Origin of the sequence: Corynebacterium sp. HMSC075F02 (assembly GCF_001838335.1) — a bacterium.
GTDB lineage: Bacteria > Actinomycetota > Actinomycetes > Mycobacteriales > Mycobacteriaceae > Corynebacterium > Corynebacterium jeikeium_D.
The window spans coordinates 1-57,671 of record NZ_KV836304.1 but is presented as its reverse complement, the minus strand read 5'-3'; the positions used below and the strand labels follow the sequence as shown (position 1 = coordinate 57,671).

Genomic DNA, 57,671 nt, shown 5'->3' with positions numbered 1-57,671 from the left:
AAAACGCCCGGCAAAGCGGAATTGTCGTTGTACCCCCGCACACCTCGGAGAGTGCCGAAGTAGTGATCAAAAGAGCGGTTTTCCTGCATCAACACGACAACGTGCTCAACCTGGTCGAGGGAGCCAGCCGGTCGGGGCTGCGCGAGTGCATGGCGCAATGATGGCGGCAGCAGCGTGCTCGCAGCGGTGACAGCACCGACTCCTGCGGCGGTCTGCAGGAAGTGCCGACGGGAAAATTCAGATATATTTTTAGGTGAAGTTGCCATAGGCATCTACGTTAAGAAGCGCAGATTACCAGCTGGAAAATTGCGGTTTAAATTTCCTCAATAAACTGCTCTAGACGGTCAACCACAGCCTGTGGCTCACGCGCCCAGCGATTGTGGCCCAGCCGCTGCTCAATGAACTCGTACTTTGCCGAATTCGGCAGCATCCGTGCCAGCGCCTGTGCGGAAGCCTCCGGGCAGTCACGGTCACCACCACAGTTCAGCAGCAGCGCCGGGGTGGTCACCTTCGGCATCTCAGCGGCGTAGTCGATATCCGCACCGCGCGGTCGCAGAAGACCCGTGCGCGAGAACCGCGCCCACTCCACCACATGGTTACGAGCCTGGCGGCCATAGCCGGCCAAATCAAGCCTGCCCGCTGGCCAATAGCCCAGGATCTGGGACACCACCTGCATAAACGGTGCACCGTAGCGAAGCCGCTTGTACTCGTTGCCAGTAAAACAGTTGTAGTGCGGAGTACCGGAGCCGACCATCACTACGCCGGCCACGTCCGCTTCCGGTCGGGCCAGATACAGCGAGGCAATCTGACCGCCCATGGAATGACACAGCAAGTAGACGGGTAGCTTCTCCCCTGTGCTCTCCCCTGCCGCGAGGTGATCAAACTCCTTGCGAGCCCGCGCCACGGCCAGCGGGTAATCCACCGATGCGAGATCCTGGTAGCCCCAATTGTGACGGCGGGTGGCCACCGCAGTCTGGTTACCCTGGCCGCGCAACTCCGAGGTCAGGACGCAAAAACCTCGACGCTGTAACTCTTGGGCAATCGGCCGGTAGTAGCGAGCACCCATGCCAAAGCCCGGCCAAATAACGACAATGCCCCGAGGCGAACCTTCGGGAAACCGAAGCGCCATCGGGGTCACGGAGCCATCTGGCAAAGTCTCCTGCACAATACGTGGCTCGACTGGCGGTTCCCCGTTGACCATGCTTCCCCGAGTATCTTCCATTTCATAAACATTAATGGCTGAACTGAGGTTTTGTCAGGGGAACCGACAAGGCGAAAACTAAAACCAGGTACCGGCTTAAACGTCGAGGAAGCGAACGTCCTTCGCATTACGGGTGATGAACGAACGTCGTGAAGCGACGTCATCGCCCATCAGAATGGTGAACAGTTCATCGGCCTTCTGCGCGTCCTCGAGGGCGACCTTACGCAGCACGCGGTGATCCGGATCCATGGTGGTATCCCACAGCTCAGCGGCGTTCATCTCACCGAGACCCTTGTAACGCTGAACACCATCGTCCTTGTTGATCTTGCGGTTGGCAGCCAGCCCCTCTTCCAGCAGCTGATCGCGCTCAGCATCGGAGTAGGCGTAGCCCGGCTCACCCTTGGCCCACTTGAGCTTGTACAGCGGCGGCTGGGCGAGGTAGACGTGCCCTTCATCAATCAGCGGACGCATCAGACGGAACAGCAGCGTCAGTAGCAGCGTGGCAATGTGCTGACCATCGACGTCGGCGTCGGCCATCAGCACAATCTTGTGGTAGCGCAGCTTCTCGATGTCGAACTCGTCGTGAATACCGGTGCCCAGCGCCGTAATAATGGCCTGGACCTCGTTATTCTTCAGCGTCTTATCCAGGCGCGCCTTCTCGACGTTCAAGATCTTACCGCGCAGCGGCAAAATGGCCTGGAACAGCGAGTTTCGGCCTGCCTTTGCAGAACCACCTGCGGAGTCACCCTCCACGATGAACAGCTCGGACTGCTTCGGATCCTTCGAACGGCAGTCCGCCAACTTACCCGGAAGACCGCCAAGATCGGTCGCGGACTTACGACGCACCAGGTCACGGGCCTTACGAGCCGCCTGACGGGCATGTGCCGAAGCAATGGCCTTGTTAACAATGGCCTTGGCCTCAGCCGGATTGGCCTCCAGCCAGTGACCGATGTGTTCATTAGTCATGCGCTGGACGAAGGAACGCACCTCGGTGTTACCGAGCTTCGTCTTCGTCTGGCCCTCGAACTGCGGATCGGCGACCTTCACCGAAATCACGGCAGCGAGACCTTCACGGCAGTCCTCGCCGGAGAGGTTGTTTTCCTTCTCTTTCAACAGGCGGTGCTCACGCGCATAGCGGTTCATCAGCGATGTCAACGCAGAACGGAAGCCCTCTTCGTGCGTGCCACCCTCAATGGTGTTAATGGTGTTGGCGAAGGTGTGCACCGACTCGGAGTAACCCGAGTTCCACTGCATTGCAATCTCGACCTCGTGGCCGTCACCTGCAGCATCGAAGGAAATGATGGTCGGGTGGATGATGTTCTTCGACTTGTTCAGAGTCTCGACATAGTCCCGCAGACCATTCGGGTAGTGGAAGACCTTGCGGCGCTCCTTCGGCTTGGTGGTCTTCTCTGCCTTCTCCTTCTGCTCCTCAACCGCATCCTTGGCGATTTCAGCGGATTCGGTCTCCGCCTGCTCCGCCAGAGCCTCAGCCTCGAGCTCTTCCTCGGAGACACGCTTGTCCACCAACGTGATGGTCAGGCCCTTGTTCAAAAACGCCATCTCACGCAAGCGGCGAGAAATGGTGTCGAACTTGAAATCGGTGGTCTCAAAAATCTCCGGGTCCGGCCAGAAACGCTGTGTGGTGCCCGAACCACGAGTCTTCTTACCTCGGATAATTTCTTCCGGGACGGCCTGGTCGAAGTTCTGGTACCAGGTGTAGCCATCACGGATGACCTCGGTTTCCATACGCGTCGACAGCGCGTTAACCACCGAAATACCCACACCGTGCAGACCACCGGAAACAGCGTAGGACTCGGAGTCAAACTTGCCGCCGGCGTGCAGTTGAGTCATAACCACCTGCACCGTCGGCATGCCCGACGGGTGCATTTCGACAGGAATACCACGGCCGTTATCGCGGACCTGAACGCCGCCGTCTTCCAGCAGAGTGACCTCAACATCGGTGGCGTAACCCGCCATCGCCTCGTCGACGGAGTTGTCTACAACCTCCCACACCAGGTGGTGCAAGCCACGCTCACCAGTCGAGCCAATGTACATACCCGGCCGCTTACGCACGGCCTCGAGGCCCTCGAGGATGGTAATCGATGAGGCGTCATATTGATGTTCGGTAGCAGCCACGGTTCGGCGCGTCTCCTATTCTTGGTTCTCTCCCCGCACAACATTCGTCAGCGCGCGAAAAATAGGCCGGCGGTCAAGCGCTATCGGCGCCAGCCAGAACCACCTAGGACTACTAGATAGGTCTGGCTAGTTCGGAAGTCGATAACGTCTCAAGAACCGCCTGCCGGTTTTCTCCTGCCCATCTTACCCCAACGTAGTCCCCTACTGTGGATATAGCCGATGCGCTCAAAGGACCAAATTTCGCAGTTTTACGCATACCGACGGTTATTCGTAGACCGTTTACCGACCTTTACCCATAAGTATCACGCGGTCCTCGGCCCTCGATGTGCAATTTGCCCTTGCGCCAATTCGGCGCTTTTGGCCCCAGCACCTTAATTTCCTCAACCACTCCATCCCCGACGCGTTCCGCAATCGACTTCAAAACCTGTCGCTGTGCTAGCCGCAGCTGTGTTGCCCATGCTGTCGATTGGCACTCGACCACCAAAGTGCCGTCCTTGAACTCCTTGACCTGGGAGTGTTCCGCGACAACCTTGCCGACCATCGAATCCCACTCCGTCATGATCACACCGTGGGCAATGTGGATCTGCCAGCCGCGATCGACTACTGCCTTATTCAGCACCGCACCAATCGGCGCAGGTCGACGGTCATATTTCCGGTACAGCCGAATCCCCGCCTCCTTCAATAAGCTCGGCGAAATCACCGTACCGGCACGATCTCGCACCACTGCTTGCGCTGCCCGCTGCTTATCGACGTCCGCAACGATCCCCTCCGCGGCCTTCACAGGCACACGGCTATCGAGGCCAGACCACGAGCCCTTCTTCTTCGGTGGCCGCTGGAGATTCGGTAACTTGTGACCGCCCTCCTTAGCGGCATCGCGCATGCGGAAGAAAGCGTCACTGATCAGGTCGTTTTCCTCTTCCGGTGAGTTATCCGGCTCCATGTTCTCGACCATACCCGTCACTCTTCCGCGACTGGGTTTTCATCCAGCAGTGAGATTCGCCCCTGCTCAGTCTGCGCCACCGTTACCGTGTGATGGGTCACCGAAGAATCCTCGACCAGTGCCTGAGGCAACTCCTCTCCCACCGCCGAGGTGATCAACACCTGCTCAGCCTGCTGCGCGATTTCCATGAGAGCTTCCCGACGATGCCGGTCGAGCTCCGCAAACACGTCGTCAAGCACCAAGATCGGGTCGGGCCCATCGGCACGGAGCAAAAAGTACGCGCCGAGACGCAGCGCGAGTGCAAAAGACCAGGTCTCGCCGTGGCTAGCGAAGCCCTTGGCGGGGTCATTGCCGAGAATGAGGTTGAGATCATCGCGATGCGGACCAACGAGACAGGAACCGCGCTCAATCTCCGCGGTGCGGCGCTCCGCCATCTTCGTCAGCAGCAGTGCCTCGAGCAGCTCCGGTTCGCTGGGCAATGGCCCGCCATCCAGACTGTCGACCTTCGGCGCATAGGCAATCGTGGCTGGGCGCGAGTGCGGGGCAAGCGTGGCATAGGCCTCGCTGACATGCTCGGAAAGCTCGGCGATCAAATCCATGCGCGCAGCCATTAACGCCGCTCCCACCTGCGCCAATTGCGCATCCCAGGTGTCCAGCGTGCTCAGTGCGGCCTGCCCCTCCGAGGAAGAATAGCCACGGCGCAGCGTCGAGCCCGCCGACTTCAGCAGCGCATTTTTCTGACGCAAGATCTTGTCATATTGAATGCGGATACCTGCGGACAGTGGCCGTCGTAAAGCGAGCAAATCATCGATGTAGCGGCGACGGGACGCGGGCTCGCCCTTGACCAACGTGAGATCCTCGGGCGAGAAAAAGACCGACTTGACGATCCCCAGCAGCTCCCGCGGAGACTTCAGCCGCGTGCGATTAATCTGCGCCTGATTCGCGCGATGCGGATTGATGAGCAGATGCGCCGTCAGCTCTCGGCCATCATTGACCGCCGTCGCCGAAATGCGTGCCGACGGGGTCCCCGAACGAACCAGCGGAGCATCCGTAGACACTCGATGCGAACCGAGCGTGGAGAGATACCCAACGGCCTCGACGATATTGGTCTTGCCGTAGCCATTTTGCCCGGTAAATACGGTAATTCCAGGCGTGAACTCGACTTCCAACTCCGGCCAGGAGCGGAAGTCCCGCAAGGACAAATACCGAATGTGCATAGCCGCAGACTAGCCCGGCAGGCGCACAGGCATCAGCAGGTAAGTGAAGTCGGTCTCCGGCGTTGGGTAGAAGCCGTCCTCACCGAGCTCCGGGATAGCTTCCGGCTCTGGAATGAGAATCGCGGGACGCGACGGCTGCGTAAAGCCCAGCAGAACGCGGTGGGAGCGAACAGCGCTGAGCCCCTCGAGCAGGTACTGCGGGTTGAAGGCGATCAGAAGTGGTTCCCCATAGAAGTTGCAGGCCACAGTCTCTTCTGCGTGACCGACCTCGTCGCCATGAGCGGAAAGGACAACCTGGCCATCGGAGAAGTCCATGCGAATCTGCGCACCGTGATCCGCCATCAGAGACACACGACGGATGGCATCCTGCAGCTGGTCAACACGAGCAACAGCCATGGAGGAATGCTGCTTCGGCAGCAGCGGACGGAACTTCGGGAACTCGGCGTCCAGCAATCGCGTGGTAGTGCGACGAGGATCGGCGAGGATAGCCAGCAGACCTTCGGAGCCGACCTCACGATCATCGGATCCGTCGCCGAATGCCAAGGTCACTGGCTCGCTGGAAGTGGTATCGAGAGTGCGGGCAGTCTCCGCGAAGGTCTTTGCCGGGATGAGCAGCTTGGTCTCCCCCTCCGGGATCTGCTCCCACTCGAAACTGCGAACCGCCAGGCGGAAACGGTCGGTGGCAGCGAGAGTGACTTCGTTACCTTCGGTTTCCATCCGGATACCGGTCAGCATCGGCAGCGACTCATCCTTGCCGGCAGCGATAGCGACCTGACCAATAGCCTCAGCCAGCAGAGCGGCATCGACAGTGCCGGTAGCAGCCGGAGCTTCTGGTAGCTGCGGGTAATCCTCCAAGGTCAGGCTTGGCAACTCGAAGCGGGAAGAACCACAGCGAACGATGACCTTCGTGCCATCAAAGTGCATCTCTACCTGCTTATTCGGCAGCTTAGAGACAATGTCAGAAACCAACTTGCCATTGACGGCGAAGCGACCGGGCTCATCGACCTCTGCGCTAATACGAATCTGAGTCGAGACCTCGTAGTCATAGCCAGCGAGCTGCAGACCATTGTCATCCGCGAGAAAAATCATGCCACGCAGAATCGGCTGAGTCGGGCGTGCAGGCAGGTTACGAGCAACCCAGCTCACCGCACCCGCGAGATCGTCCTTAGCCGCGCGAATACGGACATCGGTCTGCTCCATCGTTCCTCCACCGGTATTGGATGTCTGTTATTAGCCGTCTTTTGTGTTGTCAGCACGCTATGTCAGCGCACATGACTGGAGTTACAAAGATTCCATCGTACAACTCTACTGCAGACTGCCAAAGACCTCACTGGGATTCTTGTAGTCCGTCTAGTGCTTAATCGTAGTTTCTTACTCGTTCTTGGCATTTATGAAGTTGTGCGCCAGAGGTTGTTTGCCCGAGGTTGTGCGCAGGCCCCCTTTTATCTAGAAGTTTCTAGAGATTTTTAAAGTCGGGAGTAGTAATAGGGGGTGTGCACATTGTGAAATTACATGATTCCCGCTGGTCTTCACCGGTTTCGAGCTGTGGATAACCAGTGCGTCTAACTGTGGATAACTTGGGGTGTCTGTGGATAGTGTTCGGGCTTCATCTTTCATCCACAAAATTTACGAGTTGTCCACAGCTCTGTGCACGGAAAAACCGCAGTTAATAACAAGAATTCCGCACGCAGAGCCCAAGGTTTTTAAGCCGTGCCGCGAGCTCGGTCTCGAATGCGCGTAGTCAGGTCGTTGACCTGGTCCTTTGAGGGCTTCTTCTCCTGAATTTCCTTAACAATCTTGCGTTCAGCGTGCAAAACCGTCGAATGGTCACGATTTCCGAACTCCCGGCCAATCGACGGCAACGAAAGCTCAGTGAAGGACCTCGTCAAGTACATCGCGATCTGGCGAGCATGAGCGACCGGACGAGTCTTACCCGGGCCCACCAAATCCGCAACCGTTAGGTCGAAGTACTCAGCCGTGGTGGAGATGATGATCTCCGGGGTAATCTGCACCTCGATTTCGTCGGCACCGAGGATCTCCTGCGCAAACTTCAAGGTCACAGGCTCATGAATCATGGATGCGTGAGCGCTAATCTGCAGTAGACGCCCCTCGAGCTCACGAATAGAAGACGAGGTGTTCTCCGCGATGTACTGGAGTACATCATGCGGAACGACCAAATCAGACAGCTGTGCCTTCTTCGACAGAATTGCGATTCGCGTCTCCAAGTCCGGGTATTGCAGATCCGGATTGAGCCCCCACTGGAAGCGGGTACGAAGGCGATCCTCCAGGGTCTTAAGCTCGCGTGGTGGGCGGTCCGACGACAGCACAATTTGGTGATTGGACTGGTGCAGGGCATTGAACGTATGGAAGAACTCTTCCTGTGTACCTTCCTTGCCCTCCAAGAACTGGATGTCATCGATGATGAGCATGTCCAAATCGCGGTAGCGACGCTTGAAGGATTCCTGGGCGTCGTCACGCACGGAATTAATGAAGTCGTTGGTGAACTCTTCCGAGGAAACGTAACGAACCCGCAGGTTAGGGTACAAATGCTTGGCGTAGTGACCAATGCCGTGGAGCAGGTGCGTCTTGCCAAGACCCGAACCGCCGGAGATAAACAGCGGGTTGTAGGTGCGCCCCGGAGACTCCGCAACAGCGACGGCGGCTGCAGCGGCGAACTTATTCTGCGGACCAATAACGAAGGTCTCGAAGGTGTAGTTCGGGTTGAGGGTGGGCTCCTCGAAAGGCATGCTCATCTCGGTTGGAGTGCCGTGGCTCTCGGAGCGGAAAGGACTTGTGACCTGGCGCTGATCAGCAATAGTCATTGGATTCTCGGCAGATGAGTGCGAAAGCCCCTGGGCCATCGAATCTACGGCGTCCATCGATCGGCGTTGTGACTGGGCACTCTGCTGATTATGGACATTCGGCTGGTGCGTCTGCGACACCTGTGGCGTCTGCGTCGATCCCTGGTGCTGCTCGTGGAGATTGAAGTCGTTCGTATCTGCACTGGGGAACGGGTAGTTGCGGCCAGATTGCTGCTGGTGCTGCTGGTTTGGCTGTTGACGCTGAGCCTGCTGCGGACGCGAAGCTGCAGATGGCATCTGCCCCGAGTGCTGTGCAGATGGTTGAGTGGTCTCTGCTGCCTGGCTATCTTCAGCGTCGTCAGCAGGATCGGCAACGGTGATGACTGTTTCCAACTCCTCGCCGGTCAGCGAAGCTAAGACGGCCTCGATAATGCCTTTGAGCTCTTCTTTTACCAGCGCCTGCACCACTGGCGATTGAGTGCTGAGCAGGAAAAAACCTGGAAAGTCACCAGTGTGCGTCACTGACCGCAGCAGTGCCTTGTGTGGCGGGCGTAGTGGTGCAATGCCCAACTCCGGCACACCTTCTGGTGAAGTCAGGATAGAAACGACCTGCTCCCAGAGTCCACCTGGCAATTCTGGTTGTTCGCTCACTGTGTGAATGTCCTTTTACATGTTTACGTTCATCAAATTTATCGAGGCGACCTGTTTTTGTGGAGTGTTTTTGGCATGGCGAGAGCGCCATATCTGCCCATTTGGGGGCTATTTCTTGTAATTCGCCCTGTGGGGTGTTTCTACACAAGGTGCTATACGCCCCGAGCAGGACTTCCACATGTTTGTCCACACCTGTGGATAAACCTTGTCGCTAATTGACTAACAGTTTATCCACAGTTTGCCCACAATGAAAAATAGCCCCCTAGTCTGCGTTTACCTAGGTAAACACGTTATTTCCCCTGCTCGCTGTGATTCATGGTGTGGAAGTTATCCACAGCTAATGGGATAAACACCCTGTGGATTGCAGTGCATAGGTCAGTATTTCCACAGGTCAACATCGGTACCGTCGGAAAACTTGGAAAATGATTCTCCAGGTAAATCCGGCGTGTTGATTTGAATTTCTCGCCCGATTCGACGTAACCTATCTGGGTGTTTCATATCCATTGAGATATGAGTCCGAGCTTGTGCTTGGACCCGACAGAACGCATGTAGCTTTCAATCTGTCGGTAAGTAATTTTTCCGTGCATCACGGGAATGCGTCAGACGCATCGCTGCCTCGCACTCGAAGCGAGGAGTTTACTGCGGTGTGTTCAGCGTGGACTCGTGGTCGTTTGAGTTTCAAGGAGTGTCAACCGTGTCGAAGCGGACGTTCCAGCCGAATAACCGCCGTCGTGCACGCGTGCACGGCTTCCGTACCCGTATGCGTACCCGTTCCGGTCGCGCCGTTGTGGCAGCACGCCGCAGCAAGGGCCGTGCCCGCCTGTCCGCTTAAGCAAGAGGACACCGATTTCGGTGCTCCCTCAGAGCAATAAGCTGCGTTCTTCGCGTGACTTCACGGTCACCGTACGACGTGGACGCCGAATCGGACGCAAGACCTTGGTCTTGCATATTCGTGACACCGCCGCTTCTGGCGGTGAAGATAAGACCGATACGCAGATTGCCAGGTTTGGTGGTCCGCGTGTCGGTCTTGTCGTATCTAAAGCTGTGGGCAACGCCGTGACTCGTCACGCTGTATCCCGCAGGCTCCGCCATGTTATGGCCGCGGCCGCGCAGAATCTTCCGTCCACCATGGACATTGTCGTTCGCGCGCTGCCTGCATCTGCCACAGCCACCAGCCAGGAGCTGTCCCACGATGTGCAATCGGCACTCGCCACATACGAACGTCGGCGCTAATTCGCTTGACGACGGCCCCCTCGCTCAGACCCCCGGCGCACGTGTGGCTGAGAGGGCGATTCTCTTCTACCGCCGTCGTATCTCTAATCTGAAGCCCACGAGCACATGTCGTTTTGAACCGACGTGCTCCGCATATGGTCTTGAGGCTGTGCGCCGTTTCGGAGCTATTCGTGGCCTGTGGCTGACTTTCTTGCGCATCTTCCGTTGCGCACCCTGGCATCCGGGTGGCTGGGATCCAGTTCCTGCCACATTCCCCGGCCTGGGTTCGTGGTTGAGGCGAATGCACAGGTAACCTCTAGTAATGCTTAGCCTTTGACGGGGCTTTGTAGACGAAGGCGCGAGTGCGCTGTCCCCTAAAGAACGGAGTGATCTTAGACCGTGCTCAATTTCGTGTATGTGCCGATTTCGGCCATCCTGTGGTTCTGGCATAAGGCCTCAGGTTTCCTATTCGATCCCTCCTCGGGTATCTCCTGGGTGCTGGCCATTATTTTGCTTGTGGTCACCATCCGTATCCTCCTGTTTAAGCCGATGCTGAACCAGCAGCGTTCTGCCATCAAGATGCAGCAGCTCGCTCCTGAGATGCAGGCCATCAAGGAGAAGTACAAGAACGATCAGCAGGCTCAGGCTCTTGCTATGCGCCAGCTACAGAAGGAAATGGGTGTCAACCCGCTCGGCGGCTGTTTGCCGATTCTGGTTCAGATGCCTGTGTTCATTGGCCTTTTCCACGTGCTGCGTTCGTTCAACCGAACGGGTACGACGGGCAATGCGCTTCGCATGTCGGTGGAGCAGAACTGGAATACGCCTAACTACGTCTTCGGTGTAGATGAGGTGCGGTCCTTCCTGCTGGCTCGTGTGCTCAATGCTCCACTGTCCAGTTCGGTTGGTATGGGCGAGGATCAATACGCAGCCTTTACTGTGCCTGGTACGCCTGCGGACTTCACCCGCATGGACATCATGATCGTTGCCATTCCGCTGATTGTTATTGCGGCACTTGCAACGCACTTCAACGCTCGCATGTCTGTTGACCGCACGCGTGCCCGCCAGGAAGCCGGTCTGGTGAAGCGCCAGGAAGGCGTTATGGGTCAGCAGATGGACATGATGAACAAGATGATGCTTTGGTTCTTCCCGATCATGATTCTTGTTACCGGTGCTTTCTGGCACATCGGTCTTCTTGTCTACATGGTGACTAACAACGTCTGGACCTACTTCCAGCAGCGCTACATCTTCGGCAAGCTGGATGAGGAAGAGAAGGAAGCTGTCGCAGCTAAGAAGGCTGCCAAGCGCGAGGCACAGGAGAAGCTCGCTCCGAAGGTTGGCCAGAAGCCAATCAATCCGAAGAAGGGTGGCAAGCGTCAGGCAGCGCAGAATGCGCAGCAGGCGCAGTCCGGTCAGGCCTCTGCAGCGAACAAGGCTTCTAGCCATCTTCCGGATGGTAATTCGGGGAAGGGACAGCAGGGCCCAGCCTCGAAGCCAGCGCCAGGACAGAAACCCGCAAATCGGAAGAACCGGAAGCGGAAAAAGAAATAGCTGAAGTGGAATCGCCCTTCGTCTACATAAGTTAATTAATCGAAACGCCCCGCAGTTGATGCGGGGCGTTTTTGCTTGCCTTCGTGCTCTATCGAGCAAACAACGTCACTGTTATTACAGGCATGTAATTTTCTCCGGGGCCTGGAGTTTGGCATCCAACTTTGATCAATGTTTCACGTGAAACATCGCTGTTGCACTGTCGTACACTAGGGGTAATGAAAAGCTCGACGGGTGACGGCACAGCTGCCCCATTGGAAAGGTTAGTGGAACTGTTGAGTAACTCCGCGAAAGACGTCGATAATCAAGAAGCCTCCGCAGGTTTGGTCGATGCGGATCTGCGTTCGGTGATAGATACCGTGTTTGGAGGGAATGCCGATCGAGCATACCGCTACCACTCATGGTTGGCTGAGGAGGCTACAGTCCGAGGTTTGATTGGGCCACGTGAAACTCCAAAGCTGTGGGATCGGCACATTATCAATTCTGCGGTAGTTGGAGAAGCGATAGGCAAAGGGCTTGTAGTTGCGGACATTGGTTCGGGGGCAGGCTTGCCCGGGATTCCGCTTGCTCTTGCACGACCAGATTTGAAGGTGGTTCTTGTAGAACCATTGCTGCGCCGTACGACTTTCTTGAACGAAGTTGTGGAAGATCTCGAGCTGGACAATGTGACCGTGGTTCGCGGCCGCGCTGAGGAGAAAGTGGTTCGCGCTGAGGTTGGCCAAGTAGATGTCGTCACTTCTCGCGCTGTTGCCCCTCTTGGGAAATTGGCGGGCTGGTCGCTTCCTTTAGTTAAATCCGGAGGCGCGATGGTTGCACTGAAGGGTGGAACTGCGCAAGAGGAGATTGATCGGGACGCAAAGCTTATTGCCAAGGCGAAGGGAACTAATCCCCGCGTTGTAGAGGTTGGCGGTTCCGTGTTGGGAACTTCGACGTACGCCGTGATTATTCAGAAGAAGTAGGTTGTAAGTCCCCCTCCCCTACTCCACTGCCGGTTCGCTTGTGTTTTGGTTTCGACATTGAGGCGCGTAGTGCCGTCGGGCTAGAGTGGGATAAGTATCGCGGTATGGCAAAGTCCTACCGGCCAAGGTGGATGTTTCACGTGAAACATTTCCACAATCGTCGGCGTCTAACGCTTGTTGGGGCTTGATGATTACGCTTTTGCAGATAGTTACTAAGTTTTTATTCGCACTCCAGTGGCCATGATTGGTGATTGCTGTGCTTGTAAGGGGAATAGTTAATGAGCCGGAAGTCCTGGCAAGACACACCCATCGCTGCGGCAGCTCAACGGGCAGCGCAAGTTAAGGCCCCGAACCGTTTATCGCTTCCACGCCCCGAACGCCCGCGCCGTATTACTATCGCCAACCAGAAGGGTGGCGTGGGCAAGACCACTTCGGCAGTCAACATCGCGTCGGCGCTCGCGCGGCATGGTCTCAAGGTGCTAGTCATCGATAATGACCCGCAGGGAAATGCTTCTACGGCCCTGGGGATTGAGCATGTTTCCGGGACCCCGTCGACGTATGAGCTTCTAATTGGCGAACTACAGATTGACGATGTCATCCAGCGTTCCCCTGAATCTGAGAATCTCTTTTGTGTGCCAGCGACGTTGGACTTGGCGGGCTCCGAGATTGAGCTGGTCTCGCTCCTGAACCGTGAGCGCCGACTTCTCGATGCAGTGTCAGATCAGTACCTGATTGACAACGGCTTTGACTTTCTCATTATTGACTGCCCTCCTTCGCTCGGTCTGTTGACTCTGAATTCGATGACTGCCGCCAACGAGGTTTTGATTCCGATTCAGTGTGAGTTTTACGCCTTGGAGGGTGTGACTCAGCTGATGAATAACGTGCAGATGATTCGTCAGCATCTCAATCCGGAGCTACATATTTCTGCTGTGCTGCTCACTATGTTCGATGGCCGCACCAAGCTTTCGGAAGAAGTTGCCAATGAGGTTCGTAACTACTTCGGTGAGGTTGTGCTACGTAATCTCATCCCTCGATCCGTGAAGGTATCGGAGGCGCCGGGATATTCGCAGACCGTAATTTCCTACGATCCAGGGTCTCGGGGCGCAGTTGCTTATCTTGACGCCGCGAAGGAATTGGCAACGCGTGGCGACTATTCCGCAGTTCCGGGTGGAAGTGCGATTGGGCAAAAACCAGCTTCCTCCCCTACCCCGTCCAATTCCACTGAGACAAATTAAAGCCACTAGGAGTAGTTACCGATGTCGAATCAAAAAAAGGAGAACCGCAAGGGAGGGCTCGGTCGCGGTATCGCCGCGCTGATCCCAACTGCTCCGGCGGCTAACCCCTCGGTAGGTGAGAGTGCCGCGGATATTATCTTCGGTCCCCGCCGTACCCAGGGGACGAAGCAGCCTGGAAGTAGCGGAGTTGCCGACGTACTGGGGGCAGCCGCGACGGGATCCGGCACCTCGTTGACTGAAGGCAAAAACGCCGGAAAATCTGCAAAATCCGGCCAGAGCAAACCTCATACCAATGAGGCGCAGAAACGTCACAGTGACGATAAGGTTATTGGTAAGTCTAGTGATGTTTCACGTGAAACATTGCCCTCGACGACGTCGGGAGCAGCGGACCATGGCAGCGCCGAGGCTACCGATGTTGACGCTTCGGCCGCAAACGAGTTTGGCGCGACCTATCGCGAGATCAACTTGAAGCTGATCACGCCGAACCCGAAGCAGCCACGAGAGGTCTTCGATGAGGAGCCCCTAAATGAGCTCGCTCACTCTATTCGTGAGTTCGGTCTATTGCAGCCGATTATCGTACGACCAATCTCTGAGGATAGTCGTGCGGCCGCACTCGAGGCAGCGCGCAAGGAAGATCCGAACGCGCCGCAACCCGAGTTTGAAATCATCATGGGTGAACGTCGCTGGCGTGCTTCTCAGCGAGCTGGGGTCGACACGATTCCCGCCATCGTTCGCGATACTCCAAACCAGGACATGCTTCGCGATGCCCTACTAGAGAACATCCATCGCGTTCAGCTGAACCCACTCGAAGAGGCCGCTGCGTACCAGCAGCTACTCGAAGAGTTTGGTGTAACTCAGGCAGAGCTGGCGGATCGAATCGGTCGCTCGCGGCCCGTTATTACCAACATGATTCGACTCTTGCAGTTGCCGGTGGAGGTACAGCGACGAGTAGCGGTCGGTGTTCTGTCGGCTGGTCACGCACGTGCCTTGCTTGGAGTTAAGGCAGGTAAGGAAGAACAGCAGCGCCTCGCCGAGCGAATTGTTGCTGAAGGACTATCCGTCCGTGCGACCGAAGAAGCAGTGACATTACTCAATGCCGGCGAGCGACCGAAAAAGCAGCACCGTGAGCCCACTCCGCAGCCGGAGGTCCTTCACAATTGGGCTGACCGCCTGTCCAATTCTTTTGATACGAAGGTGACTGCCCAGATGGGCAAGCGTAAGGGCAAAATCGTTATCGAATTCGGCAACCTCGAGGACTTTGATCGCATCATGTCACTGATGCATCTCGACGAAGAGTAAACCCGGTTACTGTGACTGAAGTATTCATCGAGAAAATTTCGCTGGCCGACATCGAGGGAATCTATCCAGAGACGATGTTAAGCCTGTTTTGGGAACAGGGCATGGAGCATATCCGTACAGCAACTGCCCTACCCCAGTTCTCGACTGAGCCGCGCGAACCTAATTTGGACCCCAGCACGCCAGAAGAGGATGAAGCGCCTAACGGTGATTTAAAGCATTCGGACGGCCAACCCCCTACTCGGCCAGGCGGAGCTAGTGAAAGCCTCTTAAATGGCGATTTAAGCCCTGATTTAGCCGCCCAGGTGCGCTTGGAGAAGGAAGCATGGCTCAATACCGTCTACCTTTCCTGGGGACCGTGCGGATATTCGCTACGACGAAAGCCACCGGCATCACTTATCGATGGGAAACCTGAGACCGTCGGCACGCTGCTCTTTGCTCCGCCACGCTTCTGCCCGACGACATTTTCCATGCCTTCCGGACCAATATCGCCGGATGCGATTGCGCTGACGAGTCTGCATTACAACGCTTTAGAGGTTGACGATGACATGCTCCGCGTGCTCATTGTGACCGCTCTGCACAAGCTCGCGCTGCGCGGGATTTCAGCGGTAGAAGCGTTTGGTTGCAGTGGCACGGCGGATTCTATGTCGGCATTTACGCCGTCGTCGCCAACGCCTGACGACGGTACGGAGAACCTAATCGCTGATTTCGAAGCGCAACTTGAAGAAAAGCTAAATCCTAAGCCGTGTATTTCAGATTCGTTGGCGGCGATTAACCATAACGCCGGTGATTTGATTCGTACGCGAACCCTTCTTGACTCCGGGTTTCGGGTGGTCACTCCACATCCGATTCATCCGAAACTCCGTATCGAGTTGGATGCGGAATTGGATTGGGACGAAGAAATCGGCCATGCGTTGGATCTAAGTGCGAAAGAACCCTTTATGCGCTCAAAGCTGTTCAGTCTTTAGCGCCGGGTTTGATTGATCAGCCGTGTTTAGGCTTTTTCCTCTTCAATCAGCTGCGCAAAGCTGTAAGCGCCGGTCATTGGCTGCTGCTCTTCATCGCCCAGGTACAGACGCTTTACAGCGACAACGATAGATTCGGCAATTACGTCACGCTGATCTGGGGAAGAAAGAATTGCGACGTCATCCTCGTTGGTCAGGTAACCAACGGCGACTTCCACCGTGGGCATCCTGGTCAGACGGAGGAGATCCCAGGTACGGGCGTGCGAGCGGCAGTCTACCAGGCTCGTACGGGCAACAATCTCTCGCTGGATAAGGCCAGAGAGCTGTTCGCCCAGAATGGAGTTGGAGCCCTTCATCGAGCCAAAGTAAAAAGTCGCAATACCGCTGGCGCGGTTGTTGTGATAGTGGTCGGCCTGCAGGGAGATGAAGACGTCAGCGCCAAATGCGTTGGCCATCTCAGCGCGATCCTCGATGGACGGATTGTCGGTACGAGGACGAGACAGAATAGTCTCTGCACCTGCCGCGACAAGGCGACCCTCAATGCGAGAGGCCAAATCCCAAAGAATCTCTTCTTCAGAAATCTGACCGTAAGGGCCGTCGACCACAATGCCGGGCTCCCCTGCCCCAAGACCTGGATCAATGACAATGCGCTTTCCAGAGAGCTTCGGCCCCATCGTGCGCAGTATTTCCTTCTCGTGGAAGGCGTTTACAGAGCCACCAGTAACCCTCCTGCCCAAGTAGCTGAGCGCCCGGAGAGTAACGGGACCACAGATACCGTCGGGCTCCAGCCCGTAATTGAGCTGGTATTCACGTACAGAGGCATCGGTCTTCGGGCCAAAGTGGCCGTCTACTCGGGCATCGTGGAAGCCGAGTTCCTGCAAGGTAGCTTGGAGAACGCCTACGTCCTCACCGGTCATTTGTGACAGTGGATCGTAGGACAGTACGCGGGTGCCCAGAGTGTACGAGGCTTCTCGCAGTAGGCGCAGGGTGCTGTCGCGGATGATCCCGTCGGCATAGACACCGCGGGACTGTTGGAACGCCAGGAGAGCGTTGCGCATATCCTCATCAAAGAGGTCATCGTCACCAGACCACTGAGGCGAGTTCTCCTCCGCGGCTGAGCCCTCCCAATTGGGCAGAAGCCCAAGACGAGCCAGGGTAGAACGTACCTCGGCTACACGAGGTGACCTATCGCCCACCTTCAGAAACTCTGGCACGAAAACTCCCTTCCGAACTCCACAATTATGTTTAGGCCGTTGTGGGTCCTCACAACACTTAATCAGTATTACTGGCCAGTGAGCTAAACGAAACTTCAGTTAAGAAATCTCGCGCACTCTCAGAGGATATGGTCAGCAATACCTCTCAAGTTGGCGGCAACCTGGTTCCTTCACGGTATTAAGGAAGACGTAAACCGCCATTTCCAGCAAGATTACCAGGTCGCAGGCGCGAATTGATTGTTACGAGGGCGCGTCGGCTAGCCCGACGGCAGAACCCCAGGACTAACTCTAAATCACAACCACAACTTCAGTCACATCATAATGGGGTGTGTCCAACGAAGGTGGCAATAGCGAAGTGACGGGTGGGCAGTCGTAACCTCGTATCGGATAAGGAGCAACCCCAAGTTCTTTTAAAGGTGCTTTTCGATGAGCGACGTGATTTCGCCCTTCGGGCGGACTCCGCGAATCTCTTCGACCTTCTTGCCGTCCTTGAATAGGAGCAGGCTTGGGATGGACATGATCTGGAACATGCCAGCCAGTGCACGCTCCTCATCAACGTTGACCTTGGCGATGACGGCCTTGCCATCGAGCTCGGTCGCAACCTCGTCCAAAACGGGAGCAATCTTCTTACACGGGCCACACCACTCTGCCCAGAAATCAACAAGCACCGGCTTATCGGATTCGAGGACATCGGACTTAAAGGTGTTGGCGGTGACGGTTACCGGAGCCATGAAATTCTTCTCCTTAGAATGAGCTCGTTTGAGTTCTTAGTGGTTTTGTTTTGTGGTCTTGATTCTAATTTTTCAACCTAGCTTCTTCAGCCTCGCGTACGGATTTGGCGCTCAAGGCGTCAAAAATTAGGGCTTCCGGTGGTGCGAGTGAAGTACTAAATTGTTAATTAATGGTGTTCTTGAGAACGCTGCAAGTGCTCGATGAGTACGGGGCGTACCGGGCTATAACACGTCCTGCTGCGCCCTGATTGAGCTACAGCTAACAACAATTGGGCTTACCGGCTATCGGATATTCCCCATAGTTGGATATCTGCAATCGTAGGGCTTATCCAACAATTGCGATACCCCAACTATTAGGTGTTTATCCAGCTAGTGCGACTGCCCTGCTGTCAGCTACCGAGCAACAGTTTCCAAGTAGTGCTCAGCATCCAGCGCAGCCTTGCAGCCAGAACCAGCGGCGGTAATTGCCTGCTGGTAATGCGAGTCAACAACATCGCCCGCCGCAAAGACGCCCTTGAGAGAGGTCTGGGTGCTCGGAGCGGCTACCTGAATGTAGCCATTCTCATCGCAATCCAGCTGATTGCGAACCATCTGCGAACGTGGCTCGTGGCCAATTGCTACGAACATGGCAGTCACATCCAGGACGGACTTCTCACCAGTGACGGTGTCTTCCAGCTCGAGACCGGTAACCGAACCCTTGTCCTCACCAAGAACCTGGGACACAACCTTGTTCGTCGCAAAGCGAATCTTGTCATTGTTCTGCGCGCGCTCGACCATGATCTTCGACGCACGGAACTCATCGCGGCGATGGACAATCGTCACCGAGCGGGCGAACTTGGTAAGGAAAGTTGCCTCTTCCATTGCGGAGTCACCGCCGCCGATGACGGCGATATCGTGGTCGCGGAAGAAGAAACCATCACAGGTGGCACAAGCGCTGACACCATGACCAAGCAGCGCCTGCTCACCCGGAGCACCGACATAACGCGGAGCGGCACCGGTTGCCAGGATGACAGCGTGAGCCTTGTGCTCTTCTTCGCCAACCCAGACAGACTTGATATCGCCGGTGAGATCCATGCGATCGACAATCTCCATGCGCAGGTCAGCGCCGAAGCGCTCTGCCTGTGCGCGCATCTGATCCATCAGCTCTGGGCCCATGATGCCCTCGGAGAAACCTGGGTAGTTCTCCACATCGGTAGTCGTCATAAGCAGGCCGCCAAACTCGATGCCCTCGAACACCACAGGCTTCAGGTCGGCACGGGCTGCGTAGGTGGCAGCCGTGTAACCGGCGGGACCGGAACCGACGATGATCAGGTCGTGAACGATATCGCTCATGAAGACTCCTATAATTTTTATCTCTCACATCACATGGCGCACAGTGATGCTCAGTAGTAAGCAAATTTTTCAGCTCCGGGAAAGAAATTACCGGAACCAGCCACCTCAACCAACGTGAGGTTAGCCATCTCTATTCCCCCAGCCTCTCCCCTGCTCCGCAGTTGTTAGGCCACCTGCACTTCTTCCAATTGTCGCCGAAGCGTACGACGCGCCCGCGCCCGCCGAGACTTCAACGTCCCGCTCGGCTGCCCAATACTGCGAGAGGTCTCCTGCAGCGAATATCCAAAGATGTCCAAGTACAGCAGGGCATCCCGTTGATCCGTTGGCAGCTGCTCCAATGCGGCGGCCATAGTCACACGTAGCGGAACATCCGGGCAGGGAATCGGCTGTGAACTCATAAACGTCTCAAAATCCTCCTCCTTATCGCAGAGAGGGATCTCCCCGAAACGACCGCGGTTGTGGTCAATACACGCATTCTTCACGATGCACGTCAGCCACGTCGCCACCGTCGAACGCCCGCGAAAATTCGCCGCCCCCGCAATTGCCCGCGCCAGCCCCTCCTGTACCCCATCCAAGGGATCGAAATCATCCCGACGATAGCGCCGCGCCATCGCTACCAACTGCGGATAATAACGCCGTGCCAACACCGCGAACGCGCGACGATCCCCCGCCAGGTGCGCCTTCAATAATTCACGATCGACCTCGTCCGCAGATGCATGCTTTTGCATACCGACGACGCCACAATCCCCCAGTCGCCGACCCATGCGGGCCTTACGGTGACTGTCCCCAATTCGATTTCTTCCCCCAAAGTTCATGGCTCCTATGCAAACACGAAACCCGCGCTCTCCGCTTGGCAAAACTGCTGTGGAGACCGCGGGCTGTGGATGAATTTCAAAACGTCCCAGTAGCTGTGGATAACTTGGGACAACTTGAACTGTTGCCACCTAAGGCAAGCTCAGAGCGTTATTCCGTACCACGCACCTGAATGTCGCCAATAGCAACTGGCAGCAACGAATCCGGAGATTGCTCAGCCAGATTGCGGTCGCCGACAAGTGGGTTGTCCGCATCGGAATTCTGCGACTCAGCATCTGTATCAGCATCTGTATCAGCGTCAGTGTCTGAGTCGCTGTCGGCTACCGCTTCCGCAGCCGTCGGCAAGCCGGAGATCCAGACAACAAGGTTCTTCCACTCAGTGTCGCGGCTATCGATTTCGATGGTCGTCGTACCTGAGGTGGCAGTAGCGCTTCCGAGAACCGTTGTGTCATCCAAGTTCGTCGAGTCAGCATCTCGTAGGCCGCGAACTTCAATGTGTGCGCCCGGGGTCGCCGCGACCTTAAGCTCTCGAATGGTTGCCGGTTCATCGAGAGTGACCCGAATACCGACACCAGGTTTGAAGTCCTCTGGGCGATTGCCGAACTGGCTGAGGTAAGTCGAAGTTACCCAAAAGCTTTCCTCGTCATTATCGATGGTCAGCTCAGCCATGTCCGGATTGTCTGGACCGGCTGCCGGGTTGTCGCTGTCGGCTTGCCACTCGTTAGCGTCGGCAAGCGAAAGCGTCGTGATCGGAGCCGGGCCGCGTCGTACGGACTCGGAGTTAATCGGTGCGTCCGAGGAACGGTTAACCAGACCAAAGATGCCCGCGGCGACAAGTGCACCGACAATGACTACACCGACAACGACTGCGCCGGTGCTGAATGCGCGGGTGCGATTCTTGGTGTGGTGAGCGTTTGATTGGGCTGCACCGTCGGCATCGACGGATTCGCGCGCACCGGTGTCGGGGTCGATTGCGAGAAACTCCGAAGAGTCGGGGCCGAGCGCTGCAGTGCGCAAATCCTCCGCGAGTGTGCGAGCTGGCGACTCCTTTTGGTTGAAGTTCTCCGGGCGAACCTGCTTCGCGCGGTCGATGGCAGCAGAAATATCGGAGGGGATGTTTGTCACGCTGTAGAACAGCTCGTCGATGACTGAAAGCAACGCGCTGTAGTCCGAACGTTGCGAGCTATTGGGCAAAACGACGGGGAAAGCGTCGTAGATGTGGCCGTCGCTGCTGATGCGCAATTGTCCAGGCTTGTTTGTCAGGCCAAGGCAGCGTCCAGATTCGTGGGCGTCGGCGATCGTCTCGGCAAGTGATGCAACTGCGAGTGCCAGGGCATCCGGATGGGCGGCCTGATCGAACCGCTCAATACCGATACTGCTGGTCCAGTCGGCGACGATGAGCACCTCGGTGCGCGTCTTCGCCACGCTATGAATCCGCGACATCCCGGCGCCGGCCAGGTCACGCAGCTCATTGGTGGTCGTGGCAATCTTCTGGGCGGCAGCCGATGGCGAAGTGTCGTAGTACGGCAGTGCAATCGTGTCGACGAAGACAAGTGCGACATCTGCGTTATCGGGATCTCCCATATCCATGGCGCGCCACAGGCGCAGACCTGGGTAGGTCGCGACTTCAGAACGCAGACGGAAACGTCCACCTGAGACCATCTCGCCGGGTACATAGCGGGTTGGGCGAGAACCCTGCGTCGGCATCGGCGGCAGCAGCGGCGAAGCGGTGAAGCCCTCGTTTGCCAGACCCGTGGCCTCGCCAATCAGGTTCGACGGGGCAATCGAGAAAGCATCAGCGGCGAAGCCACGTTCGCGCTCCATATCCTCACGGTCGGCGACGGCATTGTCGGCTGCATGGGGCTGCGGAGCAAAGCGGCGTAGACCCGGAATGCGACCGAGGAAACCACCCAGAACGCGGACCTCTTCCAATGGAGCCTGAGCGAGCACCAGACCGGTACCGATGAGGAAGACCAGGCCGGTGACGATGGTCTGTAGCAGCACGCCGAAGGAACCGAAGAAATCGAACAGCACAAGGTCGGTCAATGCGAATGCACCCCAAGCAACGGCGACACCGACAAGCGACGCCCCCAGTGCCCACAGCACGGTGTGGACGGTCGCCTTACTGTCCAAGTGTCCGAGAGTGCGGCGCAAGAGCAAGAAGCCAATTACTGCGCCGGCGACGAAACCGAAACCGTTGGCGGCACCGAGCAACACGACGACGGTCTCATCGTCAGAAGCCAGACGAGGAGCGAAGAACGACAGAATCACCTTGACGGTGGTAATGCCGAGGATGATGAAAGTCGGGGTCCAGGCCTCTTCACGGGCGTAGAAAACACGCAAGTGCAAAAGCACGATGGCATATGGAATAAGCGAGAACGCCGAGAAGGACAGCGTCCAGCCGAGAATCTCCGCGGTTTCGCGGGGGAACTCCAGATACGCGAAAAGCCCGACGGCGATGGGGCGGCCGAATGCGGTGAAGAAGGCGACGATCGGCACCAGCGCAATCATGGTCAGACGCGTACCGATGGATAGATCGCGGACCACTGCCCCATCATTGCCGTCGGCTGCATTGCGGGACAGTCGCGGCATGATGGCGGTCAGCAAGGTAACGCCGATGATGCCGTAGGGCACCTGCAACAGCAGCCAAGCCTGCTGGTAAATCGTCGGCGCTGCCTTGGAGGCAGTCGAGGCAATATTGGTGGTGATGAAGTAACCAGCCTGCGAAATTGCCACGTAGGTGATAATCGCAACACCCATGCCGGTGAACTGTTTGATGCGGTCGTCGATACCCCACAGCGGACGCAAATCAATGCCCGCGCGCTTGAGGTAGGGAATCATGATGGCTGCCTGAATGACGACACCCAGAGTGGTACCAAGACCCAAAAGCAGGATGTGCGGATCGGAGAGTGAACCGTCCGAATCCGGACTCAATTGGCCGGGCAGGAACAGATATAGCAAGAGCGTGGCAATGGCCACGACGTTGTTGGCGACAGGTGCCCACGCACCGGGTTTAAAGATTCCCTTGGTGTTTAGCACCGCCATGAGCAGCGCAAATATGCCGTAGAAGATGATTTGCGGCAATAATAAGAACGCAAATGACGTCGCCAGCGGAACGTTGACCTTACCGGCCTCGTTAAGGCTCAATCTGGTCAATAGTGGCGCACCTATCACTGCTAGCACCGTCACCACTGCCAACAGCGTCATAGAGACAGTCAAGAGACGTCTAATGAAGGCGGCACCGTGATCTGGATCCTCCTTCTCCGCGCGCACCAACACCGGCACCACCAGAGAAGTCAGCACCGCGCCGAGGACGATTTCCGTAATCAGGTTCGGCAGTGTGTTGGCGACGTTGAAGGCTGAAGCCACAGCCGGACCCAGCGTCGCGCCGATGAGCAGGTTTCGCAAAAAACCCGTAATGCGTGAAATCAGGGTAGCGATTGCCATCGAGCCCGTGGAGGCGACGATGTCCGAGTTCGACTGTCCCTGATTTGCGTCCGTCGTCGAGCCCGCGGAGGAATCGCCGGAAGCGGTTGCTGTCGCAGTCGCCACCTTTGCCGGCGATGGTGATGCCGATTCCGTCATCGCGTCAGCGGCGGTATCGGCATTTGCCTTATGGCCGGATACGCGAGTTAGGTCCGGGGCCGCTTCGGCCGGCTGAGATTCAGCCGTTGGCCGCGCCGCCGGAACCGGAGCCGGTGGCGCGGACCGACGAATGCGGCCTCGAAGTCCAGATTTATGCGCGTCTGAGTCAGTCACATGTCCTATTGTTGCTTAAAAGGGGGTCTATTTCCGAAAGTACTGTGACCGTTTTGCGGCAAAAAACCCACCAACAGTGACGATGACGAGGGTCACGATAGCCAAAACCCCGACGGAAGCGCCGGATTGCACGGAAATACTCACTGATTGAGAAATAGGCGTGCCGCCAGGTGATTCGAGCCACAACAACAGGTTGTGGGAATTGTCTCCACTATCCCGTGGCCGGTCTCCCTCTGGAGCATTGGTTGCCGGAGTGGATTCTGCATCATCACCCGACTTCGGAGTGAACTGAACAGTCACCGATCCCTTGGCAGGGATGGCGGCCTCATACTTCTCCTCCATCACCGAATCTCCAGAGCCGACGCGCACGAACGCGGGAACCGGCAGTGGCAGACCATTGCGAGCCAGCACCGCAATCGGCGACAGTTGCGTTGCGCGGGTGTAGACACCGCCGGGAGCTACCAATGTCACTGAATTGCGCAGACGTCGAGTCATAACCAGTGCCTGGTCGCTGAGTTCTTCGCTCCGCCGCTGCACGTCAGTTGACTGCAGCTGATTTCGCCGGCCGAGAGTGGTAAACGAGCGCAGTAAGTCGTGCCGCAGGGGGCGGGTGAATTCATACCGCGTCAGCGCGACGTTGGGATCGTTGGACATGATTGTGGTCAGGTCCGTGATTTCGCGGGAGGCTATCCGAGCCTTCTCCACGAGCGCTTCACCCACCGGCGCGGGATCGGCGAACTCGGCAACTGGGGTAACCGAGCCCGCATCCAGGTCACGAGCTGCGGCGGTGATGGAGTCCATCAGCGGAGTCAGCTCAGCCAGGTTATCGTCCACGGCTTTCCGAACCGCGGCCATGAAATCTTCAGCGTCGCTAGCGCGTGGATCCCAACCGGACGGTGGTGCTGCCACCACAGCCGCGCGAGGGGCATCCGAATCAGTCAGTGATTGGAACAGAGTGCCAATCGCTGTCTGCATCCGTGCAGCTTCGGAGTCGATTCGGAAATCGTAGCGTCCGAGCAGATTCGAATACGCCACAGTCTGGGGAGACCGTCCTGTTGCAGCCAGAGAGGTTGTCAGTGCCCCAGGGAGGGCGAAGGCGCGGCTACCGTCGGCAAGCACGCCACTATGGCCGGGGCGCAGTGTCTGACCATCGGCGGTGACGGCGGTGTTGTCTGCGACTAACACGGTGGTGTCGTGCGCGGCTTCGGGTGGAGTGGGCGACGGTGGCATCGCCTCGCCGGTATCTACGCGGTCTTCGAATGCGCGCTCCGGGGCGGTCCCGCTCAGGGCCGTCGCCGCCGAGTACAGCGGGGCGCTTTCCGACGTCACGTATCCCTCGGCCGGCAAATAGAGGCCCGGCAGTGCCTGAACGTCCAAATGCTTGGCGATAGTCTGCCGACCAGCGGCGAGTGCCTCCATCGAAAGCTCGTGATCCCCCACGCGAGCCACGGCGCTGGCATCGGTGCCGCCCCACGGCAGTGACAGTGTGCAGGTGTCCTGTGTGAGATCGTGCAGCCGATTGAGCCAGGCGGCAGCATTGTCACTGGCGGGCATATGCGTGAGATTGGTGTCATCCGCGTTTCCCCAGGAATCCCGCAGTCGCGGAGAGGACTCCACAGGACTTGGGCGGCTGGTGCCAATCCAGTAGTCGCGGGTCATCCTGGAGATTGCGTCGAGGGTCTCCGGGTCGATGGCGATGCAGGTTGATTCCCGCAACCTCTGCCCATCCGGGCCGGCAAAGCCCTTTTCCAACGAGGTGAGCAAACCGTCGAGGCGGCCACCGCGTTCGAGAGACTCGGCCAAAGAATTGTCGGTGAGGATGAGATTCGGCGACGAGGGTGCGTCACCGGTCTCACCGCCGACCAGTGGCACTGGCTGGCTGATGGGCCAAATCAGCGAAAACGGCACTGGGTCGCGGCGGGTGGGCGCATCGGAATTGTCGGTCTCATCGTTGTCGTTCTGATCACCGGCAGGCGGTTCCGGCTCATCACCTTCCGCTTGCGGATCCGTCACCGGAAGCAGTGCGCGTGTTTCCGCCAGCAGGCGGTCGATGTCATCTGCCGGTTGCCCGTTAGCATTGATGAGCAGCGGAAACGTGCCGGCTTCCGTGATGTCGAGTCCTTCTGGAGCCGGTGCGGAGATAGGAACACTTAGCGTAACCTCACGCTTCTCCCCCGCTTTCAGCTCGATGGGGGCACTGAAGGTCCCAGCCACATCAAACACCGATTCAGGCTCAGCGAGAATCGTCCGCGCATCTGCAGAGGAAGCCAGTGCGCCGGCCCGCTGTGGGCGCAGCGCAACATTGCTGATATCCGCATCGGAGGTGTTGTGCACCTGCACCTTGATGGTCAGCGTCGAATGTAGAGCCGCGACATGCGGAGTGAAGCTGGTTATCGAAAGCCGAAGGGGGCCCTGTTCACCGACACGATTGGTGCCACTGCCCCACAACTGCTCATCTTGCGCAAAAGCTGGGGGCGCAACGGTCGTCGGCAAGCACAGTATGAGCGCTGCGGTGGCGGCCGTGACTTTACGAACAACATTTCTTGGCAACTGCAACCTGAACATGCGCAATCACCTCGGCGTCTGCCGGCCTGCTCGCTTTTCCGCGCGGGCGAGATCGGGCAGCAGATTGTGCGCGCGCCGGGCCAGTTTGCGTTCGTCAGCGTAGGCCAACCGTTCCACCAGGGTATCCACAGGAACCCACATGACTTGGGTGACCTCGGGGTCTTCGTCGTTCAGATCGCCATCGACGTAGCGCAGAAGGTGATGGTGCACGGTCTTGTGAATTCGCGTGCCATCGGAGACAAACCAGTAGTCAATCACACCGAGCTCTTCGATGACCTCGCCGCGAATGCCCGTTTCTTCCCACACCTCACGTTCGGCGGTGGAATCGAAAGCTTCGCCGGGTTCGACATGGCCCTTAGGCATCGACCACAGCAGGCGCCCGCGACGATCGTGCCGACCAATGAGCGCGACATAAATCCGTGACAGGTTGACCTTGCCGCCATCTCCGACCGCCTCGGCAAGCCCCGAGACGACCAGTCCGCCCGCCGAAGTCTCAATCGAGGTCTGCATCGGCGCTGCATTTTGCGCGCGCGACGAGTGCGCGCGGCGATTGTTCGTGCGCTTCGTCTGTGCGTGACGACGGCGATTGTTCCTATCCTGACCGTTCTTACGGCCACCGCGGTTGTTCGACTGCTTCGAGGGTCGTGCCGACTTCGGTGATTTGGAATTTTTCTTGGCGCCACCGGAGTTTGGCTTGGCCTTTTGGGGGCCATTGGCACCGGAGCCACTACGTTTTGCAGAATTTCCGCTGGTAGTAGCGTTGCTCGTGTTGGTGGACGAGGAAACGCCACCTCTTCTGCGCGGTCGCCGACGACGTCGACGGCTCTTCGCCGCCGAGTTGTCATTGCGTACCACGTTGTTCATTCCACTTAGACTACCGGGTTTATAGGTATAAGCGGGTATTGTGTCGGTCGTGACACAATCGACTCCTTCAACGACAAATGGTGACCAGCCCGGGGGGACTACACCTCCCGGTGCTACTCCGGCGGCTGCTGACGCGGACCCAAAGGTGCGCAGGACGGCAATGCTGGCAGTGGCGGATCAGGCGATCGCCAAGGAGTCTGAGATCCTCGATTCGCTGGCAGCTGCGTTTAGTGCAGCCGGCCATCGCCTGTACCTCGTGGGCGGTTCTGTGCGCGATGCTCTCTTAGGGCGACTGGGCGTGGATCTCGATTTCACCACCGACGCGCGCCCGGAAGTGACGCGCGCGATCCTCGATGACTGGGCGGATATTGTCTGGGATACCGGCATTGAATTCGGCACACTCTCCGCGGAACGGCATGGCCGTCAGGTGGAGATCACCACATTCCGTGCGGATACGTATGACCAGGTCAGCCGCAATCCGGAGGTCACTTTCGGTGACACGCTGGAGGGCGATCTAATTCGCCGTGACTTCCGCTGTAACGCCATCGCCGTGGAGCTCCATGGTGACGGCACCCGCACCTTCCTCGACCCGCTCGGAGGTTTCGAGGATCTTGTCGCGGGTGTGTTGGACACCCCGGGGGCGCCGGAGGTCAGTTTTGGCGACGACCCCCTGCGGATGCTGCGTGCCTGCCGCTTCGCATCCCAGCTGGGGTTCGACGTGGCACCGCGTGTGCTCAAGGCGTTGAAGGAAATGTCCAGCGAAATTGACCGCATCACGGTCGAGCGCATCTCCACCGAGCTGAACAAGCTCATCCTGGGTGCGGACCCAAGCCGAGGTATCGACCTGATGGTGGAATCGGGGTTGGCCGACCGCGTGCTGCCGGAGATCTCCGACATGCGCATGACGCAGGATGAACACCGCCAGCACAAGGATGTCTACCAACACTCTCTGCAGGTCATGCGGCAAGCTATTGACCAGGAAGAACCCGGTGAACCGGACCTCGTACTGCGCTGGGCGGCACTGCTGCACGACTGCGGCAAACCCGCTACCCGTGCCTACAACGAGCAGGGAAACGTCACCTTTTACCAGCACGAAGTTGTCGGCGCGAAGCTGGTGCGACGCCGCCTTCGGAAACTGAAGTTCCCGAAGAAGACCAACCACGAAATCTCGCAGTTGGTCTACCTGCACATGCGCTTCCACGGCTACGGCGAAGGCAAGTGGACGGACTCGGCGGTGCGACGTTATGTCAACGATGCCGGAGATTTGTTGGAACGACTCAACAAAATCGTGCGGGCCGACTGTACGACAAGAAACCGTCGTAAAGCAGCACGCCTCGCACGCGCCTGCGACAGCCTGGAAGCGCGAATCAAGGAGCTCGCTGAGCAGGAGGACCTCGCACGCGTCCGCCCCGACCTGGATGGCAACGAAATCATGGAAATTCTGGACCTGAAGCCCGGCAAGGAAGTCGGACAGGCCTGGAATTACCTGAAAGAGCTGCGATTGGAGTCCGGTCCGTTGGAGCGTGAGGATGCTATCTTGGCGCTGAAGAAATGGTGGTACGAGCAGTCCGGTGAGCAGGCTGAAAGCGAAAGTGAGAGCTAATGGCATCGATTAATCCGGAAAATCTCTACGGCGACCGGCTTTTTACCAGCCTTGAGCGCAACGACCCGGCTGCCGGGATGCTGCTGCTCGCAGCACCCGGCATGCTCTCGCCGGAGTTTTCCCGCTCGGTGATTTTCCTTATTGAGCACGATGAACACGGCACCCTTGGTGTCGATCTCACACAGCGTTCGCAGACGCCGGTGCACAATGTGCTCGAGCCTTGGGCGCCGCTGATGGCCAAGCCGCCGGTGCTCTACGTCGGGGGTCCGGTCAACCAGACACAGCCAATCTGCATTGGTGTGGTGCGAAATGGTGCCACCCTCCCAGAGGAGACCGACAGTATTACCGGTGCCCCGCTGATGGAACGCATCGCTCACAGGTTTGCGCTGGTCAACCTCGGTGCGGAGCCGGAGGGCGTACGCGACCGCATAGATGGCGCACGCATCTTCGCCGGTTACGCAGGCTGGGATCCGGGGCAGCTGGAAGACGAGCTCGAGCGCGGTGACTGGTACGTCGCCCCTGCCCTGCCCTCAGATGTACTCGCGCCTGCTGCCGCGGACATCTGGGGTGATTGCATGCGCCGTCAGCCCTGGCCGCTGCCACTGTATGGCACCTATCCCGTAGATGTACGTGACAACTAGATGAGTGAGCACATCAATACCGAAGGAAACAGGGCTGAAGGAAGTAGCGCCACAGGAAACAGCGACCGCAGCGACATAGCTGCCGGCATCCGGCAGACACTGCCTGTGGGCATGGGCCTCATTCCGCTGGGGCTCGCATTCGGCCTGCTTATTGCACAAACTGGCTTTAGCTGGTGGTGGGCACCCATCTTCTCCTTCGTGGTCTACGCGGGGTCGATGGAATTCCTCGCTGTCGGCCTGGTTATGGCGCATACGGGTCTGCTCGGCTGTGCCGTGACGTCCTTTATGGTCAACTTCCGCCACGTCTTCTATGGGCTGACGTTCCCACGCGACCGGATACAGTCTCGTCTCGGTCGCGCATACTCCACATACGCGCTTACCGACGAGTCGTATGCCATCGTCTCTGCGGCAAATGCGGACGAAAAGATGTCGGGCCACCGACTGCTGACGATTCAGATTCTCTGTCAGTTACTGTGGGTGGGCTCCGGTATTGTCGGGGCTCTAACCGGCGCAGCACTGCCCGAGGGTATCCGCGGTGCCGAGTTCGCACTGGTGGCGCTCTTTACGGTGCTGGCCATGGACGCGTTTGAGACTTCCAAGGATTGGTCACTGCCCCTGTCCGCTATCGTCTGCACGCTGGTGGGCTGGCTGATTAACCCGAACCAGATGCTGGTTATCGGACTGCTGATGTACTTCGGCCTGCTGCTGTTGCGCGTGTGGTCACCGCGGGTGGATCGGGTGATGCGCATGACGTCGGCAAGCAAGCCGCGTACGACGGAGGGAGAGCGAGCATGACTGCGTTGCCCGATTCCGGCTATGTGCTTGCCGCGCTCTTTGCGATGGGAGCGGTGACAGTTGCGCTGCGTGCGCTGCCGTTTGCGTTCGTGCGCACTCTGAAGGGGTCTCCCCTGTTCGAGTTCCTCGGCACGACCATGCCGGTTGGAGTCATGGTGGCGTTGGTTGCCTACACCGTCTTCGGGCGGCTAGGACTCAGCGGTGAGAGTGGCGACCCCGGCGCTGCCTGGGCCGTGCCCGTAGCACTGGTGGTCACCATTGGCCTGCACTGGTGGCGGCGTAACACCGTGATTTCGATTTTTGTAGGCACGGCGCTGTATATGGTCCTCGTGAACCTTGTCGCGTGAGGTGCGCTGTGTGTGGGACGGTGCCAGCGGACCAGTGGCTAGCGGCAGTGGCTAGAACTGTGCCGGTACCTGACCAGTGAAGTCCGGTAGTCCCGGAATCTGGGGCAGCTGCGGGGATTCCGGCAGATTCAGTAGTTCGCCGAGATTCGGGCTCTCGGGCAGGTTCGGGACGCCTGGGATGTCCGGCAGGCTCGGGCTGTCGGGCAGGCCAGGCAGCGATGGAGTGCCCAGCGTGCCGTCGAAGGCATTCTGAACATCACTGGTGTGAGTTTCCTTCGTGCCGTAGGTGTTAGCAGCGACGCTGAAGTCAGGTCCAATGGATGCCGAGGCGTGAACGCTCTGGCGGTCATCGGACCAACCCCACTTTGTGCCAATAACACCCGGCAGCGTGGCGGTGCCGTAATCCTGACGGTAGCCATCCGCTGCCACAGGTGACGCGGTGCTCATAGCAACCAGCACCGGGTCAGAAGAGTTCTCACGCTTCTTGGCCTCCAAGAACTTCACAGTGTCCGCGCTGGACGTTGTTGAATTTCCCCAGTGATCTGCACCGTGGGTGTTGCTGAGGCCGTACTCACGCGCAGTGGCGTTGATGGAATCCGGGTAACGGCCATAGAGCTCACTGGCGATATTGTCATCGGAGTAGCGAATCATCTCTGTGGCCTTCGCCTTGTCCGCCTCTGTGCCATGTTTGAAGACGTAGTCCGCAATGTAGAGCTTGACAATCGAAAGCCCCGGACGAGCCTCATTTTCGTTCGCCGTACCGTAGTGCGTGCCACTTGGGGTGTGGGTAAAGCTGATCTGGGTTCGCCCCGGAGCATCAATAGTGCCCTGCGGAGTCAGTTTTGGCTGCGGAGCCGCAGCGACGTTTCCAGCTGCCAGCGGAAGGCTGGTGACAGCGATGACACCGGTAAGACCCATGCGAATCGCGCGGGAAGGCCGTGGAGTAAGACGATGACGAGCGTTCATAACAAAAAACCAATCTACACGCGCAGGTGACCGACGCGCTGCCAAGCTGGATCGTAAGCGGTATCGACGACGTGCTCTCCCTCGGTCCACGTCTCCGCAACAGCTCGCAGACCCGCCTCCGCATCAGATGCCGGGTCAATAAAGAAGTGCATCAGAGCCATGCCATCGGATTGCTCAGTTGCAACAAAAATACCCTTGTCCTCAGCGATGGCTTCAGCGGCAGCGGTATTGAACTCGGAGAGGGATTCCTTCGATTCGTCCGTCGGCAAGCCCTTGTCATCAATATTGCCGAGCATGAGCTGAATCAGCACATGCTGCGTCATAGTCGGGCTCACCAGCTGCGTAATCGGCGCGCGAGTAGCGACGACGAGTGGCTGGCCGTTGGCTTCGGCATCAATGGTGAGCCACTCCGGGCACTCTTCCGCGAGCTGCTCGACGACACCGCCCAGCTCCGGTAGCGGGATAGCACCTTCCGGCTCCTCGCCAGCGAAGGCAAAGCCGCGCAGCCATAGGCCGAAGTCCTCCTCCCCCAGAGCCAGCTGCAGCAGCGTGAAACCGAGCTGAGCTACCAAGCGCTCACCGTCCTCCAACTGAGCAATTGCCGGGAACAGCGGGTGGAATAGACGAACGTCCACTGCCCCATGACCACTGCTAACAGCCACGCGTGCGTCTGCCGGATCGACCTCGGCCGGAGCATCGGCCTCGAGCGCACCCTGTGCAACCAACGTGGCCGCGACATCCCCCAGCGACAGCTTCATCGCCGGATCCGCCTGACGGAGGTCGGTGAAAGACCACACCGCGCCGTCGTCAGGCGCGGCCTCCAGCCAACGGCGAGCGACCGGACGCAGCTCCGGATCGCCGGCAGCGCTAACAGTCAGAAGGTGGCGAGAATACGGAGCGCCAGCCTCAAACCCCCAGATGAGCCGGTCATTAATAGCGGCGATGCGGCCGCCGACCTCCTTCTGGACATCAATAATGTCCACATCGGCGGCATTCGGAGCACCATCGATACCGAGCTGGACACTAAACATCGAGTCGAGCGCATCGGCGCCAAAAGAGTTCCACCACGACCAGAACTCGTTGATTGCGGTCTCTTCTGCGGCGCGCTGTTCCGGGGAGAACGGAGCCGGATTCTCGTTAGCCATGCTGAATCTCACACTTTCGTTTGCTCGTTTAAAACCGAACCATATGTTGTGCGCCCCAGTATATGTGCCAAGCCGGATTCGCCCCTCGGGTCCATGCGCTAGACCGCGTTAAGCGGGTTGTGGCTCCGGCTCAGCTTCTGCTTCCTTGCCCCAGCGAGCGGCGTAGACCGCACAGATCATCAGCTGAATCTGGTGGAAAATCATCAGCGGCAAAATGTAGAGGCTGGCATCGGCACCAAAGATAACGGCAGCCATGGGCAGACCGGTGGCCAGGGACTTCTTCGAACCGCAGAACTGAATCGCAATGCGGTCCTTGCGGTCGAAGCCCATCTTATTTGCGATGAATCCGGACAACCGCAAAACGAATTCCACCAGCACGACCGAAAGCACACACAGGATGACAATGTCTCCTGCCGGCACCTTCGACCAGATGCCCTGCACCATGCCCTCGGAGAACGCCGCGTAAACGACCATTGCGATAGATAGGCGGTCAACGTTCTTAGTCGTCTTCGCGGCGGCAAACTTCAGGGTCCAACGGCGAGTGAGCTGGCCGATTGCGAATGGCAGCAGCAACTGCAGCGAGATATCCAAGAACACCGACGAATCCACATGAATGCCGCCGCCGGTGGCCATCAACAGCATCACCAGCACCGGTGTGACCACAATGCCCAGCAGGTTAGATGCCGAGGCACTGACGATTGCGCCGGCGACATTGCCCTTGGCGATGGAGGTGAAGTTCACACTCGACTGCACCGTCGACGGTGCCAGCGTCATGTACAAAATGCCCAGGTAGAGGCCAGGAGAAAGAATCCAATCCAGGGGTTTCATCAGCAGGCCGAGGATTGGGAACAGCACGAATGTGAAAGCCAGAATGGTTATGTGCAGCCGCCAATGCTTAACACCGGCCAACGCATCCTGCGGGCTCAGGCGCGCGCCATAGAGGAAGAACAAGAAGCCAATGGCGATCTTTGTGGCCCAGCTGAAAACCTCAGCGGTAGTGCCGCTTGCAGGAAAAATAATCGCCAGTATCGCTGCAGCAACGATACCGACGATGAGGGGATCTGGACGCCAATTCACAATTCGTTGCCACATGGACAAATAGCTTAGTGGGCAACCAGAGGTTGTCTTACTGTTTTGCAGAAGCTTTTCTCTGCAATAATTTTTTACTTCTTCTGCTCAGCTGCCTTGCGCAGCGCATCCTTGTCCACAGGCTTGAAAGTGGCATTCGCGGATGAGCCCTTGTCCGTGCACAGTCCTTCCAGACCACAGGAGCTGCAGCCACCGGAGACACCGCAGTCTGCTGCCGGGTTGTCGGAGCAGCAGGCATCATCAGCCGCAGTGTCGGTGGCATCAGTGGCGGCGGAGCCACAGCCACAGCCGCTGTCACCGTCGCCGCACCCACAACCGGAGCCGGACTCGGCGGAGACCTTGGCGTCGTAAAGCGCGATGGTGTGCGAGCCGATAGCCGCACCAATGCCGAGCATGGCGATACCGGCGAGCAGAGCGACGGCGTACCACAGCCACATCCAACCAGAGGCCTCCGGGCGGATGGCGAGGAAGCCGAGCATGGCGGCACCGAGGAAAGCGACAGCGGACACAGCCCACGGCGGGCCGGCAACGCGGTGCGTAATATCCCAGTTTTCCTGGGACTTTCGAGCCTCAGGCGCACGAATTCCGATCCAGTTATTACCCGGTAGCTTCGCCGACCATGCCAAACCAGCGACAACGGCTATGCAAACAGCCAGAACCAGGGTAATTACAGGGATGACAATCATGCTTCCAATTTATATAGGTGGTTGAGCACGTGCCAAACGCACCTATTAGACTGTGAGACCATGACCAACAGCGAAAAGTCCTCGTCCTCGGCAGAAGCCACCGACTACCGCTACTCCCCCGAGCTGGCGACTCAGCTAGAGGGAAAGTGGCAGGCGTATTGGAAAGATAACGGCACCTTCTACGCCCCCAACCCGGTGGGCGATTTGGCAGCTGCCGACGGATCGACTCCGCCGAAGGACAAGCTTTTCGTCCAGGACATGTTCCCGTACCCGTCCGGTGTCGGTCTGCACGTAGGCCACCCGCTGGGATACATCGCCACCGACGTCTTCGCGCGCTTCCACCGCATGCAGGGCGCAAACGTGCTGCACACCCTGGGCTACGACGCCTTCGGCTTGCCGGCGGAGCAGTTCGCAATCCAGACCGGTACGCACCCGCGCGTGACGACGGAAACGAATATCGCCAACATGGAGCGACAGCTGGGCCGCCTGGGACTTGGCCATGACCGCCGCCGTGTTTTCGCGACCACTGACCAGGACTACTACAAGTGGACGCAGTGGATTTTCCTGCAGATTTACAACGCCTGGTTCGATGAGGATCAGAAGAAGGCCCGTCGCATCGATGAGCTGATTCCACTCTTGGAGTCGGGCGAGATGGCTACCAAGGACGGTCGCGTCTACGCTGAGCTCAGCGAGACCGAGCAGCGCGAAGCAGTCGACGAATTCCGTCTGGTTTACCAGTCGAATTCGATGGTCAACTGGTGTCCGGGCCTCGGCACTGTGCTGTCCAACGAAGAAGTGACCGCCGAGGGCCGTTCGGAGCGCGGTAACTTCCCGGTGTTCCGCAAGCGGCTGGGCCAGTGGATGATGCGCATCACCGCTTACGCTGATCGCCTAGTCGACGACCTGGAGCTGCTGGACTGGCCGGACAAGGTCAAGTCCATGCAGCGCAACTGGATCGGCCGCTCCCGCGGTGCCGAGGTCGACTTCACAGCCGAGGTCGGCCCGAAGGTCTCCACCAAGATCAGGGTCTTCACCACTCGCCCGGACACTCTCTTCGGAGCCTCCTACATGGTGCTTGCTCCTGAGCACGAGCTGGTGGATCAGCTGGTCGAAGCCGGCAGCGGTTCCTACGAGGGCGTGGATGAGCGCTGGACCTTCGGCAAGGAAACCCCAGCCGAGGCCGTCGCCGCTTACCGCGCCGCAATTGCCTCCAAGTCCGACCTGGAACGCCAGGAGAACAAGGAAAAGACCGGTGTCTTCCTGGGCGCTTACGCCACCAACCCGGTGAGCGGTGAGCAGGTGCCGGTATTCATTTCCGACTATGTCTTGATTGGCTACGGCACCGGTGCCATCATGGCTGTCCCGGCCCACGATGAGCGCGACTACGAGTTCGCCACTGCCTTCGGTCTGCCAATCCGCGAGGTTGTTGCAGGTGGTGACATTGCAAAGGAGGCGTACGTCGGTAACGGTACGTGCGTGAACTCCGCCAATGATTCCGGCCTGGACATCAATGGCCTGGACAAGGACACCGCCATCGCCACCGTCATTGAGTGGTTGGAGAAGGAAGGTGCTGGTCACGAGAAGGTCCAGTACAAGCTGCGCGACTGGCTATTCGCCCGCCAGCGCTACTGGGGCGAGCCCTTCCCCATCGTCTACGACGAGGACGGTCACGCCCACGCGCTGCCCGAGTCCATGCTTCCGGTCGAGCTGCCAGAGGTCGAGGACTACAAGCCGGTCACCTTCGACCCGGACGATGCCGACACCGAGCCAAAGGCTCCACTGGACAAGGCCACTGACTGGGTCAATGTCGAGCTCGATCTCGGCGACGGCAAGAAGAAGTACCGCCGTGACACCAACGTCATGCCGAACTGGGCAGGTTCCTCCTGGTACCAGCTGCGCTACATCGACCCGAACAACGCTGAGGAGTTTGTTGACCTGGAAAACGAGCGCTACTGGACCGGCCCTCGCCCGGAGACTCACGGTAAGGACGACCCAGGCGGCGTCGACCTCTACGTCGGTGGCGTCGAGCACGCAGTGCTGCACCTGCTCTACTCCCGCTTCTGGCACAAGGTCCTCTTCGACCTCGGCTACGTGACCTCCAAGGAGCCGTACCGCCGTCTGTTCAACCAGGGCTACATCCAGGCCTACGCCTACACCGATGCCCGTGGTGTCTATCAGCCAGCGGATCAGGTTGTTGAGCGCGATGGTAAGTTCCTCATCCCAGGCGGTGCCGAAGACGGCTCTGACCTGGAGGTCTTCCAGGAGTACGGCAAGATGGGCAAGTCCCTGAAGAACGCCGTCTCCCCCGACGAGGTCTGCGACAACTACGGCGCTGACACCCTGCGCGTCTACGAGATGGCCATGGGTCCGCTGGACACCTCCCGCCCGTGGGCGACGAAGGATCTGGTCGGCTCGCAGCGCTTCCTCCAGCGCGCTTGGCGCCTGGTGGTCAATGAGGACTCCGGTGAGCTCGCCGTCACGGACGCAGCGCTTTCCGACGACGACCTCAAGGCGCTCAACCGCACCGTGGAAGGGGTTACCTCTGACTACGCAGAGCTGCGTGACAACACGGCCGTCGCAAAGCTCATTGAGTACGTCAACTACCTGACTAAGACCTACGGTTCGACCGGTGCACCGCGCGCCGCCGTGGAGCCGCTGGCCCTCATGCTTGGCCCTGTGGCGCCGCATATTGCGGAGGAACTGTGGAGCCGTCTCGGCCACACCGAGTCCCTGGCACACGGCCCCTGGCCGGCAGTTGACGAGAAGTGGCTGGTCGACGACACCGTTGAGCTGCCAGTTCAGATTAACGGCAAGGTTCGCGCTCGCATTGACGTGGCTACCGATGCTTCCCGCGAGGACATCGAGGCCGCCGCGCGTGCCGACGAAAAGGTTGTCGCAGCTGTGGAAAACGCCGGTGGCAATATCGTGAAGGTCATTGTCGTTCCGGGCAAGATGGTCAACCTGGTTGTGAAGAAGTAACCAGGGAGGCTAATGCGTACAAGAAAGTGTCTGGGTTTATGACAGTTTGAGGCCTAAAATCGACTCAAATTTGTCATAAACCCAGACACTTTCTCGCTTGAGACTTTCTCGCAAAAGCCTCAAGGGGTGGCTCCGAGGCTGGCCGCCTCTTACCCCTACTTAACGCCCAGAATCAGGACGCCGAATGTGGAGAGCATCCACATCAAAGTGAAGGGCATGAGCACCCAGCACATAGCGAGCCACGCGCGCCAGTTGCGGAAGTTTTTCCACTCCACGTAGGTCTGCCAAAAGCCCAAAAGGCAGCCGACCAGGGAGATTACGCCCGGGACAACGGGGAAAAGGATCTCCCAAGTGCGGGAGCAGAGGAAGCTGGACTTACCCGCATCGCAGGTGGGGCCACCGACAATGGCGCCGGCGATGCCAATAATGAGGCCCGCGAGCAGCGTCGTAAGAATCACACCCGCGGTGTAGATGTAGGCGCGCTTGCCGGAATACATCTTGCGCTCAAGCTCGTCGAAGATTTCATCCTCATTGCGCTCTGGTGTACTGCGCTTCGGTGAATTATCCACCATCTGCTCCCCTCGCCTCTAAATGCCGTCTGATGTGCCTGCCATACTAGGCCGGAGTAATCAGCATTGGCACCGGGCTGTGGCGAACGATGTGGTTAGTCGACGAGCCGATGAAAATTCGCCCGAATGGGCCAAGAGTAGACGAACCCAAAACGAGCAAGTCTCCCTTTTTCCATTTGATGGACTGAATGGCCTCTTCCCAACCGTTGCCGGAGGCTACTTCCGCATCAATGGAAAGGTCTGGGTAACGGGTATGCGCGCGGTCCATACCGCGGTCGAGCAGCCCCATAGCCTGCTCGCGCCACTCAATCATCAGGTCAGAGGAGGGGCCGTAGCCGTTCTCCGTCGGGTACATGGTCGCACCACGCGGCGTAAACGAGACCAAACGCAGGGGAACTTCCCAGCGATATGCCAGGTCAGCAGCCTTATTCAATGCGTGGTGCGACTGTGGGGTGTCAATGTAGCAAATGCTGACACGGGTCACACCGTGCTTAGAAAGCTTCGCGCCGGGGATAGCCAGCCCCAGTGGAGTTGGCGAGTAGTGCAGCAGCGCATCCGAAGTCGACCCCGCGGTAAAGCGACTGCGATTCTTGGCGGCCCAGTCCTTGGTATTGCTTCGGCGCGTGCCAAGCAGAACCATATCGGCTTCGAATTCTTCGGCTTCGTTGCAGATAGTTGTGGATTCGCTGGAGGATTCGATGATCCGTACGGCATCGTCGTCAAGCATGCCCTTGCGCAGGCCAGCGAGCTTTAGCTCATCCTTGATGATTTTTTCAAGAGACTCGGTTTCGTGGGAAACCCAGGAGTCATTGGTGCTCAACCGAGCCAGTGAGGTCAGCGGCCAGCCACGCGACAGTGCGCTGACAACGCGAATCTGCACCTTCGTGGTGCGAGCTAACCAAGCGGCGTAAGCAAGCGTTTCGGTGCCGTACTCGCCTGGACGCCACGCAATCATGATACGAAGCGGGCGGGAAGCCATCGCTAATCCTCCTGTGATTACTCAGAAATATCCAAGTGGTGCTTCTGGGTAATAGCCTACGTGGATAGGCGGGCATATTTAAAACGGCACCGAGGAAGTGTAAAAGCTATGTATCCTGCCTGTGGGCTTAAAGGTGGCAGGGCTAGCTGGAAAAGAGACTAGACGCTTGGGTTTGTCTTTGGGTGCTCCGGGTAGTTTTCGAGGATCTTGGACAGAATCGTCTCAAGACCAGCGCCAAACTCCAGCTCTTCCTGGGTCAGCGTGCTGAACATCTCAGCCATCTGCTGATTGCGCTCTTCAGAAACGCGGTGCAGCTCTTCACGGCCACGGTCGGTCAGTTCAACGCGGACGCCACGGCGGTCTTTGCTGTCGCGGACGCGCTCCACCATGCCGGCGACCTCCAAGTGGTGCACGGCGTTGGAGGCGGTGGGCATGCGGATGGCCTCGGCCTCAGCCAACTGGCTGATACGGCAGGCACCCAGTGCCTCCAGGGTCATCATGATGGACAGCTGCGCGCGGCTGAGCTGGGACTCCGAGGAGCGGCGACTGTAGAGCAGCTCAGCGCGAGTCAGGAGAGGGCGAATGCGCTTAGCGAGCGACAGAGGAGTAACGGCATCAGGATTGCCAATCGAGCCCGAAGATAATGTCATAGCGACGATGTTATATGCGAACAGTGCTAGTTGCCAATACGAAATTTATTTGGGGTGCTATTTATTTTTCTACAACTGGTGATTTCGGCGATGAAATCACCAGGAATTTTCCACCAAACATCTAAAACCCCAGTACAAAACATTAAACCTATCTGCGTATAAGGTTTTTCGGTGCTGGCAGAAACCCCCTAAAGTGTCACTTCTTCTGTACTTAGAACGTTGGGTTGGAGGTAGCCATACGGCTACTTTCGCGAATGCTTTTGGCTTGTGATATGTCTCGCAGATTCATCCTCGCGGGTGTATTGCTGTCAGCTTTACGACGACTGCAGCGCACGCATCCATGGCGGGGACGAGATGGGCGCAGCAGCGAGTAGGGCGAGAAGGCGTGGAAGAGACGCGGGGAGGATAGGGGAGAGAGAAGCACAAAAGCGCCAGCGGCTACCGCATGGGTAACCGGCTGGCACTTTTCAAGGCACATGCTCTCGGAGCTGCTCGCTTGTACTTTTGAGTGCTTGTACCTTTTAGTCTTCGCCCTTGATGAATGCTTCGAGCTGTGCTCGCGCAACATCGTCGGCAAGCTGCTTCGGCGGGGACTTCATCAGGTAGGAAGAAGCGGCGTAGACCGGGCCGCCGATGCCGCGATCCTTGGCGATCTTGGCAGCGCGAACAGCATCGATGATGATGCCAGCGGAGTTCGGGGAGTCCCAGACCTCGAGCTTGTACTCAAGGTTCAGCGGCACCTCGCCGAAGGCCTTGCCCTCGAGTCGGACGTAGGCCCACTTGCGGTCATCCAGCCAGTCCACCCAGTCCGACGGGCCGATGTGGACGTTGCGGTCGTCGATCTTGCCGGCCAGCGGACCGGTGAGATTGGAGGTGACGGCCTGGGTCTTGGAGATCTTCTTGGACTCGAGGCGGTCGCGCTCGAGCATGTTCTTGAAGTCCATGTTGCCGCCGACGTTGAGCTGCAGGGTGCGCTCGAGGCGAACACCGCGGTCCTCAAATAGCTTGGCCATGACGCGGTGGGTGATGGTTGCGCCGACCTGGCTCTTGATGTCGTCGCCGACAATCGGAACCCCTGCGTCTTCGAACTTCTTGGCCCACTCAGGGTCGGAAGCGATGAAGACCGGCAGGGCATTGACGAAAGCTACACCAGCGTCAATGGCGCACTGTGCGTAGAACTTGTCAGCCTGTTCTGAACCGACCGGCAGGTAGGAGACCAGTACATCGACCTTGGCATCCTTCAGCGCCTGAACAACGTCGACCGGTTCAGCCGGGGATTCGTCGATGGTGTCCGCGTAGTACTTGCCAACGCCATCCAGGGTCGGGCCGCGCTGAACCTCAACGCCGAGAGTCGGGACATCGGCAATCTTGATGGTGCAGTTTTCGGAGGAAACAATGGCCTCGGAGAGGTCCTTGCCGACCTTCTTGTCGTCAACGTCGAAAGCTGCGACGAACTCGACATCGGAGACGTGGTAGTCGCCGAAGACGACGTGCATGAGGCCAGGAATGGTCTCATCGGGCTTTGCATCGCGGTAGAACTCGACACCCTGCACCAGGGAAGAGGCGCAGTTGCCGACGCCGACGATAGCGACGCGAATTGAACTCATTTAGTAATTCTCCTTGAAACTATGTGCTCGGAGGCTTTGACCTCGCGCCGGGAACTCACACCGGGAACTCGCATCAAGACCTAGCATCAGAACCCCGCACCAGGGCCTTGCGCCAGCGGTGCGGCCGTGAGTGGGTGCGCGCATTGAGGTAACGAGCGTGACGTTATACCTTTATGCGTTGTTTGCCGATGCCCGAACCGTGAGGGGGCATGTGTTTACCGATAAAGCGGGGGTGAAACCAGCCCGCACGAGCCTGCTAATCTGTCTTCGTGATGACATGGCAGGGCGAGATTGATCACTCCTTGTTCAAGAAGCAGTTATTGGAGCAGTGGCGTGTAGGGGAGATTTCACGGAAATCACTCTGTGATGCCGATGCTCGGCTGGTCGCTGCCGCGCGTTTTCACGGCAGAAAGTCCCAGGAAGAGTGCCCAGTATGTCGCAAATTCGACCTCCGACTCGTATTCTGGGTGTTCGGAGAAAACTTGGGCCGTCGTTCCGGCTCTGCTTGTACTGAAAACGAATTATCCGCAATAGTTAATGAATATGGTTCGTGCACCGTCAAAGAAGTTGAGGTGTGCCCCGACTGCAAGTGGAGTTTCCTGACCCGGACACTTCAGGCAGCTCGAGAAGAGTCAGAAAACTAGGGAGAGCACCCGTGAGCAATGATCGACCCGATAGCCCAGGCGGTCCTAACAGCCCTCACGAGGGCCAGGGTTCTAATTCATCAGGCGAGTGGTGGGATCAGCCGGATGCTGATTCCTTCAATACGCACGCACGCTCCGATGACGCATCGCTTGACGACGATTCCAGCGACAGCATTGATGCTGTTTCGGTCGGTGGCAATGACGAGGGTCTGGCTACCGGTTCAGAGATGACGTCGGCAAGCGAGCCGGACCCGGAGAAGGGGCAGTACGCCCCAGATGACCTTGAACCAGATGACCATGAAGAGGAAAGCTCGATGGCGCAAGAAGAACAGCCGACTGATAATAAGCGGCGAATTTTAGCGTGGCTCGGTCTAGCCGTGGCGCTGGTCGTGCTGTTGCCGGTAGTTGTGTTCGGTGTTGCTTATGCGACAACGGACGTGCCGGAGCCAGAGGAGTTGGCCAATAGCCAGATTGCGGTGATTTATGACCGTTCTGGTGAAAAGGAAATCACGCGCATCGTCCCGGAGGGCGGTAACCGAAGCAACATCACTATCGACAAGGTGCCGGATGCTGTACGCAATGCAGTGCTGGCAGCTGAGGATCGTGATTTCTATACCAACCCGGGTTTTTCCTTGACTGGTTATGCCCGTGCGGCTCTGGGAGTCGTGACTGGTAATTCCAGTGCCGGTGGCGGCTCGACCATTACGCAGCAGTACGTCAAGAATGCTGTGGTGGGCAACGAGCGCACGCTGACCCGTAAGGCCAAGGAGCTGGTCATGTCGGCGAAGATGGCGCGGGAGTGGACTAAGGACGAAATCCTTGAGGCCTACCTCAACACGATTTACTTTGGTCGTAACGCATACGGTATCGCGGCAGCGTCGAAGGCCTACTTCGGTAAGGAAGTCGGTGAGCTGAATGCCGAAGAGGGTGCTGTGCTGGCAGCCTCGATTCAGCGTCCATCTGCACTGGATCCGTGGACTAACCGCCCGGAGGCTGAGCAGCGTTGGAACTACGTCCTCGATGGCCTGGTGGAGATGAACATCGTCTCGCCGCAGGACCGCGCGGGAATGCAGTACCCGGAGACCATCGATCCGGCGTTGGCGCCGAAGCAGGCTCCGGAGCCCGGCCCGGCTGCCATGATTAAGAATCAGGTTCTGGCTGAGTTGGAGCGCGAAGGTATCTCCGAGCAGGAGGTCAACACTGGCGGTCTACGCATTACGACGACCATTGACCCGACGGTGCAGCAGGCTGCCCTGGATGCGATGGAAAACTACGTCGATCAGTCAACGGGTTTGCGTGCCGCCATCGTTTCGGTGGAGCCGAAGACCGGTGCTGTCCGCGCCTACTACGGTGGCGACGATCCGACTGGTTGGGACTACGCAAACAGCGGTCTGCAGACCGGCTCTACTTTCAAGATTTTTGCGCTGGCAGCAGCTCTCGATCAAGGTATTCCACTGACCGCGCAGTACTCTTCGGCACCTGTGCAGTCCGGTAACGTCACTCTGCACAACGACGGCGGTGCCGGCGGTGGCGTGCTTCCGCTTTATGAGTCCCTGAAGCAGTCGCTGAACACCCCGTTTATTCGCCTGCAGCGCGACCTGAAGAATGGTCCGGATGACACCGCCAAAATGGCTCATCGTCTGGGCGTGGCTGAGTCCATCCCGGGTATTGAAAAGACTCTGATGGACGACAACGGTCACTCGCAGGACGGTATCGCCCTGGGTCAGTACCTCTCACGTCCGCTGGATATGGCCGTTGGTCTGGCTACCCTGACTAACGATGGCGTCTATCAGCAGACTCACTTCGTAGAGAAGGTCGAAAACTCCAAGGGCGAGATTGTTTACGAGTCCAACGCTGACAAGGGCGACCGTCGAGTTTCCAAGGCAGTGGCCACCAATATGATATCGGCCATGGAGCCTATTGCCGGTTACAGCAACAAGCCCTTGAGTGGTGGTCGCCCGTCGGCCGCCAAGACCGGTACTACGCAGTTGGGTGACACCGGCCAGAACAAGGATGCGTGGATGATCGGTTCGACACCGCAGCTGTCGACTGCAGTGTGGGTTGGCAACGTCGATGGTTCGGCGCTCTACAACTCCTATGGTGGCATCATGTACGGCTCGCAAACCCCGGGTGATCTGTGGAAGTACACCATGGATAACGCACTGTCTAACGAGGACTTTGAGTACTTCACCAAGCCGGAGCCAATCGGTGGTGTCGCAGGTGCGCCGCAGTACCAGGCGCCGTCGACCTCTGACTCTGGCTATGACCAGGGCTATGCCCCGGAGACCACAGAAGAGGAGTCGGCCGAGGAGTCGACCTCTGAGTCCTCCGAGGAGCAGCCTGCACCGCTTCCGGTTCCGGGTGGCGATGGCGGAGGCGGTGGCGGCGGAATCGCTGACCTACTGCCCATCCCGATTCCGGGAGGCGGTGGTTTCGGCGGTGGCAATGAAGGCGGCGGAGACCCCGGTAACCCTGGAGGTGGACAGTAAGTGGACACGTGGGTGATTTTCACCATCGTCTGCGTCGCGATTGGCTTCCTGATGTTCGGCACGGCCTTTTGGGGCTTCATGCAGAAGTGGAAACCGGCAATCATTTGGGCTCTGTGCCTGGCAGCTTTCCTATTCGCGACAGTCATTCCGGTGATTATTGCGTTGGCACATGCTTCCTCGACATCAATGTAGGACGCAGGCCAGGTAGTCAGTTGCTAGAGCGTTAACTGCCCACCAAGCACGCGACAACTTCACAATTCAAAGAGGCGCACGCAGTAGCTCTGTGTGCGTCTCTTTCTATTCGGCGCCCTGACACCGCTTGCCAGTACTGCTTGCCGATGGCGCCTGCGATTAGGACATATACCTCTGCCTGCGGTACCCTGGCAGGGTTGCTTGACGCAACGATCCTCCTGCTGCATAGCGGTTGGCATGAAAGACAGTGCCAGCGCACCACGCTGTGTAGCCGAAATACAAGAACTAGACCATAGGAGGTGATGAGGTCCGTGCGTCACTACGAAGTAATGATTATTATCGATCCGTCTCAGGATGAGCGCACCGTAGGCCCGTCCCTGGAGAAGTACCTCGACGTTGTCCGCAAGGAGAACGGCAAGGTGGAGAAGGTGGACATCTGGGGTAAGCGCCACCTCGCCTACCCGATCGAGAAGAAGGAAGACGGCATCTACGTTGTCGTCGACCTCACCTGCGAGTCCGCAACCGTGCTGGAACTCGACCGTCGTCTGAATCTGAACGACAGCATCCTGCGCACCAAGGTGCTGCGGGTTGATCGTTAATCTGCGTCATATTTGCGTAGCCAGAGTGCTCGAATGGGGCACACCGGTAATGCGAAAGCCGTAGGATAGCGGGCGAAAGCCCCATCATCAGCTCGACAGAATACAACCGAGGAGAAGAAGCATGGCTCAGGGAGACGTACAAATCACGGTGGTTGGCAACCTGGTTGCTGACCCGGAGCTTAAGTACACCCAGAACGGCACCGCCGTCGCGAACTTCCGCGTCGCGTCGACTCCGCGGGTGTACCGAGATGGCCAGTGGGTTGACGGCGAGGGCATGTTCCTCACCTGCAGCCTGTGGCGTGAGGCAGCGGAGAACGCTGTCGAAAGTCTCTCCAAGGGCATGCGCGTCATCGTCCAGGGTCGTCTGCGCCAGCGCAGTTACGAGACCCGCGAGGGCGAGCGTCGTACCGTCTTTGAGGTTGAGGTCGATGAGGTGGGCCCGTCCCTGAAGTTCGCTCGAGCTCAGGTCACGCGCACTCCACGCAACGGCGGTGGAAACTTTGGCGGCGGCAACCGCAGCCAGGGCGGAAATGCCGGTGGTGGTTTCGGCGGTGGCTTTGGTGGAAACCAGGGCAACCAGGGTGGACAGGGCGATCGCGGTTTTGGTGGCGGAGCTCCTGCGGAAGATCCGTGGAACTCAGCTCCTCCGGCCGGTGGCGGCTTCGGCGGCGATGAGCCTCCGTTCTAAGCTCCTTCCAGCCACGGCACTACGTGACTAGTTTGCAGCAGATTTAGCATCCACAATTCTCATAATCTTTTAAAGACATATCCAGCGAAAGGCAGGGATCATGAAGCTGATCCTCACCGCCGACGTTGACAAGCTCGGTGTCGCAGGCGACATCGTTGAGGTCAAGGCCGGCTACGGACGTAACTACCTGCTTCCTCGCGGACTGGCAATTGTTGCCACCCGCGGCGCAGAAAAGCAGATCGAGGGCATTCGTCGTGCCCAGGAGGCTCGCGCTATCCGCGACCTCGACCATGCACGTGAAGTCAAGCAGAAGATTGATTCGCTCGACAACGTCTCCGTTGCTGTGAAGGCTTCGGAAAATGGCAAGCTGTTCGGTTCTGTCACCAAGGGTGACATCGCCGATGCAGTTCGTAAGGCTTCCGGTCAGGCTATCGACAAGCGCGCAGTCGTGCTTGCTCCGAGCCAGATCAAGTCCCTTGGTAAGCACACCGTTGACATCGCGCTGCACCCGCAGATTACCGCGCATGTTTCCGTACAGGTCGTCGCCGCGTAAGTTCGCGGTTTAGAGTTTTTACTTTGACGGCGGCTGACGAGCACCGCGTTTAAAGACTGCGCGGGCTCTGAGGCCCAATGACAACAGCACACGTGAAGCTCTGATCTTTCGTAGTGAAAGGTCGGGGCTTTTCGTGGTTTAAGGCTGGTTTAAAGCCTTTTATGCAGGTGCTGGAAAGAGCGTCTACGACTTGTCCACAGGCTAACAATGATTTCTGTGGATAAACCTGTGGGTAACTTGCCTGGCTGCCGTGGATAACTCTTCTGGAGTGCACGAGATTTTTATTAATTCATCGTTAATAATCTCCGCATGAGCAGCATCGATGCTAAAGGGGTAACAGAGGATTACATTTGTGCAGGATTAAGGCAAATACGCACTGACCTGCGTAGATAGAATATTTTCGGGTTGAAACTCCGCTACCCCCGTTAACATTCAAGCGGCGGTTTAGGGTTACGGACCGTTCACCTGGACTTTTCTTGATTGTGCACATGTTCTCCCCAGGCTTATCCACAGGTGCTGTGGATAACTTCGGGGATAACCCCTGTCGAGGATTGTTTTCTGGGGCCTTAAAGGGTACTTTTACAGGTCCGTCAATCCGCTCGAGCAGGTATAACTGCGGTAGGTAGTCAGGTGTCCAATGCTGGCGGGCGGAACAGGCATATTGAGTGTGACGGTCAGTCAGCAACAGGGTTGAAAAGGCACCTAAGTGGTCCAGAAGGGGAGGAGCTGCTCACGATGAGTCAGCCTGTAGGTGATGGTGGTCATTCAGGAGCAGGGGACGAGGCGTCGTCCTACTCGGTGAATTCCCACGATGATTCCTTCGATGACGTTCCGCTGCCCCCGGAACCGCCGGTAGAGGATGCGCCACCGGAGGAGTATTCCTTCTCTCAGAGCTCGGGCAACGGATCGTCGGCAAGCGGATCTGGGGCGCGGGACTGGGAGCGAGACCGTGGTCGTGGCGCTCGTGCGAGTGCGGTCGCGGGCGCGACTTTTGAGCGCACCCCGCCGCACAATATCGAGGCGGAGCAGAGTGTGCTCGGCGCGATGCTGCTGAACTCAGAGGTCGTTGCGGATGTGTACGAGCAGCTGACACCGGAGGATTTCTACCGACCGGCGCACCAGACGATTTACTCGGCGATTTTGCACCTCTACGGTGAGTCCTCGGAAATTGACCCCATTTTGCTGGCAGGTCGTCTGGATCGAACTGGAGACCTGGAGCGCATCGGTGGTCCGCTGTACCTGCACACCTTGGCCTCCCTGGTGCCAACGGCGGCGAATGCGCAGTTCTATGCCCGCATTGTTGCGGAGAAGGCGACAATCCGTCGCCTGGTAGAGGCCGGCACGAAGATCGCCCAGATTGGCTATGCGGGCGCGGAGGACACGGAGCCGGAGCAGCTGGTGGATGAGGCGCAGCAGCTCATTTTCAGCGTTGGACGTGAGAACACGAAGAATGACTACGTTCCCATCGCCGATGTCCTGGATGACACGCTGGAGGAACTGGATCTTATTACCCAAAACGGCGGTCTGGCGCAGGGTGTGCCGACGGGGATTACCAACCTGGACAAGCTGACAAATGGCCTTCACCCAGGTCAGATGGTGATTATTGCGGCCCGTCCGGGTGTGGGTAAGTCCACGCTTGCAATGGACTTCATGCGTTCGGCCTCGATTCGCAACGGCATGACCAGCGCAATTTTCTCGTTGGAAATGTCGCGCAATGAAATCATGATGCGCATCATGTCCGCAGAGGCGAAGATCAACATGGCATCTTTGCGCTCCGGTGACCTGGATGAGCGGGACTGGACAAAGCTGGTCGAGGTCGGCGACAAGATTCGTGATGCTCCGCTGTTTATTGATGACTCGCCGAACCTGACCATGATGGAAATTCGCGCGAAGGCACGTCAGCTGAAGCAGAAGCACGATCTGAAGATGATCGTGGTCGACTACCTGCAGCTGATGAGCTCGGGTAAAAAAGTCGAGTCCAGGCAGCAAGAGGTCTCGGAGTTCTCCCGTCAGCTCAAGTTGTTGGCGAAGGAGCTCGAGGTACCGCTGATTGCAATTTCGCAGCTGAATCGTGGTCCGGAAGCTCGCACAGATAAGAAGCCACAGGTCTCGGACCTGCGTGAGTCGGGTTCGCTGGAGCAGGATGCCGATATCGTCATGCTGATTTACCGGCCGGACTCGCAGGAGGCTGACCATGAACGTGCTGGTGAGGCGGATATTATCGTCGCAAAGCACCGTGGTGGACCGACCGGAAGCATTGCTGTGGCCCACCAGCTGCATTACTCCAGGTTCGCCAACCTGGCGGAGGAGCCCAGCGGTTCTCTCTAGGTGCCTGGCCTAGCCACCCAGAATTAGTGCAATCCGGGTGGCTAGGTAAGGTGAGTGACAGTCAATAGGGCGAGTTTTCGTGCGTTGATGGTTTTGAAGGTTTTGAGGGTTACGCGGAGTCGTCGGGAAGCGGGGAAGCACTATGTCACCAACTGCCGCTCCCGTGGCAGCGGAGGCCAAAGCGAAAAGGCAGAAGAGTGCGCCGAAACAGCGCGTCGGTTGGGTAGATGCGGCTAAGGGGCTGTGCATTCTTTTAGTTGTGCTTGGCCATGCCATCACAGAGCTGCAAGCGCACGGTTACTACACGGCGCAGTGGGCGGGGATTAACTTCTTCCTCGGACCAATCCGTATGCCGCTGTTTTTCCTGCTATCTGGGCTGTTCGCCGGCAAGGCACTTAAGGAGTCGTGGCATAAGTTAGCCAATCGCCGAATCTGGGTGATGGTCTATCTCTACGTGATTTGGGTTCCACTGCGTGACTTCGTGCTTTTCCTCATGCCGTATACGCACGTGGATGCCGATGGCATAGTATCTCCGCCGCCGATCACGGACCACAGCGCGTGGGGGCCGCGAATTTACAACACGCTTCACGCGATCATCGAACCAACTTCCTACCTTTGGTTCCTGTGGGCGCTGGCGCTGTTCGCAATTCTCACACGAGCATTTCGCTGGGTACATCCGGTGATTCAGCTCATCGTTACAGGCCTCATTAGTGCATGGGCACCTTTTGCCTCGTCCAGCTGGTCGTGGGACTTTGTCACCAAGATGCTGTTCTTCTACGTGCTGGGCATGTACGGTGCGCCCTGGATTTTCCGGATGGCACAGCGTCGCAGCGGCCTCTCACTGCTAGTGACGCTGACGGCGTTCCTGTCGGTGGCGATCTGGGTGCAGGCGACCTACTCGAGCTTTAACGAAGGCAACGTCGGCTTCACCCGCGTGTACCTGTCCACCACTGGCGCACTGGCTGCAATCAATATTATGGCGATGCTGCAGAACACTCGCCTAGTTGTGCCCTTTGAAAAGGTTGGCGGCCGAACGCTGCCTATCTTCCTCATGCACATTCCAATGTTGGTTGTGGTCATGATTATTTGTGACCTCATTCTGCCGAAGGACCCACATTTGGTCATCATGACGCCGCTGGTGACTATCATTGCGGCGATGCTGTGTCTTGGTCTGCACAGGTTGCTGCTTGCCATCGGTGCCGGGTGGCTCTTTGTCCGTCCTGCGTGGGTAGTGCGCATGACTACGCCGGGGCAGCGTGCCCTTCAGCGCAGTCAGAATCCTTCTTCCCTGCCTGAAGGCGAGGCTCCGCGGCAGCCTAAGAGCGAACCTGCTTCCTAATTCAGCTCAACAAGGCGGTAGCGTGGAACCGGGAGCCGATCAGGCGGCAGAAGTGACACAGAGAATAGCCATGAAGAAATGAGAAAGCCATGCGTCTAGCAACGTTGCGATATCAGGGTGCAACCCGCGCCGCTGTTCTCGGCGACGGGGTAGCGGTCCTTTTTGATGACCACTGTCTCGGAGATGTGTTAGCGCGGCCAACGTGGCGTCGTGAAGCGGAAGAACTCTTGGCGGAGGCGGGGAACAACCCTGACAACGTCATGGCGGAGAGCGCGTGGGCGTTCGCACCGCTGATTACGCGGCCGGGCAAGATTGTCTGCGTCGGCCTGAACTATGCCGCGCACATCGACGAGATGGGGCACCAGCGCCCCGAGGTGCCGACGTTATTCGCAAAGTTTGCCGATGCCGTCGCTGGCGCGAAGGATGATATCCGAGTGCCGGAGGCCTGCGCGGAGAAGCTCGATTACGAAGGCGAGCTCGCGGTTATCGTCGGTGAGACCTGCTTGCGGGTGTCGGAGGAGCAGGCGCAGGACGCTATCGCTGGGTACGCGATTATGAATGACTTCACCCAGCGCGATTTCCAGTATGCCACCGCGCAGTGGCTACAGGGGAAGACGTTGCAGCGCGCCAGTGCTTTCGGGCCGTGGATGCTCACGGCTGATGCTTTCGATGCGGACTCCGCGCGGGTGCGCACATACGTCGACGGAGAGCTGCGCCAGGATGCACCGATTGCGGACCTTGTTTTCTCCCCGGCAAAGTTGATCGCCTACATCTCACAGTTCGTGCAGCTGAACCCGGGCGATGTCATCTCCACGGGAACGCCGGCGGGTGTTGGCCACGGCATGAGCCCGCAGACCTACCTTCAGGATGGCCAGGAAATGGTCATCACCATCGATGGCCTGGGTAAACAGGCCAACACTGTCCGCATCAACCACTAGCACGCGCCGCTTTACGACGTTCCCGCGAACCCGGCGGGAATGAAACGACCCCCGCGTGCGTTGTGGGAGACTAACGGGTAAAAACCTACGTAAAGAACGTGAAGTTAGAACACGACGTTAAAGAGTAAGAGGAGTTAGACCCATGGCAACTGTTGATATTACGAACGAGACTTTCGCTGAGACTATTCAGAACAACGACATTGTGCTCGTTGATGCCTGGGCATCCTGGTGCGGTCCGTGCCGCCAGTTCGCCCCGATTTATGAGAAGGCTTCGGAGAAGCACTCAGAGGTAGTGTTCGCAAAGCTGGACACCGATGCCAACCAGGAGGTTTCGGCGGCCCTGGGCATTCAGTCGATTCCGACGCTGTTTGTTTTCCGCGAGGGAATCCTGCTGTTCCAGCACTCTGGTGTGCTGCCGGAGGCCGCCCTGAGCGATCTGGTTGGCCAGGCTTCGGAGCTGAACATGGATGATGTCCGTGCGCAAATTGCCGAGCAGGCCGCACAGGATAGCGCTACCGAGTAAACTCTGCGGTTCAGCCCGCATACTGTGCGTTTTCCGACTTGGAGCACTTCCGCGTAAGCCCCCGCGCCTGAACTAGCCCTCAAGCGCGCGGGGGCTTTTTGTATCTAGTCCGCGCGCTGGCCACGAATGAGCCAGCCAATACCAAAGCCAGCGAGTGCTGCTACTAGCGCCCACAGGGCTGGAGCGACTTTGTTTGAGTCCTCCTCAATCGACAGTGGTGCGCTGGTGCGGGCGTGCTTTGTCTCCTTCTCACCTGTTGGCAGAACCTGCCCGTCTGGGAACACGTGCTTGACAGCTTCGGTGAGTTCGTTGGCGGTCAGGTTTTTGCCCAGAACCGCGATAGCGTAACGGTCATCGTCGCCAAGGAATCCGGCAGTGGTGTGCTGCTCTTCGTACCAACCGGACTTGTTGGCAATCGTTTCCTTCGGTAGCGCTGCACGCAGACCGAAGTTCTGGTCTGCATCGCCGTAGGAGTAGCGCGGCAGTGAGTACATCAGCTGACGCATGTATTTGGTCTCCGTGTCGCTCAGCCCGCCTTCTTCGCTCAGCATCCGGTCAAAGTAGGCAACCATGTCGGCTGGCGTACTGGTGGTGGCTCCCCACATAGGTGAGCCGACAGTCTTATCCGAGAGGCCGTAGCGCTGTCGGACATTGTCAACGATGCGTACACCGCCGTAGGAATCCCACAGCTCGTCAGTTGCTTCGTTGTTGGAGTATCGAATCATGTCGTCGCGCAGCATGGCGTCGGGGTTGCCCTCAACCGGCATATCACCCTGGCCAGCGACAATCTCGCCCTTCTTCGGCTGCGTGTAGTTGGAATAGGCCACAACGTCGGCGACGAATACCTTCATCAGGCTGGCGAGGCGAAAAACATCATCACAGTGTGAGTTGCAGATGAACTCACCGGTCTGGCGATCCAGAATGCCCATGCCGAGCATGCCGCCCTTAGCGTCGAACTTCTCAGTCACTTCGTCGAGACGAGTTTGCACGCCAAGGCCCCACTGGGTCTTCGCCCCTGGCACAAGTGGGGGAAACTCCTTCGGCTCACTTTTCACAGTGCTTTCCGACGGCTCCGTCGAGGACGTTTCCGATGTCGGTGAAGAGGTTTTCTCGGTCGACTTCTCAGCCGACTGTTCCGCCGACTTCTCTGCGGTTCGCCCTGTGCTCTTCTCGGGAGCCTTTTCAGTTGGCTTTTCGGTGGTCTTCTTGGTTTTTGCGTCGGAGGGCTTAGCCGGCTCCGTTGACGATGGAGCTGCTACGACTACCTGCGAAAATGCACCGGTATCGGTGGAGTCAGCAGTTGCGGTGACTGTCGCGTTAGCCAGCGGCGCAGTTGCTGACAGAGTAATTACCGCGGCGAGACTCGCGGCCAGTCCGCGGTACGTGCGTTGAGGGCAATGAACCATGTTTAGAGAGTTTACAACTCTGGGGGAGTCTTGCTTGTCGGTAACCAGCTCTTTCCGTTTGCCGAGAGAGAGCGAGCTAGCTCACGTACAATTTTTTAAGAGATGGAATCTTCTCGGTTCCGATTAGTTATTCCGCATATGTTGAGGAAGGTTGGATTTGCATGGCTAATCCATTTGCCAAGGGCTGGAAGTACATGATGTCTTCGTTCGATAAGAAGATCGAGGACAATGCGGATCCTAAGGTTCAGATTGCACAGGCAGCTGAGGCCGAGCGTCAGCGCCATCAGGAGATTCAGCGTCAGGCTGCGGCTATCATCGGCAACCGCAATCAGCTGGAAATGCAGCTGGGGCGGTTGACCTCTGAGCGTGACAAGATTACCGAGAACACCCGGCAGGCACTCGCCAATGCGGATCAAGCTCGTGCCAAGGGCGATGAGGCCACTGCACAGAAGATGGAAAGCACTGCTGAGGTGTTTGCCACCCAGCTGGTGAATGTTGAAAAGGAGCTGGAAAATACTACGCAGCTCCACCAGCAGGCCGTATCTGCTGCTGAGGAGGCACAGCGTCAGGCGCAGCAGTCGCAGGCTCGCTACGAGCAGATTAAGCAGGATATCCGCAAGCTGGAGTCGCAGGCCGATCAGGCCAAGATGCAAGAGACCGCGTCGAAGACTCTCCAGAGCATGCAGGGTATTTCCGAGGATCCGAATGTGCCGACTTTGGATTCGGTCCGTGAGAAGATTGAAGGCCGCTACGCCAATGCGTTGGGCGCTCAGGAGCTCGCGGAATCCTCACAGGCAGGTCGTATGGCTGAGATCGAGACTTCGACTCGCGATGCCGCTGCTGACATGCGTCTGGCCGAAATTCGTGCCCAGATGAATAATGAAAACGCTGCTCTCGAATCCGGTTCTGCCGCGAAGGATAACGCCGGCGAGCTGGAGGCCGCCGAGGCCGCCGAGGCTGTCGAGTCCGTTGAGGCCGTTGAGGACACCACAACGGACGCAGACGAAGCGAAGTAGCGTTCACCAGTTGCCAACAATCGCCAACAAGAAAGTGTCGGGGTTTATGTCAGTTTGAGCGGGAAAAACCACCCTAAACTGACATAAACCCCGACACTTTCTCGCGCCAGCAGCGACAGCAGCGACAGTAGCGCCAGCAGTGCTGAAGCCACCGAAACTGCCGAATCCGTGAGGCGCGCTATTACTCCAATTCGCCGTTCTTCCGCGCGAGCAGCACTCCGCGGATACCGGCGTGGAAACCATCGCGCAGATTGACGCGCTGCGTCTCCGTCAGCGTGTATTCGTGCAGGGTTTCGCACGCAAACTGCAGCAGCGGACGATCAATGTCCGGTGGCAGCCCACCACCAGAGAGCAAGTGGGCACTATCGCGCGCCTGCTCGTTCGCAATATTCTCGTACCACCAGTTCGCGTACTGCTGTCCCACATCGAACGGCGTCTGAAAACCCGCGGATGCCCACACCTCGTTCGGCAGGGGCACGTATCGACTACGCAGCTTCCTCCTTGGCGCCATCATCGAAGGATTCGGCCGCGGGCTTGGTTTCGGCGTACTCGTGTTGGCACCGTCTTCGCTTGTCGACGGCTCCGTCGCCGACCCCCCACTGCCAACTGCAGTCGACGACGCGGAATCGGAGGCAGACGCGCCTGCATGCTCGGCTCCGGTGTTGTTCACAGTGTCGTTACCAGCCCCACTGCCAGTGTTGACTGTCGCGCCGGGCATGGTCGCTGGAGAAGGCTGTGCTGGCTGCGTTGGCTGCGCTGGTGAGGCAGCCGAAACGCCCGAAGCAGCGGAATCCACCCGTGTAGCTTCCGAACCGCCGGTGCGCTCTACCTCAGCGCGGTGCTCAGCCTGCGCCGGGATTTCCCGGGCACCCATCTTGGCCGCGTGCTCGACCTCGTTGAACTTCGGCGAGTCGGCCTTGGCCGTCGGCGTGGCTGCGGCATTGTCTTCGCTGCGACAGTCGGAGTCGCTGTCAGCCGTGGGGGATGGCACAACGCGCTGGTCCTGCGGAACCTCCGGAGTGCCGGCCTCCGGCGAAGCAGCGTCACCGTCGGCGGCGGAGGGAGTGTTCTCCGTGCCGTCGTCAAGCGAGCCCTCGCCCGGAGGAGTGATGCGCGTATCCGGCACGCAGGTAGCGCCGAGATCTTCGATTGGTTCGGCATCGCCCAGCGGCTTATTCGTGCGGACGACCGGCGGGATTGGGCCTTCGAGGACATTGAGCTGCATGGCGTCGGCGAAGTCCTCGCGGGGATCGAGGATTGTCGTCGAATCGCAGGCATGGCGAAGTGCACCGGACATGGAGTCCCAGCCGAAGCCGTAGAGATGCACACGCACACCGGCAGCCGAAGCCTCAGCGACGCCGGGCAGCATGTCCGCATCGCCCGAGACCAGCACGATATCGGAAACTTGGTTGCGCAGGCCGGCGACAACCATGTCTGCGACGAGCCGAGTATCGACGGCCTTCTGCGTCCGTCGGTCACCCCATTCAATGAGTTGACCTGCGCGCAGCTGCACACCATCGATCGTGCGCAGTGAGCGCTGGTAACGATGCGGCCCCGACTCCGGGATGCCGTCGTACCAAAGTTGCCGCTGAACTGGCTGGTTCAGCTGCTGGTTAATCATTCGGTCAAGGACACTAACTACTTCTCTAAGGTCGATTTCTAATTGCCCGCGGGCTCCGGTTTCCCACGAGTTGTAAAAGCTCGCCAATAAATATGACGTATCGACGAACACCAATGTGCGTTCAAGCATGGCTCCTAATTCCTGATTCTTTATTAACTAAATAAGCAAACCGGTTACATCGACAAGGATGCCCGAATAATTCATTCTATGCGCTAAACATGTTTAACTTCAGGGACTATTCTTAATAAGCCGCATCACTTTGACCGCTCTTCGCGGGTTGGCAGGAGTGCGAGTCGACGAGAAGGCACCGATCAATTTAGGTATTGACGTGCAAAGAAATCGCCCCGCGAAGAGTACGACCACACAGGAGAAGGGGAGTTACAAACAGGTATGAGACGCTGGTTCGGCCTATTGGTTCTCATTACTGTGTTGGGACAAGCGGTTTTCAACGGCGGTCGCGTGCTGCTTTCTTGGCGAGTCCTCGATTTTGGCGGTTCCGCCGCCACCGTCGGCTGGTTCACTGCCGCATTTTCACTTGTACCTCTTATTATTGCGCTTCCCGCCGGCAAGCTTGTCGACAGTCATCGCGCCACCGAAGTCATGTACTCCGGTCTCGTCGCCACCGTCATCGCGGCAGCAGTAATGGCGCTCTCGCCGAACCTACCTATTCTTCTGCTCGGCTACGTGGCCCTGGGTTTTGCCCACATGACCACGCTCATCGCCGCTCAAGGCATGGTTTCGCACCTGCGTGGCGGCGTCGCCGGGCTCGATAGCCTCTTTGCTTATTTCACGCTCGGAATTTCCGTCGGGCAGTTCCTCGGCATTGTCGGTGCAGGTCTGCTCACTCCCAACCACGACGGCAGCACTATGACCGCTACAACTTTCGCGCTCTGGGTGATGACGGGAATCGGCGCGGTCGCCCTGATCATCGGCTGGCCGGTCGCAACTGCTTATCGACGGCACGAAGCGAATGCAGCCGCCGAAGTGCAAGCTGCTAGCTCAACTGAGCAATCCCCGGCGTCGCCTGTTAGCGACCGCAGCCGGATGGACGAGAGCCGGCCGGCGCAGGCCGAAGCCAGCGGCGCATCGGTCTTAAGCATCCTGCGTATCGACGGCATGTCCAGCGCCATGGCTGTATCAATTGCGGTCATCGTAGCCATTGACCTGTTGACGGCATATGTGCCGGTGCTGGGACGCGAACTGGGCTTTAGTGTTGCCGAGGTGACGGTAATCCTTGGTGCGCGTAGTGGCCTCGCGATTATTTCCCGAGCCCTCATGCCGACTGTTTTGCACCGAGCTAATCGCAATCGAGTCCTTATCATTGCAGTTTGTGCCGGTGTCCTGCCGCTTTTGGCAATGCCGTGGCTACAGAGTGCGTGGCTGATGGTTGTCGCAGTTGGTATCTGTGGCTTGGCGTGGGGTTTTGTCATGCCCATGTCAATGACGTGGGTGAGCTCCCTGGTGGATGCCGAGGTGCGCGCTCAGGCGCTATCCATCCGACTGATGGGTAACCGCTTGGCGCAGGTCATCCTGCCGCCGGTTGCTGGTTTGGGTGCTACCGCGATGGGTGCAGGCAGCGTGTTTCTGGGTGCGGGTGCGCTGATGGGGGTCGCGTCTGCCACTGCTTGGCGACGACTCGCAGGTGACAAGGCGGCTCTGACTAAGTAATTGGTCGATTGCTGAGTTGCTGAAAAGTAGCGCCCGAGCCGTAGGAAGGCTCAAATCTGGCGTACAGAGTTAACTAAAGTGATTCGTTTTCCAGGTTCTACCAGCGGATTCGCTTAAATAGGGGCATGTGTGTAATGTATTTGGAGGTCAGCGTGGCCAGGCAGTTTATGTGTTT

At 58.1% G+C, this 57,671-nt stretch carries 49 protein-coding genes (1 of these 49 running past the window's edge); 25 read left to right on the top strand and 24 right to left on the bottom strand.

What is annotated here, in order from left to right; all coding sequences use genetic code 11:
- From HMPREF2920_RS00880 to dnaA, 7 genes are all read right to left on the bottom strand, one after another.
- Positions 1–266 carry the 5' portion of an alkaline phosphatase family protein gene (locus HMPREF2920_RS00880; RefSeq protein WP_070853972.1) on the bottom strand. 1,687 nt of this gene lie to the left of the window's left edge, so 266 of the gene's 1,953 nt are visible here — the first part of the coding sequence; it begins with the start codon at positions 264–266; its stop codon lies beyond the left edge, outside the window.
- A 47-nt stretch (positions 267–313) separates the two neighbouring features.
- On the bottom strand, positions 314–1,201 hold the full coding sequence (locus HMPREF2920_RS00875) for an alpha/beta fold hydrolase (protein WP_049189410.1): 888 nt from the start codon (positions 1,199–1,201) through the stop codon (positions 314–316).
- A 96-nt stretch (positions 1,202–1,297) separates the two neighbouring features.
- Complete coding sequence (gene gyrB / locus HMPREF2920_RS00870; protein WP_016421743.1) at positions 1,298–3,337, bottom strand: DNA topoisomerase (ATP-hydrolyzing) subunit B; 2,040 nt, start codon at positions 3,335–3,337, stop codon at positions 1,298–1,300.
- A gap of 289 nt (positions 3,338–3,626) precedes the next feature.
- The gene (locus HMPREF2920_RS00865; protein WP_005511606.1) at positions 3,627–4,289 is read right to left on the bottom strand and encodes a DciA family protein; all 663 of its coding nucleotides are present in this window, start codon (positions 4,287–4,289) and stop codon (positions 3,627–3,629) included.
- Between the two features lie 5 nt (positions 4,290–4,294).
- Positions 4,295–5,494 (bottom strand): DNA replication/repair protein RecF, encoded by a 1,200-nt coding sequence (gene recF, locus HMPREF2920_RS00860; RefSeq protein WP_048731375.1) that lies wholly within the window; start codon positions 5,492–5,494, stop codon positions 4,295–4,297.
- Between the two features lie 9 nt (positions 5,495–5,503).
- The gene (dnaN, locus tag HMPREF2920_RS00855; protein ID WP_070600956.1) at positions 5,504–6,694 is read right to left on the bottom strand and encodes a DNA polymerase III subunit beta; all 1,191 of its coding nucleotides are present in this window, start codon (positions 6,692–6,694) and stop codon (positions 5,504–5,506) included.
- Positions 6,695–7,197: 503 nt separating this feature from the next.
- A complete protein-coding gene (dnaA, locus tag HMPREF2920_RS00850; protein WP_049189411.1) occupies positions 7,198–8,946 on the bottom strand; it encodes a chromosomal replication initiator protein DnaA in 1,749 nt (582 codons plus the stop codon).
- 694 nt (positions 8,947–9,640) lie between these two features.
- Between dnaA and rpmH the strand changes: the two genes are divergently transcribed.
- From rpmH to HMPREF2920_RS00815, 8 genes are all read left to right on the top strand, one after another.
- Entirely contained in the window at positions 9,641–9,778 is a 138-nt protein-coding gene (rpmH, locus tag HMPREF2920_RS00845; protein WP_005511646.1) for a 50S ribosomal protein L34, read from the top strand.
- A 20-nt stretch (positions 9,779–9,798) separates the two neighbouring features.
- Positions 9,799–10,179: a ribonuclease P protein component gene (gene rnpA / locus HMPREF2920_RS00840; protein WP_049170110.1), complete on the top strand. Its 381-nt coding sequence runs from the start codon at positions 9,799–9,801 to the stop codon at positions 10,177–10,179.
- Positions 10,139–10,471, top strand: a complete 333-nt coding sequence (gene yidD, locus HMPREF2920_RS10545; RefSeq protein ID WP_080969543.1) for a membrane protein insertion efficiency factor YidD — start codon at positions 10,139–10,141, stop codon at positions 10,469–10,471. The genes rnpA and yidD overlap by 41 nt, the downstream gene beginning before the upstream one ends.
- An 86-nt stretch (positions 10,472–10,557) precedes the next feature.
- A complete protein-coding gene (gene yidC / locus HMPREF2920_RS00835; RefSeq protein WP_049189412.1) occupies positions 10,558–11,706 on the top strand; it encodes a membrane protein insertase YidC in 1,149 nt (382 codons plus the stop codon).
- Positions 11,707–12,026: 320 nt separating this feature from the next.
- Complete coding sequence (gene rsmG, locus HMPREF2920_RS00830) at positions 12,027–12,662, top strand: 16S rRNA (guanine(527)-N(7))-methyltransferase RsmG (protein WP_231367212.1); 636 nt, start codon at positions 12,027–12,029, stop codon at positions 12,660–12,662.
- A gap of 278 nt (positions 12,663–12,940) precedes the next feature.
- On the top strand, positions 12,941–13,897 hold the full coding sequence (locus tag HMPREF2920_RS00825; protein ID WP_016421734.1) for a ParA family protein: 957 nt from the start codon (positions 12,941–12,943) through the stop codon (positions 13,895–13,897).
- Positions 13,898–13,918: 21 nt separating this feature from the next.
- The gene (locus HMPREF2920_RS00820; RefSeq protein WP_016421733.1) at positions 13,919–15,196 is read left to right on the top strand and encodes a ParB/RepB/Spo0J family partition protein; all 1,278 of its coding nucleotides are present in this window, start codon (positions 13,919–13,921) and stop codon (positions 15,194–15,196) included.
- Positions 15,197–15,207: 11 nt separating this feature from the next.
- Complete coding sequence (locus HMPREF2920_RS00815; protein ID WP_016421732.1) at positions 15,208–16,161, top strand: hypothetical protein; 954 nt, start codon at positions 15,208–15,210, stop codon at positions 16,159–16,161.
- A 26-nt stretch (positions 16,162–16,187) separates the two neighbouring features.
- Here HMPREF2920_RS00815 and HMPREF2920_RS00810 read toward each other — a convergent pair whose 3' ends face one another.
- From HMPREF2920_RS00810 to HMPREF2920_RS00780, 7 genes are all read right to left on the bottom strand, one after another.
- On the bottom strand, positions 16,188–17,372 hold the full coding sequence (locus HMPREF2920_RS00810; RefSeq protein WP_048733139.1) for an N-acetylmuramoyl-L-alanine amidase: 1,185 nt from the start codon (positions 17,370–17,372) through the stop codon (positions 16,188–16,190).
- Between the two features lie 410 nt (positions 17,373–17,782).
- Positions 17,783–18,103 (bottom strand): thioredoxin, encoded by a 321-nt coding sequence (gene trxA / locus HMPREF2920_RS00805; RefSeq protein ID WP_016421730.1) that lies wholly within the window; start codon positions 18,101–18,103, stop codon positions 17,783–17,785.
- A 393-nt stretch (positions 18,104–18,496) separates the two neighbouring features.
- Positions 18,497–19,435 (bottom strand): thioredoxin-disulfide reductase, encoded by a 939-nt coding sequence (gene trxB / locus HMPREF2920_RS00800; RefSeq protein WP_005511625.1) that lies wholly within the window; start codon positions 19,433–19,435, stop codon positions 18,497–18,499.
- A 164-nt stretch (positions 19,436–19,599) separates the two neighbouring features.
- Complete coding sequence (locus HMPREF2920_RS00795) at positions 19,600–20,163, bottom strand: sigma-70 family RNA polymerase sigma factor (protein WP_224783764.1); 564 nt, start codon at positions 20,161–20,163, stop codon at positions 19,600–19,602.
- Between the two features lie 235 nt (positions 20,164–20,398).
- Positions 20,399–24,007: a murein biosynthesis integral membrane protein MurJ gene (locus tag HMPREF2920_RS00790; protein ID WP_070600954.1), complete on the bottom strand. Its 3,609-nt coding sequence runs from the start codon at positions 24,005–24,007 to the stop codon at positions 20,399–20,401.
- Positions 24,008–24,034: 27 nt separating this feature from the next.
- Entirely contained in the window at positions 24,035–26,572 is a 2,538-nt protein-coding gene (locus HMPREF2920_RS00785) for a hypothetical protein (protein WP_070600953.1), read from the bottom strand.
- A gap of 6 nt (positions 26,573–26,578) precedes the next feature.
- Entirely contained in the window at positions 26,579–27,436 is an 858-nt protein-coding gene (locus HMPREF2920_RS00780; RefSeq protein WP_172954592.1) for an NUDIX domain-containing protein, read from the bottom strand.
- 160 nt (positions 27,437–27,596) lie between these two features.
- On the opposite strand from HMPREF2920_RS00780, the gene HMPREF2920_RS00775 reads away from it, so the two are divergent.
- The 4 genes from HMPREF2920_RS00775 (at position 27,597) to HMPREF2920_RS00760 (ending at position 30,822) form a co-directional block, all read left to right on the top strand.
- Positions 27,597–29,039 (top strand): CCA tRNA nucleotidyltransferase, encoded by a 1,443-nt coding sequence (locus HMPREF2920_RS00775; protein WP_016421726.1) that lies wholly within the window; start codon positions 27,597–27,599, stop codon positions 29,037–29,039.
- Positions 29,039–29,680: a YqgE/AlgH family protein gene (locus HMPREF2920_RS00770; RefSeq protein ID WP_016421725.1), complete on the top strand. Its 642-nt coding sequence runs from the start codon at positions 29,039–29,041 to the stop codon at positions 29,678–29,680. Before HMPREF2920_RS00775 ends, HMPREF2920_RS00770 begins: the two co-directional genes overlap by 1 nt.
- Before the next feature lie 111 nt (positions 29,681–29,791).
- Positions 29,792–30,475, top strand: coding sequence for an AzlC family ABC transporter permease (locus HMPREF2920_RS00765; RefSeq protein WP_049193116.1), 684 nt, complete (start codon positions 29,792–29,794; stop codon positions 30,473–30,475).
- Complete coding sequence (locus HMPREF2920_RS00760; RefSeq protein WP_016421723.1) at positions 30,472–30,822, top strand: branched-chain amino acid transporter permease; 351 nt, start codon at positions 30,472–30,474, stop codon at positions 30,820–30,822. The genes HMPREF2920_RS00765 and HMPREF2920_RS00760 overlap by 4 nt, the downstream gene beginning before the upstream one ends.
- 51 nt (positions 30,823–30,873) lie before the next feature.
- Here the strand turns inward: HMPREF2920_RS00760 and HMPREF2920_RS10850 are convergent, their stop codons facing one another.
- The 4 genes from HMPREF2920_RS10850 to HMPREF2920_RS00740 form a co-directional block, all read right to left on the bottom strand.
- Complete coding sequence (locus HMPREF2920_RS10850; RefSeq protein ID WP_053087271.1) at positions 30,874–31,788, bottom strand: hypothetical protein; 915 nt, start codon at positions 31,786–31,788, stop codon at positions 30,874–30,876.
- Positions 31,789–31,802: 14 nt separating this feature from the next.
- Entirely contained in the window at positions 31,803–32,933 is a 1,131-nt protein-coding gene (locus HMPREF2920_RS00750) for a DUF695 domain-containing protein (RefSeq protein WP_049189417.1), read from the bottom strand.
- A 108-nt stretch (positions 32,934–33,041) separates the two neighbouring features.
- Positions 33,042–34,025, bottom strand: coding sequence for a bile acid:sodium symporter family protein (locus tag HMPREF2920_RS00745; RefSeq protein ID WP_016421713.1), 984 nt, complete (start codon positions 34,023–34,025; stop codon positions 33,042–33,044).
- A 71-nt stretch (positions 34,026–34,096) separates the two neighbouring features.
- Positions 34,097–34,708 (bottom strand): SdpI family protein, encoded by a 612-nt coding sequence (locus tag HMPREF2920_RS00740; protein WP_049170086.1) that lies wholly within the window; start codon positions 34,706–34,708, stop codon positions 34,097–34,099.
- Between the two features lie 60 nt (positions 34,709–34,768).
- On the opposite strand from HMPREF2920_RS00740, the gene leuS reads away from it, so the two are divergent.
- Complete coding sequence (gene leuS / locus HMPREF2920_RS00735; protein ID WP_048733159.1) at positions 34,769–37,687, top strand: leucine--tRNA ligase; 2,919 nt, start codon at positions 34,769–34,771, stop codon at positions 37,685–37,687.
- Positions 37,688–37,842: 155 nt separating this feature from the next.
- Here leuS and HMPREF2920_RS00730 read toward each other — a convergent pair whose 3' ends face one another.
- The 4 genes from HMPREF2920_RS00730 to HMPREF2920_RS00715 form a co-directional block, all read right to left on the bottom strand.
- Positions 37,843–38,259, bottom strand: a complete 417-nt coding sequence (locus HMPREF2920_RS00730; RefSeq protein WP_048733161.1) for a hypothetical protein — start codon at positions 38,257–38,259, stop codon at positions 37,843–37,845.
- A gap of 43 nt (positions 38,260–38,302) precedes the next feature.
- Positions 38,303–39,235 (bottom strand): universal stress protein, encoded by a 933-nt coding sequence (locus tag HMPREF2920_RS00725; RefSeq protein WP_070600952.1) that lies wholly within the window; start codon positions 39,233–39,235, stop codon positions 38,303–38,305.
- A gap of 158 nt (positions 39,236–39,393) precedes the next feature.
- Positions 39,394–39,885 carry a MarR family winged helix-turn-helix transcriptional regulator gene (locus tag HMPREF2920_RS00720; RefSeq protein ID WP_016421708.1) on the bottom strand — a complete coding sequence of 164 codons (492 nt, stop codon included), beginning with the start codon at positions 39,883–39,885 and terminating at the stop codon, positions 39,394–39,396.
- A gap of 521 nt (positions 39,886–40,406) precedes the next feature.
- A complete protein-coding gene (locus HMPREF2920_RS00715; RefSeq protein WP_016421706.1) occupies positions 40,407–41,492 on the bottom strand; it encodes an inositol-3-phosphate synthase in 1,086 nt (361 codons plus the stop codon).
- Between the two features lie 272 nt (positions 41,493–41,764).
- Here HMPREF2920_RS00715 and HMPREF2920_RS10690 point away from each other — a divergent pair, with 272 nt between their 5' ends.
- From HMPREF2920_RS10690 to trxA (HMPREF2920_RS00670), 10 genes are all read left to right on the top strand, one after another.
- Positions 41,765–42,136, top strand: a complete 372-nt coding sequence (locus HMPREF2920_RS10690) for a DUF5318 family protein (protein ID WP_224784051.1) — start codon at positions 41,765–41,767, stop codon at positions 42,134–42,136.
- A gap of 11 nt (positions 42,137–42,147) precedes the next feature.
- Entirely contained in the window at positions 42,148–44,625 is a 2,478-nt protein-coding gene (locus HMPREF2920_RS00710) for a transglycosylase domain-containing protein (RefSeq protein ID WP_070549572.1), read from the top strand.
- Positions 44,626–44,817 (top strand): hypothetical protein, encoded by a 192-nt coding sequence (locus HMPREF2920_RS00705; protein ID WP_016421704.1) that lies wholly within the window; start codon positions 44,626–44,628, stop codon positions 44,815–44,817. It abuts the gene before it with no gap.
- 311 nt (positions 44,818–45,128) lie between these two features.
- Positions 45,129–45,416, top strand: a complete 288-nt coding sequence (gene rpsF, locus HMPREF2920_RS00700) for a 30S ribosomal protein S6 (protein WP_005511978.1) — start codon at positions 45,129–45,131, stop codon at positions 45,414–45,416.
- 121 nt (positions 45,417–45,537) lie between these two features.
- Complete coding sequence (locus HMPREF2920_RS00695) at positions 45,538–46,104, top strand: single-stranded DNA-binding protein (protein WP_049170077.1); 567 nt, start codon at positions 45,538–45,540, stop codon at positions 46,102–46,104.
- A 100-nt stretch (positions 46,105–46,204) separates the two neighbouring features.
- Positions 46,205–46,657: a 50S ribosomal protein L9 gene (gene rplI / locus HMPREF2920_RS00690; RefSeq protein WP_005511982.1), complete on the top strand. Its 453-nt coding sequence runs from the start codon at positions 46,205–46,207 to the stop codon at positions 46,655–46,657.
- Positions 46,658–47,392: 735 nt separating this feature from the next.
- Positions 47,393–48,985, top strand: a complete 1,593-nt coding sequence (gene dnaB / locus HMPREF2920_RS00685; RefSeq protein WP_049170075.1) for a replicative DNA helicase — start codon at positions 47,393–47,395, stop codon at positions 48,983–48,985.
- A gap of 142 nt (positions 48,986–49,127) precedes the next feature.
- Positions 49,128–50,324: an acyltransferase family protein gene (locus HMPREF2920_RS00680; protein ID WP_049189420.1), complete on the top strand. Its 1,197-nt coding sequence runs from the start codon at positions 49,128–49,130 to the stop codon at positions 50,322–50,324.
- Positions 50,325–50,413: 89 nt separating this feature from the next.
- Entirely contained in the window at positions 50,414–51,262 is an 849-nt protein-coding gene (locus HMPREF2920_RS00675; RefSeq protein WP_016421701.1) for a fumarylacetoacetate hydrolase family protein, read from the top strand.
- A gap of 142 nt (positions 51,263–51,404) precedes the next feature.
- Positions 51,405–51,785, top strand: a complete 381-nt coding sequence (gene trxA, locus HMPREF2920_RS00670; protein WP_016421700.1) for a thioredoxin — start codon at positions 51,405–51,407, stop codon at positions 51,783–51,785.
- A gap of 104 nt (positions 51,786–51,889) precedes the next feature.
- Here trxA (HMPREF2920_RS00670) and HMPREF2920_RS00665 read toward each other — a convergent pair whose 3' ends face one another.
- Positions 51,890–53,191, bottom strand: coding sequence for a serine hydrolase (locus HMPREF2920_RS00665; RefSeq protein ID WP_070549571.1), 1,302 nt, complete (start codon positions 53,189–53,191; stop codon positions 51,890–51,892).
- 161 nt (positions 53,192–53,352) lie between these two features.
- On the opposite strand from HMPREF2920_RS00665, the gene HMPREF2920_RS00660 reads away from it, so the two are divergent.
- Positions 53,353–54,207 carry a PspA/IM30 family protein gene (locus tag HMPREF2920_RS00660; protein ID WP_070600950.1) on the top strand — a complete coding sequence of 285 codons (855 nt, stop codon included), beginning with the start codon at positions 53,353–53,355 and terminating at the stop codon, positions 54,205–54,207.
- A 181-nt stretch (positions 54,208–54,388) separates the two neighbouring features.
- On the opposite strand, the gene HMPREF2920_RS00655 is transcribed toward HMPREF2920_RS00660, so the two are convergent.
- Positions 54,389–55,957 carry an NYN domain-containing protein gene (locus HMPREF2920_RS00655; RefSeq protein ID WP_070853971.1) on the bottom strand — a complete coding sequence of 523 codons (1,569 nt, stop codon included), beginning with the start codon at positions 55,955–55,957 and terminating at the stop codon, positions 54,389–54,391.
- 261 nt (positions 55,958–56,218) lie between these two features.
- On the opposite strand from HMPREF2920_RS00655, the gene HMPREF2920_RS00650 reads away from it, so the two are divergent.
- The gene (locus tag HMPREF2920_RS00650) at positions 56,219–57,496 is read left to right on the top strand and encodes an MFS transporter (protein ID WP_070600948.1); all 1,278 of its coding nucleotides are present in this window, start codon (positions 56,219–56,221) and stop codon (positions 57,494–57,496) included.
- Positions 57,497–57,671 lie beyond the last annotated feature (175 nt).

Excerpts from the sequence above, each read along its gene's own strand:
- HMPREF2920_RS00875 (WP_049189410.1), bottom strand. The coding sequence starts at position 1,201 with ATGGTCAACGGGGAACCGCCAGTCGAGCCACGTATTGTGCAGGAGACT.
- HMPREF2920_RS00865 (WP_005511606.1), bottom strand. The coding sequence starts at position 4,289 with ATGGTCGAGAACATGGAGCCGGATAACTCACCGGAAGAGGAAAACGAC.
- recF (WP_048731375.1), bottom strand. The coding sequence starts at position 5,494 with ATGCACATTCGGTATTTGTCCTTGCGGGACTTCCGCTCCTGGCCGGAG.
- dnaN (WP_070600956.1), bottom strand. The coding sequence starts at position 6,694 with ATGGAGCAGACCGATGTCCGTATTCGCGCGGCTAAGGACGATCTCGCG.
- yidD (WP_080969543.1), top strand. The coding sequence starts at position 10,139 with ATGTGCAATCGGCACTCGCCACATACGAACGTCGGCGCTAATTCGCTT.
- HMPREF2920_RS00825 (WP_016421734.1), top strand. The coding sequence starts at position 12,941 with ATGAGCCGGAAGTCCTGGCAAGACACACCCATCGCTGCGGCAGCTCAA.
- HMPREF2920_RS00820 (WP_016421733.1), top strand. The coding sequence starts at position 13,919 with ATGTCGAATCAAAAAAAGGAGAACCGCAAGGGAGGGCTCGGTCGCGGT.
- trxA (WP_016421730.1), bottom strand. The coding sequence starts at position 18,103 with ATGGCTCCGGTAACCGTCACCGCCAACACCTTTAAGTCCGATGTCCTC.
- trxB (WP_005511625.1), bottom strand. The coding sequence starts at position 19,435 with ATGAGCGATATCGTTCACGACCTGATCATCGTCGGTTCCGGTCCCGCC.
- HMPREF2920_RS00795 (WP_224783764.1), bottom strand. The coding sequence starts at position 20,163 with ATGCAAAAGCATGCATCTGCGGACGAGGTCGATCGTGAATTATTGAAG.
- HMPREF2920_RS00785 (WP_070600953.1), bottom strand. The coding sequence starts at position 26,572 with ATGTTCAGGTTGCAGTTGCCAAGAAATGTTGTTCGTAAAGTCACGGCC.
- HMPREF2920_RS00780 (WP_172954592.1), bottom strand. The coding sequence starts at position 27,436 with ATGAACAACGTGGTACGCAATGACAACTCGGCGGCGAAGAGCCGTCGA.
- HMPREF2920_RS00775 (WP_016421726.1), top strand. The coding sequence starts at position 27,597 with ATGCTGGCAGTGGCGGATCAGGCGATCGCCAAGGAGTCTGAGATCCTC.
- HMPREF2920_RS00770 (WP_016421725.1), top strand. The coding sequence starts at position 29,039 with ATGGCATCGATTAATCCGGAAAATCTCTACGGCGACCGGCTTTTTACC.
- HMPREF2920_RS00765 (WP_049193116.1), top strand. The coding sequence starts at position 29,792 with ATGGGCCTCATTCCGCTGGGGCTCGCATTCGGCCTGCTTATTGCACAA.
- HMPREF2920_RS00760 (WP_016421723.1), top strand. The coding sequence starts at position 30,472 with ATGACTGCGTTGCCCGATTCCGGCTATGTGCTTGCCGCGCTCTTTGCG.
- HMPREF2920_RS10850 (WP_053087271.1), bottom strand. The coding sequence starts at position 31,788 with ATGAACGCTCGTCATCGTCTTACTCCACGGCCTTCCCGCGCGATTCGC.
- HMPREF2920_RS00750 (WP_049189417.1), bottom strand. The coding sequence starts at position 32,933 with ATGGCTAACGAGAATCCGGCTCCGTTCTCCCCGGAACAGCGCGCCGCA.
- HMPREF2920_RS00745 (WP_016421713.1), bottom strand. The coding sequence starts at position 34,025 with ATGTGGCAACGAATTGTGAATTGGCGTCCAGATCCCCTCATCGTCGGT.
- HMPREF2920_RS00740 (WP_049170086.1), bottom strand. The coding sequence starts at position 34,708 with ATGATTGTCATCCCTGTAATTACCCTGGTTCTGGCTGTTTGCATAGCC.
- leuS (WP_048733159.1), top strand. The coding sequence starts at position 34,769 with ATGACCAACAGCGAAAAGTCCTCGTCCTCGGCAGAAGCCACCGACTAC.
- HMPREF2920_RS00730 (WP_048733161.1), bottom strand. The coding sequence starts at position 38,259 with ATGGTGGATAATTCACCGAAGCGCAGTACACCAGAGCGCAATGAGGAT.
- HMPREF2920_RS00725 (WP_070600952.1), bottom strand. The coding sequence starts at position 39,235 with ATGGCTTCCCGCCCGCTTCGTATCATGATTGCGTGGCGTCCAGGCGAG.
- HMPREF2920_RS00720 (WP_016421708.1), bottom strand. The coding sequence starts at position 39,885 with ATGACATTATCTTCGGGCTCGATTGGCAATCCTGATGCCGTTACTCCT.
- HMPREF2920_RS00715 (WP_016421706.1), bottom strand. The coding sequence starts at position 41,492 with ATGAGTTCAATTCGCGTCGCTATCGTCGGCGTCGGCAACTGCGCCTCT.
- HMPREF2920_RS10690 (WP_224784051.1), top strand. The coding sequence starts at position 41,765 with ATGACATGGCAGGGCGAGATTGATCACTCCTTGTTCAAGAAGCAGTTA.
- HMPREF2920_RS00695 (WP_049170077.1), top strand. The coding sequence starts at position 45,538 with ATGGCTCAGGGAGACGTACAAATCACGGTGGTTGGCAACCTGGTTGCT.
- rplI (WP_005511982.1), top strand. The coding sequence starts at position 46,205 with ATGAAGCTGATCCTCACCGCCGACGTTGACAAGCTCGGTGTCGCAGGC.
- dnaB (WP_049170075.1), top strand. The coding sequence starts at position 47,393 with ATGAGTCAGCCTGTAGGTGATGGTGGTCATTCAGGAGCAGGGGACGAG.
- HMPREF2920_RS00680 (WP_049189420.1), top strand. The coding sequence starts at position 49,128 with ATGTCACCAACTGCCGCTCCCGTGGCAGCGGAGGCCAAAGCGAAAAGG.
- HMPREF2920_RS00675 (WP_016421701.1), top strand. The coding sequence starts at position 50,414 with ATGCGTCTAGCAACGTTGCGATATCAGGGTGCAACCCGCGCCGCTGTT.
- trxA (WP_016421700.1), top strand. The coding sequence starts at position 51,405 with ATGGCAACTGTTGATATTACGAACGAGACTTTCGCTGAGACTATTCAG.
- HMPREF2920_RS00665 (WP_070549571.1), bottom strand. The coding sequence starts at position 53,191 with ATGGTTCATTGCCCTCAACGCACGTACCGCGGACTGGCCGCGAGTCTC.
- HMPREF2920_RS00660 (WP_070600950.1), top strand. The coding sequence starts at position 53,353 with ATGGCTAATCCATTTGCCAAGGGCTGGAAGTACATGATGTCTTCGTTC.
- HMPREF2920_RS00655 (WP_070853971.1), bottom strand. The coding sequence starts at position 55,957 with ATGCTTGAACGCACATTGGTGTTCGTCGATACGTCATATTTATTGGCG.
- HMPREF2920_RS00650 (WP_070600948.1), top strand. The coding sequence starts at position 56,219 with ATGAGACGCTGGTTCGGCCTATTGGTTCTCATTACTGTGTTGGGACAA.